Origin of the sequence: Mucilaginibacter gilvus, assembly GCF_004054195.1 — a bacterium.
GTDB lineage: Bacteria > Bacteroidota > Bacteroidia > Sphingobacteriales > Sphingobacteriaceae > Mucilaginibacter > Mucilaginibacter gilvus.
This window is the reverse complement of sequence record NZ_SBIW01000002.1, coordinates 345,557-403,227: the sequence shown is the minus strand read 5'-3', so window position 1 is coordinate 403,227 and position 57,671 is coordinate 345,557. Positions and strand designations below refer to the sequence as shown.

Genomic DNA, 57,671 nt, shown 5'->3' with positions numbered 1-57,671 from the left:
CTTAAAACCGATACCCTGATCTTGGGTGCCCGCGTAATAACAGCCAAGGTTTACCATGCAGGGCAGGCGCAGGAGTTTACCACCAACATTGTATTGCTGGCAGCCAAAGCGCCCGAAGAGTTAACTTTTAAGGTAGAGAAAGTCTACGGCCATGATACATCATCCTATACCGAAGGTTTGTTGTTTCAGGATGGCTATTTATATGAGAGCGATGGTGGCCGCGTGGCCGATGGTGAAGGTCAATCAAGCCTGCGTAAAGTTGACCTGGCTACAGGCAAGCCAGTAAAAAAGATAGATATAGACCCTAAGGTATTTGGCGAAGGTATCTCCATAGTGGGCGATAAAATAATCCAGCTTACCTATACAGAAAGAAAAGGCTTTGTATACGATAAAGATACCTTTAAGCTGTTGAGCACATTTGAAAACAATGTGGGTATAGAAGGATGGGGAATGACCTTTGACGGTAAAAAGCTGTACATGGACGATAAAACTAACCGTATCTTCTTTTTAGATAAAGATACCTACCGCCAAACTGGCTATATTGATGTATACGATGATAAAGGCGCTGTAAACCAGGTGAACGAACTGGAAATGATAGATGGCAAGCTCTACGCTAATGTTTACCAAACCGACGATATTTTGGTGATAGACCCCAAAACCGGTGCTGTGCTGCAAAAGATAGATATGAAAGCGCTTTACCCTGAGGCAAGCCGCAACGCAAACGCGGATGTGTTAAACGGTATAGCTTATGATAAAGTCACCAACCGTATCTTTGTAACTGGTAAAAAGTGGGATAAGCTGTTCCAGGTAAAGTTTGTTAAGAAATAGGTTGCAGAAGATAGTTTGCTTTAAAAAGGCTATCTCTACCCAGAGCTTTCAGTTTTTATTATCGAAGTAGCTAAATCGCCACTTCCGTAGCGCTTTCTTCTTTGGGTGCGCCCGGTAGCAGTCGTTCATTGGGTTGCTCCAATATAACTTCCAGCTGCTGCTTGCGCGTCAGGTAAATACAGCCGGTAATAATTAAATATATAACCGCCATTGCAGTCCATGCGTTAAGTATTTGGGCATCGTGACCGGGGCCTATGCGTCCTTCAAAAAAAGCTTCGGGGAAATCTACGGAGGCATGGGCTACAGCCAGTACAAATACGTTGCCGCCCACGCGGTCCCACAGCCAGGTAAATATTACGGATAAGGCGAAAACGGCTATAACGAAAGGAACTGCTACCCGCCATCCGGCAAAAAACAGCGGGAGGTGCCACAGTGCCCAAACCACAAAAACCATCAGCATGGCATGTTTTAAAGGGCGGCCTTCGGCAAGTTTTGGTAGCAGCCATCCCCGCCAGCCCAATTCTTCACCTAAACCAATAAATAAAACTGCGCCGCCAAGGTGCATAAGCAATAGAAGCGGACTGACACTGGTAACCATTGCAACTAATTGGCTAAAGGTAAAACCCGCAGCCATAAAGCCAATAGTTGTAATGGCTAAACCGGCAAAAGGCAATCCAAACCACCAAATAATGTGCTCTATATAAGGTTGTAATTTGCTCAGCAGCGCCTTAACACCCGCGCCACCCATGGTGACATAGCTCACAATAATAGCCGCTATTGCCGGGCCAAAAACCACTAATATTTTTGAACAATAACTTAACCCAATTTCCGAACCGGCAAAAACATTGTTTAATACAAAGATCTTTAGTGGCAAGCCTATCAATAGCGAAATAGCAAACGCAAGCCCGATGAAACAGGAAACAGAATACTTGGTTACGAATGCTTTCAATTGACGTTTAGTTTAATCGGTGCAAATAGATTGCCTTAGGGGTTTATATTGCTGCCGGTAAATATCTGTTTATAAGTTCTTTTAAACAAATGAATTATGATGCCTAAAAGGGTTACAAGGGTAATTTATTAATTTTTGGTGTTGTTTTCAGATTCGCGGCAGTTTATAACGCTAATTGAACTGCGTAATGGCGTTGTACTTGTTGCGGTATTCTATTGGCGATAACCCGGTTATTTTTTTAAACACCGTACGGAAAGATTTAGTATCGGTATAGCCCACATCATACATCACTTCGTTTACGTTTTTTCTGCTGCTCTCCAGGTGTTTCTTGGCCGCTTCTATTTTAACGCGTTGGATATATTCTACTGGGGTGTTATTGGTTGCCTTTTTAAACCTGCGCTCAAAATGGCGTTTGCCAATAGCATACTTATCGGCAAGATCCTCTACCGAAATGCGTTCGGTAATATTGGCCTCTATAAACTCCTGGGCTTTTTTTATGGGTTCATCTTCGTGCGTTTTTTGTCCGTTAAACATAATAAAAGGCGACTGGCTTTTCCGGTCTATCTCCAGCGCGAACATTTTTGCCGCCATAATACTCATTTCGCGGCCGGCATGTTTTTCTACAAGGTACAAGAGCAGGTTCCAGTAAGAGGTTGCGCCGCCGCTGCTGTAAAGCCCCTGCTGTTCGGTAACTATCCTGTCATCCACCAAAGTAACTTCGGGGAACATCTCTCTGAATTGGTTGGCAAAACGCCAGTGGCTGCTGCATTCCCTGCCATTGAGCAAACCGGTAGCGGCCAGCAGGAACGCGCCAACGCATAAACTCGCTACCTCGGCGCCTTGGCTATATTGCTGTGCTATCCATGGTAAAAAATCTTCGTTGCGTTTAATGGCTGTAGGCATATCGCCACCCATTGCGGGTATAATAACAATGTCGCTTTTAGGCACATCTTTCAACAAAGCATCCGTATGTACTGAAAATAAGCCGCTGTGCAAATGTACCTCGTCGGCCAGCCCTATCAGTTGTACTTTAAACATGGGCGGTTTACCCGCTGCTGCTAAAAAATCGTTAACGCCGGTAAACATAATGCGCGGGTCGGCAATGCTTGCTAAAACAGCGTCGTTGGTAATGAGGATAGATACGTGCTTCATTTTTTGTGGCGATTGCTTATAGTAATGGTTAAAGATACAATTGGCAAACTACAAAATAGTCGCAATTTCCGCTAAAGTCGCAAAGCGCCCTTTAAAAGTCTTTTTTGCACCGTTGCAGGTACACAATGTTGCCATACCTTTGACGTATAATAAAACAAATGAGAAAGATAAAATTTCAGATGCAGGTAACGCTCGACGGCTACGTAGCCGGGCCCGAAGGTGAAATGGATTGGATGACCTGGAATTGGGACGACGAACTGAAAGAATACGTTACGGCGATAACCGAGCCGGTGGATCTAATCATCCTCGGCAGGGTACTTGCAGAAGGTTTTATACCTGTTTGGGAGCAACGCTTAAGCGAGTTTGGCCCCGAAGACGGCGCCGAAAAAATGGTAAATACACCAAAGGTAGTGTTCACCAAAAGCATGACGGAAAATCTATGGGAGAATACAACCCTTGCTACCGGCGATATATCAGCAGAGGTAAGTAAATTTAAAAATCAGCCCGGCGGCGATATAATGGTTTATGGCGGCGCACGGCTGGCATCTGCCATGATCAAAAACAACCTGATAGATGAGTACCATATTTTTGTAAATCCGGTGGTGATAGGAAAGGGGATGACCATATATAACGATTTGAAAGACAGGTTGAATTTGAAGCTGGTGGAGACCCGGTCGTTCCCCTGCGGTATAAATGTGCTGGTGTATAACCCGGCAGAAAAATAACGGCTTCTAATGCGGAAGGTTATCGTATCGATGAATGTAACGCTAAACGGGTGTATGGCCGGGCGGGATGGCGAACTCGACTGGCATTACAGCCTTTGGGACGAGGGTATGGCGCGGGCAACATCGGCGCATTTGGGCGAAGCAGATACTGTTTTATTTGGGCGGATAACGTACCAGGCTATGGCGGGATATTGGATGGCCAAGGGCCGTGATATGTTTGGCGCAAGAGAGGATGCCGATTTTACGGAGATGATTAATGGTTATACTAAAATCGTCTTCTCCAGGACCTTGAAAACCACGGCCTGGCAAAACAGCCGGATGGCAAAAAACATTGCAAAAGAAGTTACTGCGTTGAAACACCAGGGCGGTAAAGACATACTCGTTTATGGCAGCGGTACAATTGTTGCCGCATTAAATAAACTTAATTTGATAGATGAGTACAGGCTTTGGGTACATCCGGTAGTGATACACGGAGGGAGGGCGCTGTTTAAAACCAGCACCGCGTTGCACTTTACCGGTAAGACCGCTTTTGATACCGGTGTAGTGCTGATGAGTTATAAAGCCGGTTTGTAGATATGGGCAACTATTTAGTATTTTAGGGCAACCTTAATCAATCAGCATGTTTACCAACCCATTTGTATTTTACGGCCGCATCAGGCGCATGGAATTTGGGCTCAGCCTTCTGATTTACATAGTTGTGTTCATCTTTGTTGTGGTGCAGGTAGCCGATCATCATAAAGAGATGTACCTGCTGGCACTTTTTCCGCTTGGTTGGTTCAGGTATGCACAGGGAGCCAAACGCTGCCACGATCTCGGGAACAGCGGCTGGTGGCAGCTAATACCATTTTATGGTTTTTGGTTGCTGCTGGAGGATGGGAAAATAGGTCCCAACCAATATGGCGAAAACCCCAAGGACAACAACTACCCCAATTACCCCAACTACACTTATAAAAACCCAATGGGCCCACCAGGCGCGGGTGATCCAAACTATTGATTGCGATTGAGGAAAACTGTATTTTAGCAGGGCCTAATCAAAATCGCTATGCTCGGGAATCTCTTCTTATTCAGCGGTCGCATCCGGCGGGCGGAGTACGCTATCAGCTGCGTAGCATATTTATTTTGCTATTACTTTATTTGGGGTATGGATAAAGGGCGCGGCGGCGGCTTTATCGCTATTATATTGGTAGTGCCGATGCTTTGGTTTGCAATGGCCCAGGGCACCAAACGCTGCCATGATATTGATAAAAGCGGCTGGTGGCAGCTCATCCCTTTCTATTTGCTATGGTTAATATTCAAAAAGGGCATTACCGGGCCCAACCAATATGGCAAAGATCCTAAAGAAGCACCCTACGAAGACGTAGATGAAGCTTACGATAAGCCCTATAACTATCGTCGGCCAGAAGACCCGCAATATTAGTTTGCAGTAGTTTTCCCGCTTGAGAGGGTAATAGCCCATCAATAGCCTTATTCCATAAAACGTTCCTCTGGAACGACTTTGTTTTTTCATCCCCTCGGGGTGTTTTATGGGTAGAAAATGCCGGAAAACCCTTTTACGTTCCGGCGGAACGTCTTATGAATTACCCGACTGTCAAATTATGGGCTATTACTCTCAAGAGGGGGGCGATGTGTTAGCCATACGCATTAACGCAATGGATAGCGGCTGACACACCCCTCCACCCCTCTCAAGAGGGGAATTGCACGAGGGCCACCGCTTTTTAGATTCCCACAGCCAACCGCTGACTACCTCCAGGTCTTATACTGGTTTATCAGCCCATTGGTAGATGAATCGTGCGAGTTTACCGGTTCATTACCCTTCAATTCAGGTAATATTTTGCCGGCCAGTTGCTTACCCAACTCAACGCCCCATTGGTCAAAGCTATAGATGTTCCAGATAATGCCCTGCACAAATATCTTGTGCTCGTACATAGCAATCAGCGACCCTAAAGCGCGTGGCGTTATTAATTTAACCAGTATAGAGTTTGTTGGGCGGTTACCCTCAAATACTTTAAACGGTGCTATCTTAGCTATTTCTTCCTCAGATTTTCCGGCTTTCTTCAATTCCTCAATAACCACCTCTTCGGTTTTGCCATTCATCAATGCCTCGGTTTGAGCGAAGAAGTTGGATAGCAACATAGGGTGGTGCTCGCCAAGCGGGTTATGTGATTGTGCAGGGGCTATAAAATCACAAGGAATGAGTTTAGTGCCCTGGTGTATCAGCTGGTAAAACGCGTGCTGCCCATTGGTGCCCGGCTCGCCCCAGATGATAGGGCCGGTAGAATAATCTACATGTTTGCCGGTACGGTCTACGTGCTTGCCGTTGCTTTCCATATCGCCTTGTTGAAAGTAAGCGGCAAAGCGGTGCATGTATTGGTCGTAAGGCAAAATTGCCTGCGTTTCCGATTCGAAGAAGTTATTGTACCAAATACCAACTAAAGCCAATATAGCCGGGATGTTCTCTTCCAGTTCGGTTGATTTGAAATGGTTATCCATGGCATGCGCGCCATCAAGCAGTTCTATGAAATTATCAAAGCCAATGCTCAAGCTTATAGAGAGACCAATGGCACTCCAAAGCGAGTAGCGACCACCCACCCAATCCCAAAACTCAAACATGTTTTTGGTATCTATACCGAATTTGGCAACGCCTTCGCTATTGGTAGATAGTGCCGCGAAATGCTTGGCCACATCTTCGTCTTTACCGCCGTTTGCAATGAACCAGTCGCGCGCGCTGTGGGCGTTGCCCATGGTTTCCTGCGTGGTAAATGTTTTTGAGGCGATGAGGAATAGTGTAGTTTCCGGGTCAACCGTTTTTAAGGTTTCTACTATATGGGTTGCATCTACGTTGGATACAAAGTGCAGGTTGAGGTGGTTTTTGTAGGCTTTTAATGCCTCGGTAACCATTACCGGGCCCAGGTCAGAGCCACCTATGCCGATGTTTACTACGTCGGTTATTGCTTTGCCGGTGTAACCTGTCCAGCTACCGCTGATGATGGCTTCGCTAAAAGCCTTCATTTGGTCAAGCACGCGGTTCACATCGGGCATCACATCTTTACCATCTACTAAAATTGGGGTGTTGCTTCGGTTGCGCAGGGCAACATGCAAAACCGGTCGGCCTTCGGTAACATTTATTTCCTGCCCTGAAAACATGGCAGTAATTGCATCATTTACACCACACTCCCGTGCCAGTTGTATGAGCAGGGCGAGCGTTTCTTCATCGATGCGGTTTTTCGAATAATCCAGCAGAATATCCTCAAACTGCAGTGAGAATTTTTCAAAACGTTGGACATCAGCATCAAAAAGATCCTTAAGGTTTTTTGATGCAACGTTGATATAATGATCAGTTAAATATTTGTACGATTGGGTGGAGGTAAAATCGGTAGATGGGAGCATAGCGGAATAATTTTTGGTAAAAGTAATAAGTTAATTTAGGGGAGTAAATAAAAAATGAAATTATGGCTTAACAGTGTGATTTTGTGTCGTTTCAACACATTGTACATAGTGTAATGCTTACACGCTGTAAATTGTCATTATTTCAACATAAAAGTAAATTACTTTTTATTATTGAAATAATTAATTGATATATTTGTTTGGTTGATAAATAAACATCTTGTTTATCGCCAAATTCTCAATACGCTATTAAAACTTTACCGCCATGTTTGAAAAACTGTATTTACTTGTGAAAAATAACGCCGGTACGGCTGTTATCAACAACCCTTTAATTGCATCAAAATTTCACGAATCGGTTATAAACGATGCGTCGAGTTCGATCATAGAGGTGATAAAGGCGCAGATAGAGAGTGGTAAGTTAAAGGACCTGGTAAAATATTTTCAGTTTGCAGGTGTGTATGATAATCCGCTTATCAATAGTGCGGTTAATAAATTTGCTATAAAGCTGGACAAATATTACGACATCAGTTCGGCCGATGCAAAACGCATTTCCAATGAATTGATCCGCCCCGTGATGCAGGAATTGATTCGCGAAAGTAAAACCGAGCAGGACAAAGAATTTGCTTTAAGTACCCTTCTGTCAAAAATAAGCGGCAACGTTGCCGATATGGGTTTGCTTTTAACCCAGCTTAAAATAGCTTAAACAAACTAAACTTTTATATAATTAGGCTTGCTTTGTTCATTCATGGCAGGCTTTTTTTGTGGGGTGGAGTTGTTGGAAGGTTGAACGTTAAACGTTGAAAGATTTTATGCTCTGCCGTTTTATAATTAATGGCACCTTTAGCGTTACAACTTTTAAACATTCCAACAAGAATAAGTCCCGCCTTAACTTTTCAACCTCCCAACATTACAACTTTCCAACCTTTAACTATATTTGCTGCATGACCAAAGAAAATATTCAGGATTTAAGGGATAGAACAACTTCCCTGAGGAGGCATCTTTGACATCGATACCAAACTCGATGCGATGCACCAGGAACAGGAAATAACCATTGGCCCCAATTTTTGGGATCATCCTAAAGAGGCGGAAAAAGTTCTCGCTTCCATCAAAACAAAAAAAATATGGACCGACGCCTTCCAGAAGGTCGTATCGGTAGTTGAAGATACCGGCGTATTGTTCGAGTTTTTCCAGGGCGGCGATGCCACCGAGGCAGAAATGAAAGAACAGTTTGAAGCCGCGACTATCGCGGTAGAAGAGCTGGAGTTTAAAAACATGCTCAGCGCCGAGGAAGATCAGTTTAACGCGGTACTGCAAATTACCGCAGGTGCCGGCGGTACCGAAAGCTGCGACTGGGCCGCTATGCTAATGCGTATGTACATTATGTGGGGCGACAAAAACGGCTACAAAGTTTCCGAGCAAGATTACCAGCCCGGTGATGTGGCTGGTGTAAAAACCGTTACCCTGCAGCTGGAAGGCGATTTTGCCTACGGCTATTTAAAAGGCGAGAACGGTGTACATCGTTTGGTGCGCGTATCGCCGTTTGATGCTAATGCTAAGCGCCATACTTCGTTTGCATCAGTTTACGTTTACCCGCTGGTAGATGATACTATAGAGATAGAGGTAAAGGATGCCGATATAGAGTTTGAAACCTTCCGTGCAGGCGGTGCGGGCGGGCAAAACGTAAACAAGGTGGAAACCGCCGTGCGTTTATACCACAAACCATCGGGCATCATCATTAAAAACCAGGAATCCCGTTCGCAATTGCAGAACAAAGAGAACGCTATCCGGCTACTGAAATCGCAGTTATACGAGGCCGAAATGCGCAAACGCGCCGAGGCGTCGAGCGCGGTTGAGGGCAATAAAAAGAAAATTGAGTGGGGGTCTCAGATCCGCAACTACGTGCTGCACCCGTACAAGCTGGTGAAAGATCTGCGTACCGATCATGAAACTTCCAATGCCGCCGCCGTATTGGATGGCGACCTGAACGAGTTTTTAAAATCGTACCTGATGGAATTTGGCGGGCCGAAAAGTTAAGGATTGACAAATTGCATGTGACAAAATAAAAAACGATGCTGTATATCGCAGCATCGTTTTTTATTTCAGTTTTGTAACTTGCCGCAACCAATTCTTTGGATCTTTTTATGAAGAACATTTTAACCGCCCTCATTTTGACCGCTACTACGTTTACTGCTTACAGCCAGCAAAGCCCTATGCCTTTATATTCTAAAGGGGTGCCAAATTCCAAGCCAACACCAGCTGGTTATGTTGAAGTAACCGACCGCAATAATTGGATAAGCAAGGTAAGCATACCAACCATTACGCCTTATCTGCCCGAAAAAGGAACGGCAAACGGTGCGGCCATAATTGTTTTCCCGGGCGGTGGATATGGCGGACTGGCCAACAAACACGAAGGTACCGATATTGCAAAAGCGTTTAACAACATTGGCGTTACCGCCTTCCTGGTAAAATACCGCTTGCCTACTGATGAGATCATGGTAGATAAAACCATCGGCCCCCTGCAGGATGCCCAGCGTGCCATACAAATTGTAAGACAAGGGGCAGCCATTTGGGGTGTGGACCCCAACCGCATAGGTATTATCGGTTTCTCTGCGGGTGGCCACCTGGCATCAACAGCAGGTACGCATTTTGATAAAGTAGTAATAGAGAACAAGGATAACATCAGCGTTCGGCCGGATTTTATGATGCTGATATACCCGGTAATCACCTTCGGGCCAAAGGCGCATACCGGCTCGCGCGATAACCTGATCGGTAAGAACGCATCACAGGCAATGATAGATCTGTACTCCAACGAAAAACAGGTAACACCAAACACGCCACCCACATTTTTAATACACGCCCAGGACGATGGCGCAGTACCTGTAGAGAACAGCTTAATGATGTACGAGGCCCTAACCAACGCGAAGGTTAAAGTGGAGATGCACCTTTTCCAAAACGGCGGTCACGGTTTCGGGATGCCAAACCCTACCACCAAAGAGAAATGGTTTGATTGGGCAGCAGCATGGATGGATGCGAATGGCTGGTTGAAGAAGTAAAACGATGGGTTTAATATCCGGCTTGTTTGCAAAGGCCCATCCATCGCGCGAGAAAATCCTAAATAAAGGATTCAAAATGGCTATGGAGTTTGGCGAAAACTGGCTTCAACCCGTCAATAGCAGGCTAAAGGATAAATTCGGTTTCTTATCTGATGAGGAAATAACTCTGTACAGTAGTATTTGCAAAGATGCACTGGACGATAGCAGCAGCTTTATCATTGGTCGGCTCACCGAAATTGCCGATGAATGCGAAACGATAAAAGACAGCGAATTTAAGGAAGAATTTGAACGCTATTTTCTTCAAAAGTTCAATTGGGTAAATAAATCAAATATCAAACGTGCATATTCTCAAGGCATGTATTATTCATGGAGAGAGGGCTTAACTTCAGTTGTAAAATGAGCATCCCCTTCCAAACCATCCAATGGGATAGCATCCCCAAAGAAGAGCACCACGGCACCACAGGTACATCCTTTTGGCAGGTACTGCAATTGCCTGGTTTGAGAATAAGATTAGTAGAATACTCTGCCGGCTACCTTGCCAACCATTGGTGCCAGAAAGGCCATATTGTGCACTGCCTGGAAGGCGAATTTGAAAGCGAGCTGGAAACCGGCGAAATATTTACCCTAACTGCGGGGATGAGCTATGTGGTTTCTGATGATGCAAGTTCGCACCGTTCTATCTCAAAAAATGGCGTTAAGCTTTTAATTGTGGATGGGGATTTTTTGAGTGCCCAGAACTCCTATATCGTTAGTTAAGCGCTTTAAACAGCACCGAATTTGACTTTCAGTTACTTAAGTATCGGCAAAAAGTGTAAACCCTTACTTTTATTTAAATGTCTTATAATCAATTGATTATAAATTTTTCTTTTGAAAAGTGTAAACTTTTGTAAACCCTCATGCAGGCGTGCTTAAAATAAATGGTGCTACTTCACCGCTGCCAAATTCTGGTAATAAGAACTCCCCACAGGTAGCACCGCGCCGTTTACCACCAACTGGTGCCGCTCTATTTTCTCCACTTTGTTTACCGCAGCTATAAATGAGCGATGGATGCGGATGAACTGATCGGCTGGCAGCAGGTTCTCCACTTCAGATATCGTCATGCGGGAGAGGAGTTGCTTATCTTTCAGTTCAAAGTTTACATAGTTGCCGGTTGCCTCCAGGTAGCAGATGTCATCAAACATTACCTTCACCTGCTCGTACCCCGTCTTTAGGAACAGGTAATCCTTTTTATCTTCTTTGGCATTACGGAAGTTGTAAAGCTCGTAAGCTTTATTACAGGCTTTGGTGAACCGTGCCAGCGAGAACGGTTTGAGCAGATAATCTACCGCATCCAGTTCAAAACTGGTAACGGCGTGTTCGGTATAGGCGGTGGTGAATATCACCAGCGGCTTTTTGCTGAGGCAGGCGAGTAAGTCGATGCCAGAGATATCAGGCATTTTTATGTCGAGGAACAGCAGGTCAACCGGGTTATGCTGCAGGTATTCCATGGCTTTAAAGGCATCGGTAAATTCGGCTTTCAGATCAACGAACGAAACCTTAGCCGCATGGGAGCGCACCACTCCAAGGGCTAAAGGTTCGTCGTCTATGGCTACAGCGGTTATCAAAATATCAGGTCAGATTAATGGTTAAATGTATAAAAAATTCGCTCGCGTTTTCGCGGATGATCAACTCGTGCTTGTTATGGTAAAGCAGTTTTAACCGTTGTTTTACATTCACCAGTCCAATACCGCTTTTGCCTTTTTCAGGGTCGTTATCAGGACGGGTATGGATGCTGTTATGCACATCAAAATATAGTGTGTTCTCTTTAGTTTGCAAGGTTATTTTAATGTGCGATGGCTCGCGCAGGCTGATGCCATGTTTAAAAGCATTCTCTATAAACGGAATGAGCAACATAGGGGCGATTTGCAGGCCCAGGATATAGTCCTCTATTTGCACGTCTATATCAATATCGGGTGAGGTTTGGGTGCGCAGCTTTTGCAGAGCGATGTAGTTGTTAAGATAGTCTACCTCCCGGTTAAGCAAGATCTTTTCGTGCATGTTCTCCTGTAGCATAAAGCGCATCATATCGCCCAGGCGCTGGATGCCCTCGCCGGTTCGGTCGGCATTTTCTTGTATGGCGGTGCCGTAAAGGGTGTTTAGCGCGTTAAACAAAAAGTGCGGGTTTATCTGCGAGCGCAAAAAATCAAGGTTGGCGGCGGAAGTGCCGAGGGCTGTTTTTAAGTTCAGGATCTCGGCAGTGCCGGCCATGCGGCGTTTGTAAGTGATCCACGAGAATGTGGTTGTTACCAAAAGCTGGAAAATGGCGTTAAAGCCCAGCGTAATAAACACCGCCTCGTGCCGTCGTAAAGCAACTGCCAAAATAAACCCCGCCGGGATAGATACCGCCGCTACTATCATAAGCACTTTAGCCCAGTAGTGCATAAAGCGTTTCCCTTTGGCAAGCGTGACCGGTATAAGGCTATAGGTAGATAGCCCGTGCAGGCCGATTGCTACAGGTACGAACACGAACACCAGGCCGATGATATCAATATTGGCATCTATCAGCAGCAAGGAAAATATCAGCAACATCCAAAGTACCAAAGCAACAATACTATCGCGGGTAAGCATTTTGTATTCGGACTGGATGCGGTCGGTATTGTTGAGCAAGTAATTCGCCACATGCTTTATCAGGCTATAGAGCGTAAGCATCATGGTTACCCATATAGCGTAAATAAGGTTTGTTTTAAACACAAGGTTGTACACATACTCCGGCGTGTGATGGTAAAACAGGTAACCTTTAAGCCAGGTATCTGTAATGCCGCAAAACAGCCAAATCGCTCCGAAGAGCGCAACGGCCAATATGATCATTAACGTGGTTTTACGCTTTTCTATCAGCGAGGGAATAATGACAAAATTCCAAAGCAGGAACGAAAAGAAGTACAGCGTATACCGCGCCACCATGGGGAAGAAGAAATATTTGGAGTAGGAATAGTGCAAGTGGTTTTCTTCGAATAGGTACCTGTACTGCGTCCATACCACGTTTACGTTGCTATCGGCTACCCGCGCAATTAACAGCAGTAAAACAAACCCATAGATAAGGCCGGCTCCCCAGAGCTCTATTTTTTTAATGTCGACAGGTTTTTGGATAAGGGTGATCATGTTGATATAAAATTATGCCGCAAGATAACCCCGCCAATTAAGCCGCTAAAACAAATGGGACGAAAGGGCGAAAAAATGGGACAAAGCCCCCTAACCCCCTGAAGGGGGAACCAAAGTTGATGACCTTAAGCAAATCAAAAGCTCCCCCTTCAGGGGGCGGGGGGGGCTTCCAATATCCCCAGCAGCTCATTCAATTCATCTACCTTCTCGGTAGCGCCGGCGTGTTCGTACGCACTGATGAGGTTGCGCAGTACGCGTTTAATAATATCTGCGTTGGAGCAGGGTTCGTAAAATTGCTTATCGAATTTCAGATTCAGCTGTTTTAAAAACATATCTACATCGCGCCGTCCAAATATAAAACCCTTGTTAAAAGCGTTGATGTAAAACAGGATGCCGCCTTCAAATTCGGTTTCCTGGCTCTCGTCCATATAGGCCAAAATAAAGTGCTGCGGCAGGTTTACACCGTATACCGGGATATCCAATTTTTGGGCGATGATGGAATAGATGATAGCCAGCGAGATCTGGTTCCCCTTTTTACTTTCAAGCACCTGGCTGATGTAGCTGTTCTGCGCATCGCGGTGGTTGGTGGTGTTGCCGCTAAAACCGTGGATGCTGTAAAACACATGGTTCATCAGCTTTATTTGCTCCACCGGGCTCGCCTCGTTCATCATCTGCAGCCATATATCGCGTTTAATGGCTTCTATCTGGTTAATTACCTTCTGCTCATCCAGGTCGGGGTATTGGTAGCGGTTGATGATAAGGATGCCCTGCAAAAGATCGAACGCCCCACCATGGAACCACAACTGCAGATCGTTTTTTACCGTGCCAAACTGTATCTCGTGAACCAGGTTAGCAATTCGCTCTTGTTGAATAGCGTCAAATGCCTGTTCGAAGGCGCTTTCTAAATATTCGATAACTTCAGTACCATAAGAACGTAACTTTTGGTGCACATGTTCGTATACCTCCGCGTCGGTATCGTCGAGCAGTCTGATCAGGGAGTTTACTTCTTTTGGATTTATCATGTCTCTATCCGCTAAAATACTAAAGTTTGTATAATTTTGCTCCAATTTAAACCGATGTCTAATTTAACGTTTACAAAAGATTTCTTTTTTCATAGGCTTACGTCAAAAAACCGTCATGGTTTGCACTCCCCGTTTGTTTACAAACTGGTTGACGAAGTTATTTACGACCGCAAGCACAAAACCGCCTACGACAAAATAGAAAAAGAGCGCGATAACCTGCTGGTTGATGACCGTGTGATCACCGTTACCGATCTTGGTGCCGGCTCCCGGGTTAATAAGAACAACCAGAAAAAGATAAGCGATATCACTATTAACGCGCTTAAACCGCCAAAACTTGCCCAGCTATTGTATCGCCTCGCAGCCTTTGCCACCCCCAAAAACATTGTTGAACTGGGTACTTGCCTGGGCATCACTACGCTGTACCTGCACGAGGCTGCACCCGATGCCAAAGTATATACACTGGAGGGGTGCCCCGAAACGGCTAAAGTGGCTACAGAGGTATTTAAGAGCGCGGGCCTGGAAGATGTAAACCTGGTAACCGGTAATTTCGATGATACCCTGGAGGGTGTTTTAGGCAAGCAGGAGCAACTGGATTTTGTATACATAGATGGGAACCACCAGCGTGTGGCAACCCTAAACTACTTTGATCAATGCCTGCCCAAAGTACATGAAGGCACCATGCTGATATTTGACGATATTTACTGGAGCGAGGGCATGAAACAAGCCTGGGCACAAATAAAGGCCAACCCGCAGGTAACTGTAACGGTTGATCTGTTTTGGATAGGGTTGGTGTTTTTTAAAACAGGTGGGGTGAAGGAAGATTTTAAAATAAGATTTTAGAAGGATGTGCGGATATCAGATTTCAGATCTGCAAATGAGGATGACATATGATTAGATTGATGTTTTTATTTGTTCCTTTTTTAACATTTGCGCAGCCAATGCCCGTTTGGTTTACCAAATCGTTTGAAGTCCAAAAGCTAAAAGAAAAGTATAACATCGATACAAAACTTAAGCCGGGTTTTTTGGAGGCGCACTTTAATGGAGATCGTTTAAAAGATGTTGCTGTTCAGGTAATCGACAAAAAAACCAAGAAGAAAGGCATTCTCGTCATCAACGGTGGACAGCGCAAATATTTTATGTTAGGCGCGGGCTATAAGTTTACCAATGAAGATTTTAATGATACCAATTGGCTAAACGGTTGGGAGCTTTATAAGAAGCATATTGCTTATCAGACGCTGTTTAGTAATGATGGCGATATCTCGGGCAGTAAAAAGGTAAAATTACAACATACCGCAATAAATGCTTATTCGTTAGAAGAGGGCGAACCATCAGCAGGAATACTGATTTATTGGGATGGCAAAAAGTACACCTCAATTCATCAGGGAGAGTAATAGCGAGGCCCTCATCTGCCTGTTTCTTTTATCTGCACATCTCTTATACACCCTCGAAAGCGGTTTCAAGGTCTAATTCAAATCCGGGTAGTATCGGCGTAGTTATCACATCGCCAATGGTCATTAATTTTGATGGCTGGTATTTCCCTTCTACTAACACATATTTTAGAAAAGTTTTGTCCTGGGGGGAGATGATCCAGTATTCTAAAACGCCCGATTCCTCGTAAACTTCATACTTATTACGAAGCTCTTTTTGGTTATTGCCAGGCGAAAGTATTTCTACTATAATATCCGGTGCGCCAATACAGCCTCGTTTGTCCAGTTTTGCCTTATCGCATATTAAACATATATCGGGCTGTACTACGGTGTAAATCTTCTCGTTTATATTTCCGGTACGTGGAAGCCTTACATCAAAAGGGGCGCTATAAACTTTGCACGGTTTGCCACGCAAGTAACTATACAATTCGCCGGAAATAACTGCCGATATGTCCTGATGATAAAGGTTTGGTGCAGGCGTCATCTTAAATATCTTTCCTTTTATCAGTTCAAGCCTATCCTCAAATGTCCACTTAAGGTAATCAGCATAACTGTAGGTTTTATTTAAATCAAGGTCTGACAGTTGCATCGCTTCTATTTTTAATCAAAGTTAATCAATCATCTGCACATCTGCTAAAACGCTTCTCCCAAACCAATATATAAACCGCTAAACCTCGGCTCATTAGCCCGTTTTTCACCCACGCCGTAGTCCACGCGGACACTCAAGCCTTTTTCGGTATCGAAGAAATAGCGCAGGCCGCCGCCGTAGTTGGGTTTTAGTTCATCAAAACTAAAGGTGCTGTTCCATACCTGGCCGGTGCCTATAAAGCCAACCAGGCCAATGCGGCTGCCAATACGGTAACGTAGTTCGGTTTGGGCGGCTATGAGGTTACGGTCGCGGAAACGGCCGTTGTAGTAGCCGCGCATTATTTCGTCGCTGCCCAGGGCAGGCATCAAATAAAATGGCGACTGGCTGCCTGTAAGGCTTTGTTCCTGCGCGTTAAAACCCAAAACAAGGCGCTTGCTTAACGAGAAAAACTGCGCATACTCGATATTTAATAACCCGCCGCTGTAACCGCTGTTGCTGCCGATGCCTTTCATCAGGTCGAGGTAACTGGTGATGACAGCGCCTTTGGTGGTGTAGGTATTGTTGTTACGGCTATCGAATATCAGGGTTGGCCCCGCGTAAATTGTTGTACCACCGTGGCGGCCCTCAATGGCAGGGTCGGTTTCAAATACGCCGGTTTTATCGGCATCCGTAAAACGATAATCAAACCCGCCCGCAACCAGGCCGATGTACAGGTTTTGCGAGATCTTTTTTTCGCCATTCATGGCCAGTTTAAAGCGCTTCAGGCCCAGGCGGTCGGCGTTACTTTTTAAAGTATTGTTGCCCACACCATAAAAATCAAAGGGGAAATTGATGTAGGAGATGGCGGCTATGTAGTGATATTTGTTTTGGGGTGTCCAGTAATTGGTGCTCAGGCTAAAGCGGCTTTGCCCTTTTGTGGTTATGGTAGCGTAAGCGAAGATGTTAGATACACGTGTGTTGCGGTTGAGGGTATCGGTATAAAAAGAAAGCAGGCCTGCACCGCCAAGCTCCAAGCCGGTTTCGGGCGCGGTGCTTAATACGGGTAGTATTACAAAACTGCTTTTTTTGCTGCTATCTTTATCAAAATACATCTTACGGATGAATTTTGGCAGAAAGCTGTTCTGCGCGAATACGGGCTGTAAAAAGGCTGTTAAAAACAGCGCAATAATGATTTTTTTCATAAGGTAGTAGTGATGCTAAAGGTAAAGTTTAAGCATTTGTTTTACCCAATTTTCAAATTAAAATTCTGTTGTGCTCAAAATGCCTACTTTTGCAAAATAATCAGCATAAATAAATATGAGCACAGAAAGAGGCCCTATATCACAATTTATCGAAAGAAATTATCTGCACTTTAATGCAGCAGCGTTAATGGATGCAGCCAAAGGCTACGAAACCCACCTTACCGAAGGCGGCAAAATGATGGTTACCCTGGGTGGTGCCATGAGTACTGCCGAACTGGGTATTTCCCTTGCCGAGATGATCCGCCAGGGGAAAATAGATATCATTAGCTGTACAGGCGCTAACCTGGAAGAGGATATCATGAACCTGGTAGCGCATTCGCATTACAAACGCGTACCTAACTACCGCGACCTGAGCCCGCAGGATGAGTGGGACCTTTTAGAGAACCATTATAACCGCGTAACCGATACCTGTATCCCCGAGGAAGAGGCTTTCCGCCGTTTGCAGAAACATATTTACAAGATCTGGAAGGATGCCGATACAGCAGGTGAGCGTTACTTTCCGCATGAGTTTATGTACAAAATCTTGCTGAGCGGCGAGTTGGAGCAATACTACGAAATAGACCCTAAAAACTCGTGGATGCTGGCCGCAGCAGAAGCCAACCTGCCAATTGTTGTACCGGGATGGGAAGATTCTACCATGGGTAACATCTTTGCATCGTACGTTATCAAAGGCGAAGTAAAGGCAACTACGATGAAAAGTGGTATCGAATATATGGCCTGGCTCGCTGGCTGGTACCCTGAAAACTCCACCGGAAAGGGCATTGGCTTTTTCCAGATAGGTGGTGGTATTGCGGGCGATTTCCCTATATGCGTAGTGCCAATGCTTTACCAGGATATGGAAATGCCGGAGATCCCTTTCTGGAGTTATTTCTGCCAGATCTCCGATTCTACAACTTCATACGGCTCATACTCAGGTGCTGTGCCAAACGAAAAAATAACCTGGGGCAAGTTGGATATCAATACCCCAAAATTCATTGTAGAATCTGATGCAACCATTGTTGCACCACTTATTTTTGCCTGGATATTAAAACAATAACACTTTTTTTGGAATATTTCAAAAAAAGATTCTTTTTTAAATATCATTCAAAAACGCAAAAAGGCCCTTTTTAGCCATTTAAAGGGCTTTTTTAATTTGTTTAGAACGATTATAAATTAGATATTAGTGTCATTAATTTGTCAGTGATACTGTAATAAATTTTACTTTTGTGGCTGAAAAAGCGGGTAAAACATACTTCTTTACGTCAGTTTATCACATTAACTACATAATTATTTAGCATAAATACACTTTATGAGAAATATCTCATTGATTCTTAAACAGTTCTCTAAGTCGGTTTTGCTGGTAGCAGGCATGGCGCTATGCGGGCTTACTGCCAACGCGCAAGCCGATCCAGCTAAGGGAGAAGCCATCTTTAAAGCCAAATGTACAGCATGTCATAAGATAGATGTGCGCATGACGGGCCCCGCTTTGGGTCCGCAGCTTACTGAGGAAACTGATGATGCTTACCTAACCAAGTGGATCCAGAACAACCAGGCATTAATTGCTGCAAAAAACCCTAAGGCACTCAAAATTTATAATGAGTACAACCAGGCAGGCATGACGGTTTTTTCCGAACTTGCCGATGCGGATGTAGCTAACGTTATAGCTTATGTACGCGACGACTGGAAAAAACAGCAGGCTGATAAAGCCAAAGCGCCTGCCGGCGGAGCTACCGCAGCTGCAGATTCGGGCCCAAGCAGCTTGGCTATTTTCGCGCTTATCGGCGTTATAGTAATTGCCTTCATTGTAATACTCGTTTTAAACAAGGTTATTGCAACGCTCGAGCGTTTGTTGTTAAGCAACAAAGGTTTATTGGTTGAAGAAGAAGAAACCGAAGAAAAAGTAAAAGGCGATAAATTAGCGGTAGTTAAAAAAGCGCTGAAGAATAAAAAACTTATTTTCTTCATCGTGCTGTGCGGTACCGTTGCTATGGGCAGCATGAGCTGGGTAACTATGTGGAACACTAACGTTCACCAGGGATACCAACCGGTACAACCTATCAAATATTCGCACAAACTGCACGCGGGTACTATGAAACTGGAGTGCCAGTATTGCCATACCGGCGCGTTCAAATCTAAAAACGCTTCTATACCATCGTTAAACGTTTGTATGAACTGCCACAAGGCCGTTAAAACTGAATCTCCTGAGATCCACAAAATATACGATGCTTTGGGTTACGATCCGCAGACCCAAAAATACGATACTACAAAAGCACATCCTATACAGTGGGTGCGTGTACACAACCTGCCAGATCTGGCTTACTTTAACCACTCGCAACACACTGTTGTTGGTGCCATCAAATGTCAGAAATGCCATGGTGAAGTACAGGAAATGCAGGAAGTATACCAATACTCGCCGCTTACCATGAAATGGTGTATACAGTGCCACAAACGCACCAACGTTAACTACAAAGGAAACGGTTACTACGATAAGATACTTGCATTGCACGATGCTATCAAAAAAGGCAAAAAACCTACAGTTGATGTATTAGGCGGTATCGAATGCGCCAAGTGCCATTATTAATAAACGAAATAGAACTTAACATTACAGTTTATATAGCTTAAATGGATAGCAATAAAAAATACTGGAAAGGTTTAGAGGAACTAAACAGAACGCCAGAATTTGTTGAGAAAAATAAACACGAGTTTGCGGAGGCGATCCCTATTGAAGAGGTATTAAGTGGAGGAGGGTTGTCTGCAAAAACACCCCGCCGCGACTTTTTAAAGGCGCTTGGCTTTGGTGTGGGTGCGGTTACTTTGGCAGCTTGCCAAAAGGTGCCGGTACACAAATCTATACCATATCTTGTAAAACCTGAGGAAATTACCCCGGGTATAGCTAACTACTATTCATCAACTTATGACGGCAGCGCGATACTTGTAAAAACCCGCGAAGGCAGGCCAATTAAGATTGAAGGTAACCCTGGTGACCTTTTATCAAAGGGCGGTTTAAGTGCGCAGGCGCAAGCTTCGGTACTTGAATTGTACGATACCAGCCGCGTAAAAGACCCTAAGTTAAATGGCAACCCAACAGGCTGGCCACAACTTGATAAATTTGTTAAGGACGAGCTTACCGCTATTAAAGCCGGTGGCAAGAGAATAAGCATTGTATCATCAACCGTACACAGCCCATCTACGTTAGCTGTTATTGCTGATTTTATTACCGCGTTCCCTACTGCGAGCCATGTTACTTATGATGCAGTATCTTACACAGGCATTATCCAGGCAAACAAAAACAGCTTTGGTAAAGCCGTATTGCCGCACTACTATTTTGATAAAGCTGATGTAATTGTAAGTTTTGGCGCCGATTTCCTTGGAACATGGATCTCTGGCGAGGAATTTACATCACAATACGTTAAAAACAGGAATAACAAATCCCTGGAAGCAAAGAAAATGTCGCGCCACATCCAGTTTGAAAGCGGGATGAGCATGACAGGTACCAATGCCGACGTTCGTATGCCGATAAAACCATCGGAAGATGGTGTGGCGCTGATGAACTTGTACAATGCATTATCAGGTACAACTTTACCGGGTTCTAAAAAGTTAACTAACGCGAATGCCGATAAAGCGATCGTTTTAGTAGCAAAAGAGCTCTTAGCAGCAAAAGGCAGATCACTGGTTGTTGCCGGTTCTAACGATGTATCGGTGCAAACACTGGTAAATGCCATCAACTCGCTATTGGGCAGCTACGGTGCTACTATTGATTTGGATAACCCATCACGCCAGTATGCCGGTAACGATACCGATTGGACCAAGTTTGTAGCTGACGCGAAAGCTGGTTTGGTAGATGCGGTATTATTCCTGGATGCAAACCCCGCTTACGATTATTACAACACTAAAGATATTGAGGCCGCGCTTAAAAAGGTTCGCCTTAAAGTAACGTTCTCAGATCATGACGACGAAACCGCAGCTTTATGTAACGCGGTTGCGCCTAACCACCACTACCTGGAATCGTGGGGTGATGATAGCGCGATAGAAGGTTACTACACCGTAGTACAACCTACTATTAACCCGGTTAATAACACCCGCCAGGCCGAAGAAAGCCTGTTGCTGTGGAGCGATAACGCGGTTAAAACTTACTATACTTATTTAAGAGCCAACTGGGAAACCAACTTATTAGCCAAAGGCGCTTTAGCCGGCCAGGCTGGTTGGGAAGCCCTTTTACAAAAAGGTTTTATTAACGCGGCGCCGGCTGCAACAGGTACCTACAGCTTTGCTTTAGACCTTAACGCCGTTGCACAAACCATACTAAGCCAAAGTGGAAAAATTGCTGCAGGTGGTAAATACGAGTTACAGGTTTACCAAACACCCGCCATGCGCGATGGTAAAAAAGCAAACAACCCTTGGTTACAAGAGCTGCCGGATCCGGTATCTAAAGTTACCTGGGATAACTTTGCGGCCATGTCGCCATCTGATATCAAAGACCTTGGGCTTGACGAGTTCCAGGTGGTAACTATAAAAGGCGTTAACGGGTATTCGGTAAGCTTACCGGTTTTATCTCAACCGGGCCAGGCAAGGGGCACAGTATCGGTAGCCGTAGGTTATGGCCGTACTGCGGCAGGCCTTGTTGGTAACAACGTTGGTAAAAATGCATATCCTTTCTATAACCTGCTGAATGGTACGTTCCAAACTACCTCGGCAGTATCTGTAGATGTAACAAGCGATATATTTCCGCTTTCGCAAACACAAACGCACCACTCTTTTGAGGGCCGAAATATTATCCGCGAAGCAACCTTTACCGAGTACAAAAAGAACCCGGCAGCAGGTAGTGGCAAAGAAGGCGAACAAGAGAAAATGTATGACCTTTGGGAAAAGAGCGTAGATGACGCAAGTCACTCACGTCCTGTTTACGATTGGGTTATGGCTATTGACCTTAACGCTTGTACCGGTTGCGGTGCTTGTGTGGTAGCTTGTAGCGCCGAAAACAACATCCCGGTTGTAGGTAAAGATGAAGTTGGCCGTCGACGCGAAATGCACTGGATCCGTATTGACCGCTACTACAGCTACGATAATGGTAAAGGCGAGTTCAATGTTACAAAAGAGAGAGAAATAGATGAGTTGAAAGACTTCGAGAACGTATCTGTAGTTCACCAGCCTATGCTTTGCCAGCACTGCGATCACGCACCTTGCGAAACTGTATGCCCGGTATTAGCTACTGTACACTCAAGCGAAGGCTTAAACCAAATGGCTTACAACCGTTGCGTTGGTACACGCTACTGCGCAAATAACTGCCCGTACAAAGTGCGCCGCTTTAACTGGTTTAACTACTGGAACGATAGCCGCTTTGATAACTACCTGAGCAACGAACACACACAATTAGTATTGAACCCTGACGTTACCACCCGTTTCCGTGGGGTAATGGAAAAATGCTCGATGTGCGTTCAGCGTATCCAGGCCGGTAAGTTAAAGGCTAAGATAGAAAAACGTCCATTGGCCGATGGTGAGGTTAAAGTTGCCTGCCAGCAAACATGTTCTGCAAACGCTATCGTTTTCGGTAACCGTAACGATCCTAACTCTGAAGTTTCAAAAGCTTTAAACAGTGAAAGGACTTACTATGTACTGGAAGAACTTAACGTAAAACCGGGCATTGGTTACCAAGTAAAAGTAAGGAACACATTATCAGATTTACAGGCTTAATTATTACAAGAGATTTATAATATATGGCATCTCACAATGAATCAATAATCAGGGAACCGTTAATTACGGGCAAAGGTATAACCTATGCCCAGATCACTAACGACGTTTTAAACCCTGTAGAAAATAAACCTAATAAAGCCTGGTGGATAGGCTTTACTGTCGCTTCTTTAGGCTCGTTACTTTGGGTTGTATCTATCAGCTACACCTTTTGGTTCGGCTTAGGCGCATGGGGTTTAAACAAAACAGTAGGATGGGCCTGGGATATCACCGGTTTCGTATGGTGGGTAGGTATTGGTCACGCCGGTACGCTTATATCCGCGGTACTATTAATATTCCGCCAAAACTGGCGAAATTCCATTAACCGGTCTGCCGAGGCGATGACCATCTTCGCGGTAATTTGCGCGGCCACGTATATTGTGGCGCACATGGGCCGCCCGTGGTTAGCATACTTTACTTTGCCACTGCCAAACCAGTACGTACTTTGGGTAAACTGGAACTCAGCGTTGATGATGGACGTGTTCGCTATCTCTACTTACTTCTCTGTATCATTATTATTTTGGTACACAGGTTTATTGCCGGATATCGCTTCTATCCGCGACCGGGCAACGGGTTTACGCCGCCGTATCTACTCTATCCTTTCTTTCGGATGGACAGGCTCGGTAAAAACCTGGCAGCGTTTTGAGACCGTGTCGCTAATATTAGCCGGTATCTCTACACCACTGGTGCTTTCGGTACACACTATCGTATCCTTCGACTTTGCTACATCCCTCGAACCGGGATGGCACACAACCATATTCCCGCCATACTTTGTTGCGGGTGCTATCTTCTCGGGTTTCGCCATGGTGCAAACACTATTGCTGGTTACGCGTAAGGTATTAGGTTTAGAAAACTACATCACGATGTTCCACATCGAATCGATGAATAAAATCATCATGCTTACAGGTTCAATTGTAGGTGTGGCGTATATTACCGAGTTCTTTATTGCATGGTACTCTGGTGTAGAATACGAACAATACGCTTTCATCAACCGCGCGACCGGCCCGTACTGGTGGGCATACTGGAGTATGATGAGCTGTAACGTAATTTCTCCCCAGTTGTTCTGGTCGAGCAAATTGCGCAGAAGCATCAAGTTCTCCTGGTTCTTGTCTATCATCGTTAACATAGGTATGTGGTTCGAGCGTTTCGTGATCATCGTTACTTCCCTGCACCGCGATTATATTCCTTCGAGCTGGGTTATGTTTTACCCAACCTGGGTTGACGTAAGTGTGTTCATCGGCTCTATCGGCATCTTCTTCACCATGTTCCTGTTATTTATCAGGGTGTTACCTTCGGTAGCTATGGCAGAAGTGAAGTTATTGTTGAAATCATCCAGTGAGCAAGCTAAGAAGAAAGAAATAGAGGAAGGACACCTCGATCCTGTAGAAGTGCAGTATTACAAAGAGTCGTTAGTTAAATACGATAGTGTTGACATGTCTGATTACGAAAAAATATAAAAATGAGTAGTACAAAATTCATATTAGGCTTATTTGATGATCCCGATGACATGATGCACGGGATAGAAAAGCTGCAAAAGAACAGTATCCCTATTTACGATGTTTACACCCCTATGCCTATCCACGGGATAGAGGATAAACTGGGCGTAAAAGAATCAAGGCTTGGCTACGCGGCGTTTTGCTTCGGCTGCTTGGGTATGACAGTTATCTTCAGCATATTGTATTACACCCTTGTACACGATTGGCCAATGAACGTTGGTGGTAAACCAAACTTCGCTATACCAAACTTTGTACCGTTCACCTTTGAGTGGACCATATTATTCACCGCGTTTGGTATGACGCTTACCTTTTTTGCCGCTACCCACCTTTTCCCGGGCCGCGCGCCAAGGGTAATGGACCTGCGTGCAACTGATGACCGTTTTGTTATCGCCATCAATGCCAAAGGCAACGTTCCACACGAGGATATCACTAATTTATTAAAAGAAGCAGGCGCTGTAGAAGTAAAGCATAACGACAGAAAATATGTTAGCTATGAATAAATTTAAAATATTGGGCACAACGGCTATCGTTATCGCTGCATCGATCGTATTCACATCATGCAAGGATAAACGCAGTACCGGCTGGGAATATGCCCCCAATATGTACGAACATACCGCATACGACCCGGACCAACCTAACAGTCAGTTTAAGGATGGTAAAACCGCACAGGTTCCACCGGCAGGTACTATTCCTGTAGGTTTTAAGCGTTTTGATTACCCTAACACACGTGAAGGTTACGATAAAGCAAGTTTGGAAGTAGCCAGCCTGATAGCGCAAACGCCAAAGCATTTAGCCGAAGGTAAAGTGTTGTTCACTACATTTTGCTCTCCTTGCCACGGTTTAAGCGGCCAGGGCGACGGTTTGGTTGTTCAGCATGGTTATCCTGCTCCGCCGTCTTATTCTAAAGGGCAATCATCACGCGGTGGTGCGATGAAGGATCTCACCGACGGTAAAATTTATCATACTATAACTTATGGAGTAAACTCTATGGGTTCATACGCATCCCAGGTAGCACCTGAAGATCGCTGGAAAATAGTTATGTATGTTCATCAATTACAAAAATTATAAGATTATTTTTAATGAAGACTCATAATAATTTTGACGAGAAATTTGAATTTACAGGGAGCGCCAAAACATGGAGTTTGGTGGCCCTTGTAGCTGGTGCGATTTGCATTGTAATAGGTTTTGTATTGGGCGGCGTACACGTAGAGCGTATGTTCAGTAACTTATTGCTTATGTCTTACTACATGGTATGTGTTTGCACTGCCGGTGTTTTCTTTTTGGCCTACCAATACGCTGCACAGGCGGGCTGGTCTGCATCGTTAATAAGAATACCGCAGGCTTTTGCCAAGGTATTGCCAATAGCAAGCTTGATTTTAATTTTAGTAGTTACCGCGGGCTTGTTTACTCACCACGAAGTGATTTTTGAGGGGAAAAAACAAATGGTGCCCTACTTATATGCATCATGGGCCACGCACGGCTTAACCATAGTGGGCGACCATAACTATAACGCGGTAATAGCCGGTAAGGCACCGTTTTTAACTATAGGCTTTTTCTACGGATTTTTAGTCGTATTCCTGGGTGCTTATAGCTACTTCGGATACGCTTTAACCAAATGTTCTACTGATGAGGATACCGAAGGCGGTATGCGCAATTACGATAAAAGCTTTGCGCTGGCTTGTACATTTTTGGTAATCTTTGGCTTCACTTTCCCCATATTCGCGTTCGGTACTATCATGTCGTTAGAGGCACACTGGTTCTCTACCATGTTTGGCTGGTATAACTTAGCCGCCATGCACGTTAGCGGCTTGGCCATTATTGCACTGGTGATCGTGTTATTAAAAAAGAAGGGTAATTTTTTATGGCTTTCGGAAAACCATTTGCACAGTTTAGGTAAAATGATCTTCGGATTCTCCATCTTTTGGACCTACGTATGGTTTGCACAATTCTTCCTTACCTGGTATGCCAACATTCCTGAAGAATCTGTATACTTCTTCAAGCGTTGGGAACCCGAGTACAAATGGTGGTTCTGGTTAAACATCGTCATGAACTTCCTGTCTCCGTTATTATTACTGATGTCTCGTGATGCAAAACGTTTAACAAACCGCATGATGTGGACTTGTATATTGCTTATAGCGGGCCATTGGCTTGATTATTACCTGATGATTATGCCGGGTACCGTTGTAGAGAACAGAGGTTTTGGTGTAGAAGAGATAGGTAGCTTTATAGCATTTGCAGGTTTGTTTACTTTCCTGATGCTTACCGCATTAAGCAGGTTCAAATCACTTGTGCCTAAAAAACACCCGTTCCTGCAAGAGAGCCTGCATCATCACATATAATAATTATTAAATTTGCAACAGAATACAGCATTCAAAACCACCAATAAAATGGGATTTAAAAGTTTAATTAGTTCTAAAAAAATGCTCTCGCTTTTAGCTGCATTTCTGCTGTTAGGCACCAACATGCTTATGGCCCAGGATGCAGCGACTGACGCGGCGGCAACTGCCCCAAGTGGCGATGCTACACCAAGTGTTTGGCTTGGCCCTGGTTATTATGTATTGATATTTGTTATTATATGCTTTGTTGTAGGCATCGTTGGCAAGATACTGCGTGTTTATGATCTTACCCAGCAGATCCAAAACAAAAAGCCAATCAATTGGCACAATGTAATGGGTATTTGCTGTATCATATTCCTGGTTGCAGGTATGTATGGTGCTTATTGGGAGTTTGCAGTACAAGGCGCTATGATATTACCCGAGTCTGCTTCTGCACACGGTGTAAAGATAGATGAGATGTTTTGGACAACCACCGTGTTAACCGTCATCGTATTTGTAATTACGCAGGTATTGCTTTTTGGTTTCTTATTCCGTTACCGTTACAATGCAAACCGTCGCGGGCACTTTTTGCCGCACAATAACACTATCGAGAAAGTTTGGACCATTGCACCGGCTATCGTGTTAACCATCCTGGTTATCTTTGGTTTCTTTACCTGGCAGCAAATTACCAATTCGCTTGATGCTAAAGGTGAGCAGGCTTCTATTAATGTGGATATTACAGGCCACCAGTTTGCATGGGAATTACGCTACCCTGGTACCGACGGCCGTTTAGGCGAAACCAGTTATAAACTGGTAAGTGGTACAAACAAAGTAGGGGTTGACTTTAAAGATAAATTCAGCTACGATGATTTGCAGGCTGATACCATGTATCTACCTGTCCGTAAATCAATCCGATTAAATATTCACGCGCAGGATGTTATCCATAGCGTTTACATGCCACATTTCCGTGTTCAGCTTAACGCGGTACCGGGCTTGCCAACTTTCTTCAAATTTACGCCAACCATTACCACCGCAGAAATGCGCCGTAAAGTAGGTGATCCTAAATTCGAGTACCTTGTATATTGCAATAAAATATGCGGGGCAGCACATTACAACATGCAAAAAGTTGTACGTGTGGTTGAAGAGTCAGAATACCAGGCATGGTTAGCACAGCAAAAACCTTACCTCACAGACCAGGTTAAAAAAGATTTGAAATTTGCCGTAACAAAACCGGCCGCAACACAAAACAGGTTAGCGTTAAACAATTAATTCAAAAAGATTAGCGAGTATGTCAACATTATCAGTTCAAGATCACGGAGTAGTTCATCACGAAGACGATCACGGACACCATCATCATAAAGAAACGTTCCTGAGTAAATACATTTTTAGTCAGGATCATAAAATGATCGCGAAGCAATTCCTGGTTACAGGTATTACTATGGCGGTTATCGCGATGATATTATCTATATTATTTCGTATCCAGTTAGCTTACCCTGATAAAGCTTTCCCTTTAATGGAAACCTTATTGGGCCGTTTTGCACCCGGTGGTCGTTTAAATGCCGATTTTTACCTCGCGCTGGTTACCATACACGGTACCATCATGGTATTCTTTGTACTTACAGCCGGCCTAAGCGGTACCTTTAGTAACCTGCTTATACCTTTGCAATTAGGTGCACGTGATATGGCATCGCCATTCATGAACATGCTTTCGTACTGGTTCTTCTTTACCGCCAGCGTGGTAATGCTTTCTTCATTCCTGGTACAAAAAGGCCCTGCAAGCGGTGGCTGGACTATCTATCCGCCGTTATCTGCCCTGCCAAAGGCAATGCCGGGTTCTGGTATGGGTATGACGTTGTGGCTCATCAGTATGGTGCTGTTTATCGCATCATCATTAATGGGTGCAATCAACTACGTAAGTACGGTATTAAACATGCGTACCAAAGGTATGGATCTTTGGAAAATGCCTTTAACTATCTGGGCGTTCTTCCTAACCGCTATCCTGGGTATCCTGGCATTCCCGGTACTGGTTGCCGGTGTGGTATTATTAATATTCGACCGTAGTTTTGGTACAAGTTTCTACCTTTCGGAGATCGTACTGGGCGGCAGCGCGCAGCCTTTTGAAGGTGGTAGCCCTATATTGTTCCAGCACTTGTTCTGGTTCCTGGGTCACCCCGAGGTGTACATCGTAATTATGCCTGCAATGGGTATATCATCAGAAGTAATGTCTGTAAACTCCCGTAAACCAATCTTTGGTTACCACGCCATGGTTTACTCGTTAATAGGTATTACTGTCCTGTCGTTTATCGTATGGGGTCACCACATGTTTGTAACGGGTATGAATCCGTTCCTGGGTGGTGTGTTCATGATCACTACGCTGATCATCGCCGTACCATCGGCAGTAAAAACATTTAACTGGCTGGCTACTTTATGGCGCGGCAACATCCGCTTTACATCAGCTATGCTGTTTGCCATCGGGATGGTTTCTTTCTTCATCTCTGGTGGTTTAACCGGTATCTTCTTAGGTAACGCCGCGTTGGATATCAACCTGCACGATACCTACTTTGTGGTTGCCCACTTCCACCTGGTAATGGGTTCAGCTGCAATATTTGGTATGTTGGCCGGTGTATACCACTGGTTCCCTAAAATGTATGGCCGCATGATGAATGAGAAATTAGGCTACCTGCACTTTTGGCTAACTTTTATAGGCGCGTACCTGGTGTTCTTCCCGATGCACTTTATGGGGCTTGATGGCGTACCCCGCCGTTACTATGCCTTCACCGAATTTGAATCGATGAAACGCTGGTTATCTGTAAATACATTTATCACTTGGGCAGCTATTATGGCGGCTTGTGCACAGGTTGCATTCCTGGTTAACTTTATATATTCCATGTTTTGGGGTAAGAAAACTGTACAAAATCCATGGGAGGCAAACACTTTGGAGTGGACAGCCCCTATAGAGCATTTCCACGGTAACTGGCATGGTGAGATACCAACTGTATACCGTTGGCCTTATGATTACAGCAAGCCTGGTGCAGAAGAGGACTTTATACCACAAACCGTTCCGCTTTCGCAAACCATGAGCTCTAACCTGCCGCATGATTTTGAAGACAACCCGGCCGGGTTAGAAGCACATGCTAAATGGGCCAGTACTCAAAAAAGCAACGAAGAAGTAAAATAATTTAATACTGATCTGATCTTTTAGGGTAGTTGAATTTCAAATTTGAAGATTTGAAAATGGGTGAATTTGAAAATGAAAATAATTTTCAAATCTTCAAATCAGAGAATCTTCAAATTAATAAATTCAGTTACCCTAATTTGTTAGAAATATTCTGAATGAGCAGTAACGTATCCGGGAACAGATTTCTAAAAATAAACTTACTTACTATCATCCTGCTGTTTGTATTGATATTGGCAGGAGGGGTTGTGCGCAGCACAGGTTCTGGTATGGGCTGCCCGGATTGGCCAAAATGTTTTGGGCGGTATGTGCCACCAACAACTATATCAGAATTGCCTGCAAATTACAAACAGGTTTATGCCGATAAACGCCTGGCCAAAAACCAGAAGTTTGCCAAAATGCTGGATATATTTGGTTACAGCCAGATGGCTATGCGCATCCGTAACGACAGATCGATACTGGTGCCCGAAGAGTTTAATAGCGCACGCACCTGGACGGAGTATATCAACCGTTTAATAGGTGCTATTACCGGTGTATTTTTGTTTCTGGCGGTTATCTACTCTTTTAACTACTGGAAGAGTAGTAAATTAATAGTTATCCTGAGTATAATAAACTTGTTGTTGGTAGGCTTTCAGGGGTGGTTGGGCTCTATAGTGGTATCAACTAACTTAGTAGCCTGGATAGTTACCGTGCACATGTTACTGGCTTTGGCCATACTTGCTATAAGCATAGCTACGTACCACATGGCTAAAGTTAACGGGCGATATAAACTTACAACAAAGCCGTTTATTGCCATACTTACAGTATTGGTATTGGCTTTAAGCATATTGCAGATAACCTTTGGCACCGAGGTACGCGAAAAGATAGACGCGGTGGCCAGCCATTTAGAAGGCAGTTACCGCGATAGCTGGACGTCCCGAGCGGGAGAAATATTCTCGCAGCACAGGGACATGGCCGTGATTGTGTTAATACTCAACGTTGTTTTATACGCGTTGATCCGCCGTACGTTTAGCAGGCATTCTATGCAGCAGCAGTTAATGAGCTTTACCTTTTTAATGCTGATGCTACAGATTGTGACCGGCATCTTATTGTCATATTGGGCTTTACCGCCTTACGCACAGGCAGCACATATTGTATTGGCAAGCTTGGTTTTTGGTGCTCAGTTTTATTTACTGCTGAATTTATACAGTTCGGCTAATTTACAGGGGGCGAACAGATGAAGTGGGCCGATTTTAGTAAACTGATAAAACTGAGGCTTACCTTTTTGGTAACGTTTTCGGCATCCATATCGTTTATCATCGCTGTGAAGGCAAACGGTGGTGATACCTGGGGCTCGCTTTACAGCAGTACCATGTGGCTCAACTGGGTAAAATTGGTTGTAGGCGGTTTCCTGGTTACTTCGGCGGCAAACAGCTTTAACGAAGTTATTGAAGTGGAGACCGATAAGTTAATGAAGCGTACCATGGACAGGCCAATGCCTGCCGGACGTATGACCACCGGCCAGGGCTTGGTATTAGGCTTAGGCATGGGGATGTTGGGTACTTATCTTTTAGGTAGTTTAAATATCCTTACCGGCTTACTGTCAGTGTTCTCTATCTTATTATATGCGTTTGTGTATACGCCGCTAAAACGCAGGTCCGGAGTAACAGCGGTGGTTGTAGGCGCTATACCGGGTGCATTGCCTGCCTTAATTGGATACGTGGCCGGGCAGCCCCATGGCCGTATAGACGAGATCGCGCTGATACTGTTCAGCATTCAGTTCATTTGGCAGTTTGTGCATTTTTGGGCCATTGCCTGGGTGCTGGATGATGATTATAAGCTGGCAGGGTTCCGCTTATTGCCTACAGGTAAAAGAGATAAGGCCAGCGCCGTAATAACCTTTATATTTGCCATTATAATGGTGCCGGTGAGTTTATTGCCAACTATTTATGGTTACGGCGGTTATTATGTAGGCGGCGTATCATTAGCAATGAGCCTGCTGTTTTTATACCAGGCATTTAACCTTTTACGTACGCTGGAAGTTACTGCGGCCCGTAAGTTAATGTTTGGCTCTTTTTATTATTTACCGGTTGTGCAATTAATGTTTTTGTTTGATTTTATAGGAAAAGTGAAATGATGGCTAATATAGAACAGGAAGATAAGCACCAGTTTGCGCCGAAGAAATTCAACATGTGGGTATTCGTATTTACATCGTTCATGTTCTTTGCCGCGCTTACCAGTGGTTTTATCGTATACAGCGGTGGCCACGGTACAGGCATCAATATTAAATTGCCCGCTATTTTCACGTACAGCACTATTATCATTGTGATAAGCAGTATTACCATGTACCTGGCATCCAAAGCCGCGCGCGAAGTGCAATTTGGAAAACAACGTCTTTTTTTAACCATAACCATATTGTTGGGCGTAGCATTTTTTGCTATACAATCCTACGCGTGGTTAGTATTGCTGCCCGGCATGGGCATTTATTTCAGCAACCCAAATGCATCGCAATCTTTTGTGTATGTATTTATATGGATGCATTTATTACACATTTTAGCCGGTGTTTTGCTCTTAGCTAATACGCTTAGGGGTACTTACGGGAACAAGCCGCAGGTTAAAAATTTATTTGGAATGCAGATGTCCTCTATTTTTTGGCATTTTGTCGATATTATATGGATTTATCTGTATGTTTTTTTACTTTTGAACCAATATTAACAAACACATGAGTGCACAAGTATCACCTATTGATGAAGTAAAATCCACACCATGGTCTGGCGGTAAATCACCGTTTGATGTGGAGTACGGTAAAATGATGATGTGGTTTTTCCTCCTGTCGGATGCGTTTACCTTTTCTTCGTTATTAATTTCTTACGGCGCTTTGCGTTTTAGTTCTGCAAGCTGGCCAGCTCCCGATCTGGTATTCCAATCGGTACCATTAACAAGTATAGAACACGGCGCACCGCTTGTATTTGTGGGCTTAATGACATTTATACTCATCATGAGTTCGGTAACCATGGTATTGGCTGTAGAAGCCGGTCACCGTATGGCCAAGAAAGAAGTGCTTTGGTGGATGCTTGCAACTATTATAGGTGGTTTTACCTTTTTAGGCTGCCAGGCATTAGAGTGGACACACTTACACCACGAAGGTTTTTGGTGGGGAAGTATCCCGAATGTAGAGGAGCTTAAACACCTGTTTAAAGGCGGCAAAGAAGCTACATACGGTACCTACGCGCAGCAATTTGCAAACTTGTTTTTCACCATAACAGGTTTCCACGGTTTCCACGTATTTAGCGGTGTAGTTATCAATATCATCATCACTATAAACGTGCTGGTTGGTACTTATGCAAAACGCGGTAGCTATTTAATGGTCGAAAAAGTGGGTCTTTACTGGCACTTTGTAGATCTTGTATGGGTATTCGTATTTACCTTCTTCTATTTAGTATAAAAAATTTAACTGATCAAATATATGTCATCAGAATCAACAGGTGCTCACGCAGAGCACGGCGAGCATGAAGGAATGACCCGTAAAAAAATATGGGTAGTTTTTGGGGTACTATTACTTATAACAGTAATTGAATTTATTTTCGCCCTATATCTTGTGCCAAAGGAATATGTTCCGGCTCATTGGGCTAACCCGGTATACATTGTACTTACATTAGTTAAGGCGTTTTTTATCGTAGCATACTTTATGCACCTTAAATTCGAAAAGGTAGGTTTAGCACTGGCTATCATTGTACCTATCCTGTTTATTATAGGGCTTATACTGGTACTTACAAACGAAAGCCACTATTGGGTAGATCTGCGCCCTAAATTATAATGCGCAAGGCAAGCATTCTAAAAAAAATCCTGATCCTGGTAATGATATTAGCATTACCGGGATTTTTATATTATCTGCTAACCGTAAAGGGTAAAAACAGGTATACGCCGTTGCCATTTTACGGCAGTAAAACAGTAGCCAAAACCAGCCACCGCGTGCATGGTAAGGACATCCCCGATACCATTTACCACAAACTGGATGAGTTTAAGCTAACCGACCAGAACGGCAAACCGGTATCTTTTAAAAACTTTGATAAAAAGGTATTTGTAGCGGCGTTTTTTTACACCCGCTGCCCGGAGGTTTGCAACACGGTTAACAGTTTTGTTGATAGCCTTGATATTAACTATCGTAAAAATAAGATGGTACATTTCGTATCCATCACGGTAGACCCGGAACACGATACACAGCCCGTTTTGAAGCAATATGCCGCTAAATTTAAACCGAGCGATAAGTGGCTGTTCTTAACCGGAGATACATCAACCATATACAACCTGGCACACAACGGGCTGCTGGTTAACGCAAGCAAGGCGGGTGAAGGCAGTTTTATTTTAGATGACAAGCTGATACTGGTCGATTCGGAGAAACGCATCCGTGGCTATTACTCCGGCACTTCGCGCCCTGACGTAATGAAGTTAAAGGACGAGATAAAAGTGCTGATAGCTGAAGAGCTGCGTAAGGTTGATAAAGCGTTGTATTAGAGCCAAGATTCAAGAAACAAGATTCAAGAAGAAAACAATTGCGAACTCATTTAAATATTACAGGCATCCTGATTCTTGAATCTTGCCGTACTGAATCTCTACAAAATGACTGATAAATTCATATTCCGTTTCGTTGCAGGTGTTACCATTTTTGTAATAGCCGTTGTAGTTATTTTAAACCGCCACCTAATACCAGGCCCCGCGGTGCCGCCTTCGTTTACGCCTTACCTGCCATTGCTTAATGCGTTCCTGAATGGTACCTGTAGTATTTTGCTGTTGGTATCGTTATACTTTATTAAGCAAGGTAATATCACTGTGCATAAAAGGCTTAACATTTTAACCTTCTGCCTGTCGTCGCTCTTCCTGGTATCGTACATTTTGTTCCATTACCTCATGCAGCACGATACTCCTTACGGCGACACAAGCGGCGATGGCATAGCCTCCCCCGAAGAGAGAGCCACTGCCGGCGGATTGCGTACCTTATACTTAACTATCCTGGTTCCGCATATTGTATTGGCGGCGGGCGTATTACCGCTTATATTGTTGAGTTTTTACCGCGGCTTGCAAATGCAGGTAGAAAAACATAAGAAACTGGTAAGATGGGCGTTTCCTATATGGTTGTTCGTTACAGTATCCGGAGTTGTTGTATATTTGATGATCAAACCTTACTACCATTTTTAATTTTTTTGAAAGCATGAAAAAGGTTACTTATTTATTCTTCGCCATAGCGTTCGGGTTAACCATCTTAAGCATTGTACCTGCCAAAGCGCAATGTGCCATGTGCACAGCTGCGGTAGAATCAAACTCTAAAAGTGGTAACCATGCCACTAAAGGATTAAATGCAGGCATTATGTATTTGTTAGCCGCGCCTTATTTAGCTGTTACTGTTTGTGGGTACATCTGGTATAAAAAATACCGCCGTAAAAATGTTGTCCTTGATATGCACAACGAAAAGCTCAACTTAAATTAAACTTTACTACAGCTACTCCGTTGTTAGTAATTATTAATTTTCAGGCATGATTAAGGCACAAACGCTCAATTTTTTAAAGGAACTTGTAGATAACAATAACCGGGAGTGGTTTCAGGCAAATAAAGAACGGTACGACAAGGCGCGCGAAAACCTCATCGAGCTTACTACCAGCCTCATCAGCAAAGTACATCAGATAGATCCTGGTGTTAGTGCCGACCTCGACCCCAAAAAAAGTGTGATGCGCATTTACCGCGACATTCGCTTCAGCAACAATAAAACACCATATAAAAACAATTTTGGCGTTAGTATACCATCGCATGGCTTAAAGCTGGGCGGCGTAGAATACTATCTGCAGATCCAACCGGGTAAATCTTTCATTGCCGGCGGTTACTGGATGCCTGAGGCCGAACACCTGAAAGCTATTCGCCAGGAAATTGATTATAACGCTGCCGATCTGAAGAAGATAGTTGACAACCCCGGTTTTGTAAAGCTGTTTGGCGAGTTCAGGAAACAGGAACAACTAAAAACTGTTCCGCGCGATTACAGCGCCGATAACGAAAATATTGAATTGCTAAAACTGAAAAGCTTTATCGTTTTTCACCAGCTTACAGATAAGGAAGTGCAAAGCGCCACAGCGGCAGAAGATATAGCCGGGCTATGCAGTAAGATCTACCCGTTGAATGTTTTCCTGAAGAACGCCATCGGTTAACCTATATTAATACAGTATCATGAAAATTAAACATCTTTTATTAGCCGCGACACTGATGATGGCACTGCATTCATGCGTGGTGTTATCGCCAAAAAAGTACAAAGCGCTTTTAGCTGAACGCGATTCGTTATCCACCCGCACGGTTAGCCTCGAAAGCGAAAAGAGCCAGCTCATGGCAGATACAGCACGTCTGCATGGCCAGATAGCCAAGCTGAACGGTAACTACAGCGAGTTGGATAAAAAGTATAACAGTTTAGATAAAAATTACAGCGCCAGTTCCTCAAAGGTAACCGAACTATCGTCTGACCTGCAAAAACGCGAGGCGCGCCTGAAAGAGGTGGAAGAGATTCTGCGCAAGCGCGACGAAGCCACAAATGCCCTGAAGGATAAACTGCAGAAAGCGCTGCTCGGCTTCCAGCAAAGCGGCCTGAGCGTAGATATCCGTAATGGTAAGGTGTACGTATCTCTTACGGATAAATTGTTGTTCCCGTCGGGCAGTATTGTTATCGACGAAAAAGGCAAACAAGCTTTAAAATCGCTCGCTGCCGTTTTAAATAAAGAAGCCGATATTAATATAGCGGTAGAAGGGCACACCGATAACAAAAAGGTAAAAAACCTTGGCCAGATAAAAGATAACTGGGACCTGAGCGTACTGCGTTCAACATCGGTGACCCGTTATTTAACCGAGGTGGAAATGATAGATCCCAAAAGGCTTACCGCCACAGGCAAGGGGGAGTTTCAGCCGATAGATACCGGCGAAACACCGGATGCACTATCCAAAAACCGCCGCATAGAAATTGTGCTAACGCCGAAACTGGATGAGTTATATAACCTCATCACCAAGTAAACGCCATTTATTGAAATAAGAGTCTTCCTGCAAAGGGGGATTTTTTTTGCGCTCATCTTTTTTATTAATGATAATATGGTATTTTTATATCATGCCTACTCCTTTTAAACTAATCCCGGCCTGCGTACTGTTGTGCCTTGCCTTTGTTGCCAACGCTGCAATCCCTGTTGACACGATCATAAAACGCCCTGTTCCCATTTCTAAAACAATGAGCTACCAGGTAAGCGATTTTTCGGTCTATTTTAAGGAAGGGATAGCCAGTATTCGTAAGGATAGTATGGATAAAGGCGTGAAATTATTATCAACAGGGTTTGGCTATGTACTTTCTAAAGGCGATATCCAACGGGTGTTGAGTTACCAGCTGCTGGAATTGATAGATCTTATTGATATTACAGCTCGAGGAAAGCTTTCGCCGGCCGAAGTAGTGCCGATGCATGCATTCTTGAAAGGAGTGTTTGCAGACAGTTCCGGTAACATAGTAAAAACGGTTTTGCCCTACATCAATAAAGCTCCCTCAACAACTTTTGTGAAGCGGTTAAAGCTTTTGCTACAGTTCGATACGCCGGATAAGATCAATTCTGACCTGAATAAATTGCTAATAGAAAAACCTGATTTGCTTGGTGCGAATTTGCTTAAGGCCGAAATATTGTTCGGGCAGGACAAATTTGCAGAAACTGTAGGTTATTGCACCAAAGTGATATCGCTTTCACCGCAGTATGCTCATGCCTATCACCTCCGCGCAAAAAGCTACGAGGGATTAAAATTACATAGTAAGGCATTGGTAGACTATGACCAAACAATAAAATTATTCCCGGCGCATTTTGAAGCCTTTTATGAACGGGCAGATATTTACATGGATGAGGATAAATACCGCCAAGCTATTAATGGCTACCTGCAAACTTTGGCTATAGTAAATAATTACAAGTGGTGCCATTATAACCTGGCACGGGCATATAAGGATGTAAATATGACGGATAGCGCAATGTTTTATATCAATTTGCACCTCAATACCTACAAGGAGGATGCGGACGGCTTCAATATTAAAGGCGAGATTTTTTACGCCATGGATGATTACCCGGCGGCCATTGCCCAACATAACCGGGCCATAGCCTACAACCCCAACCGCAGCGACTTTTATGAAGAACGCGGCGACGCTTATTTTTACGCTAAAGACATTACCAACGCCATGGTTGATTTTAAAAAGGCGTTTAGTATGGATAAAAACAATAAATATTTGATGGACCGCATTGGCAATTGCTATCATAGCAATGGTGATGAAGTAAAAGCAATATCGTGGTACCAGGCGGCTTTGAAAATAAACCCCAATTATAAATATGCATACGTGGATATGGATATTTCTCTTAATAAACTTGGGAGGTACAAAGAAGCAATTGCAGCGCTTGAAAAAGCGGTCGCCATTGATAGTACCTACGCCATTGCTAACGGCAATATGGGCTGGGATTACTATTGCCTGGGTAATTACGATGCTTGTATAAAACACTCTTATAAGGCCCTTAATTACCAGGAGGATGCTACCTATGCCATGTTTAACATAGCTTTAGCTACCCTGGCAAAGGGCGATTTTGAAAAAGCCAGGGAACTGTATACGCAATTTGTCAAAACCTGTAAAGAAAAAAACTATCCCATAAACGACGGCGCTATAACTGACCTGAACGACCTCATCAAGAAAAAAATAATGGTAAAAGAAGCGACTTATATTATTGAGAACATATTACGGAAGACTGATTGATACAATTGCCGGCCTAAAGCAACCATAGCCGGTAAGCAAACGTAAGGCTTGTAAGGCCCTAACGTTTTGAAACAAATTTTAAAAAGTATCTTCCTTATCCTCACCCCACAGGAAAAAGATAAGCTGTTTAAGCTCATCGTTTTTGATGTGCTGATAGCTTTACTGGATATTGCCTTCCTGGCATCTTTGTTGATTATCATCAACTTTTATACGCAGGTGTCGGGCGCAAGCAGGCTTGCCTTTTTACCCCAATGGCTTGCCGATAACAAGTCCCTCAAACTCATCGGCCTGTTTTTGTTGCTGTTTACCTGCAAGAACACTGTAGGTTTTTTTGGGCAAAGGTCGCAGCATCATTTTTTCTACCGGGTGGCATCACGATTGTCTGCACGCAATATTGGTAATTATTTACGCGGGGGGTACCAGCAGTTTGTGCATACCAATTCGTCGGTACAAACCCGCCGTATCAGCAACCAGCCAATCGAATTTAGCCACTACATTTTAACTAATTTTCAGCAGCTTGTATCGCAAACCTTGCTGATAACTTTTACCGTTGTTGCCATCCTGTTTTATCATCCTTCGCTATTTTTGATCATGTTGCTGCTGCTGCTACCCCCGGTTGTGCTATTGGGGCGGTATACCCGTAAACGGCAGGAAGCGTTGCGGCATCAAACCAAAACGACGAGCGCGAAAACGATCCAGCATCTGAACGAATCATTATCCGGTTATGTAGAAAGCAATATTTATGATAAGGATGATTTTTTTAGCGACCGATATTTAAATTATCAGCAGCAATTGAATAACACCATTGCCGCGCAACAAACCTGGCAAAGCCTGCCCGGCCGTTTAATGGAGGTTTTTGCCGTACTGGGCTTTTTAATATTGGTGGCCATTAGTAAGTATATCAGCAACGCGCCGGGAATTGGTATGTTAACCATTGGCATATTTATGGCTGCGGCTTATAAAGTAATACCGGGCATTGTTAAAATAATGAACAGCACCGGGCAAATGAAAACCTATGCCTTTATACTCGAAGACCTGGTTGCAGGTAATGAAGTAAAGCATGCCGGGCCGGACGAAAAAGCAAAAGCTATTCGGCAGGTTAAATTTGAAGGGGTCCGTTTCGGCTACCAATCCCGACCGGTGCTGGATGACCTGAGTTTTGAGATAGCCCCGGGCGATATGATGGGCATCTCCGCAAATTCCGGCAAGGGCAAAACCACCATTATTAATTTATTACTGGGGTTTTTAGAATATGATAAGGGTTCTATCAGTATAAATGACCGTATTGCCGATACCGAAAGCCTGAAGGTTTACCGAAAGAATATCTCTCTTGTAAAACAACAGCCTTTTTTTATCCACGATTCTATCCTGAAAAACATTACGCTGAGCGACGGTGCTGCCGAAGAGGAACGGATTGCGTATGCCTTAGAATTTTGTGGATTGGATGAATTATTGGCAAAATACCCGGAAGGGATCAACCATATCATAACAGAGAACGGCAAGAACATCAGCGGCGGGCAAAGGCAACGGATCATGCTGGCAAGAGCGCTCTACCATGATTTTGACCTGCTGATACTGGATGAACCTTTCAGCGAGATGGATGGTAATAGCGAGCGCGAGATCCTCGCGAAGCTGAGTCAGTTAGCTAAACGGGGTAAAATCATCATCCTGATCACGCATAATAAGGCAAGCCTTACTTTTTGCAATAAGGTAATTTCATTAGAGGGGGCCTATGCCTGAAACGCTGATCATCCTAACGCCCGGTTTCCCTGCGGATGAAATGGATACCACCTGCATTCCGCCACAGCAAGTTTTTGTTAAGGCACTAAAAGATAATTATCCTAAACTTCGCATCATTATCTTAAGTTTTCAATACCCCTTTCAGGAGAAGGAATACCTATGGCATGGCATAAAAGTAATTGCCTTTGGCGGCCAAGGCAAGGGAGGACTGGCCAGAATGGCGACCTGGTTTAAAGCATGGCAATGTTTGCGTGCGATAAAGGAACGGCATAAACCCATCGGCATCCTGAGCTTTTGGCTGGGCGAAGTTGCCTTTGTGGGTAGTCTTTTTGCCAAATGGAACAAGTTGAAGCACTACAGCTGGCTGCTTGGCCAGGACGCGAAAGCCGGTAACAAATACGCGCGCCGGATAAAGCCCCAAAGTGTCAACCTCATCGCTATTTCAGAATTTATTGTAAATCAGTACCAGCAAAATTATGGTGTAAAGCCCGGGCATGTGATCCCGGTGGGTGTTTCCTCACAACCGTTTAAAGATGTTGGCAATATGAGGGATATCGATCTCCTGGCGGCCGGTTCGCTGATACCGTTAAAGCGGTACCATTTGTTTGTGGAGTTGGTAAAGGAATTAAAAAAAGACCACCCCAATATCCGTGCTGTTCTTTGCGGCGCCGGCCCCGAAATGGAACGCTTGAGCGCTATGCTTGCCGAATCTGAATTAGAAGATAATTTAATACTAAAAGGCGAGCTCCCTCATCAGCAGGTGCTGGAGCTGATGCAGCAGGCGAAGGTTTTTATACACCCATCCGAATACGAAGGATTCAGCACGGTTTGCCTGGAAGCACTTGCCGCATGTGCCACTGTTGTTAGCTTCATCAAAGCAATGGATGAGAACCTCCCAAACTGGCATATCGCCAATACGACTGAAGAAATGAACCGGATTGCAGGAGAATTGCTGAACGATGATACACGAAAGTACGAACCAACTTTGCCTTATTCTGTCAATAATACCGCAAAGGCGATGATGGCTTTGTTTAATTACAGCGAATGAGCTATCCGCTCTATTTGCCGGGCAATCGCCTCAAAGGAGAGCGTTGTTTTAAAATATTCCAGCGAGCGTTTTCTTTTATCCCAAAGATCTATTTGCCTGGTTTTATGCAGGGCTTGCAGTAATGCCTCCTCGTTCCCCGGCGTATAAAGGATGCCGCAATCGCCATTATTGGTGATCATCCGGAAAGAAAGTATATCGGTAACAACCGGGACACAACCGCAGGACATAGCCTCGCAAACCGAGGCCCCGCTCCCCTCATAATGCGACCCGGAAATAATAAAATCGGCACTGTTAAACCAATATAAAAGTTCATGATGAGGGAACTTGCCAACCAATACTACCGAATGTGAAAGCTGGGGGGTGCTTGCCAGCAGCGCCTGGATAGCGTGCAGCAACTCATCGGTATGGTAGATCATGTAGAGTCTGCCGTTTGGCTCCTGTTGGCTAAACTTTAAAAATGCCTTAACCACATTCACGGGGTCTTTATTGGCGTTTAAACGGCCTACCCACAAAAACACAGGGTTACCCGTTATGCCGGTTTTATGTTTAGCTATCTCCCCGTTTACCGGGTAAAATACTGACGATACCTCCATAGCCTCATGGATCTTGGCTGCCGACGCCAGATTGCCTGCAGCTACCCATTCTACTCCCATAGCATAAGAGGCAAACAGGTAGGCGTTTATGTGTCTATCGGCTAATTTCTGAAGTTGTTTTTTTAAGCCGGTCGCAGGCTGTTCGGCGTGGTTTTGCACCATTATTTTTACCCGCTTACCCAGTACAAGACGCAGCAACATCACCTGTAAGGGGAAATGAAGGCTTTGAATAACCACTACATCGGGCTGCAGGCTTTTAATAAACTGGTTTAACTTGCGGGGATAGTACCGCAAAGCGGCTGCCGGGTATCGTTTAAAGTGGTAGTCAACCCCGCCGCTAAAATGCCGGCCCTCATAATCTATTTGTTCTATGCTGACTACTTCGTTGGTACGACTAAGCGCTTCCTGTATGCCGGCGTAGGCATTGATGCGTTTTAACCAGGCATCGGGCTCGTGAAAGTTAGGGGTATAAACGTAGCTTGCAAAAACAAATCTCATGAAGAGGGCGCGTTAAAAAATATCAATATCGGCAAAGGTAAAAGCGAGTTTATCTGCAGGGATGCCCGAGCCCATATCCTTAATGGCGACGGTGAAAGAGGGAATTGGTTCGCCGTATTTTTTCAGCATGGCATATAAGCGACTTTTTGCGCACACCTGGAATTGCAATTGCTGTAGGCCCAAACGTTTGGTTAGTTTCAACAGTTTTGCCATTACCTCATCCATGTTATCGGCAAGGCCGGTTATATCGCCTACGATCAGTCCGTTTTTTATTTTGAACCATACCCGCGCCTGCCCAACTTGCACGGTGTGGGTGTAAGTATAAGCCTTATAAGTTAAAAATTCTTCGTCGCGATATACCCCTCCGTAACCTTCGGCCAGTACAGAATTATTGATGCCCGAGGGCTTCTTTTCAGCTTTAATTACAAGTTTCAAATAAGCATCGTAAAACGGTTTCGCCACATTGAATTTCGTGGCGAACTTTTCTAAAGGGATCGCCTTAACCGGGATAGTGAAACGCTCGAGACAACCCACCGCTTCCCAGCCCAGCTTGTTGATAAAGCCGGGCAATGAGTTTTGATTAGGAAAGCCGAATATCAACCGGATACCTTCTGCACGACACAGGCTATAAGTTTGGTTAGCAAGCGCGACAAACAGTCCCTTATTGCGGTGCTCGGGCTGTGTCATGGTATCGGCAGATTGCGCGGCCAGCGTTAAGCGCCCACCATGTTCCACAAAGCAGGGGAGTACCCCATAAAATGCTACAGGCAGGTCGGTTTGGTCGTAAGCAAGGAAGCCTATATAGGTTACCACGGTAAAGGCGGTATTGTATTTTTTCAATAGAAAATCGCGGCTCAGCAGTTTGCCATAAACAGCCATGTGCAAATAAACCAGGTCGTTTAATTTATCCACGCTAAACCGCTCTACCCGGTACCCGCCCGATATAGCTTTATCGTCAGTATGTTCCTCTAACGTTTGCATACATTTGGTTTGGGGTTGATATAAATGGGTTTATAGTGAGGCGTTCGCGCATCGCCGCATCTGCACCGTCTTTAGGCTGGTTATAATCGGTGGCTAACAATCGCGTATAACCGCAGGCCTTAGCCGCGTCAATTACAGCCTGGTTATAACTGCCGTAGGGGAAGGCAATACTGTTAACTGCTTTGCCGGTAAGGTTTTCCAGGTATTGTTTGCTTTGTGCGAGTTCTTTTGCAGCTTCGGCGCGGGTTATTCCAGCCAGGTCGTTATGATAATACCCATGTGAGCCGACGGTAACATACGGCGAAGACGCCACTTTTTTAATTTGATCGGCCGTCATCTGCAACCAGTAATCCTGATGCTGCTTTTTTTCGCGGAAGGGACATAGTTTATCCAACAGGCGCATCAGTTCCGCCTTGTCGGAAAAACCGCGTTTTCTTAATTTTGCATTCAGGCTTATACCTTCAGCATCAATATATTGGCGATAGTTGTTTTTGTGATACGATTGATCTTTAAAAGTTAAAACCGCCGGGCCATATTTGCCCGCGATGCTCAGCATATCGTTCCATAAAATATCGTAACCGGCAGCACTGGCGGCGGTTACAAAAAAAGTTGCAGGTACCTGATATTTATTCAGCAGGGGTAGCGCGTAGACGTAATTATTGGCAAACCCGTCGTCGAAAGTGAGACAGATATTAAATTTTGTTTTAGAGAAACGCTGCAGGTAATAGTCGTCCATAGAAACCAAATTGAAGTATCTTTTATAATAACTAAGGTGCTCCTCAAAAGTTTGCGCGGTGATAAAAAGGGTATTGAATGTAGTGGGTTCGGCCTGGCAAATGCCATGATAGGCCAATATGCGGCTTCCCCTTGCACGGGCGTAATAGTTCTTATCCACCCCCATAAAATGCGAGATGTCGCCCTGTATGTAGCGTGCCCTGCGGCTGGTTTTGGTTAGTATTTTTTCTAATACGCTCATATCAGGCGGCAGGTTCTGAGGGTATATAAACAGGAAATGGAATATCGGCCTTATACTGCCGTATATGGTTCATCAGCCCATGTAAATCCCCCTGCACATACTTCACACTCCTCCCGCTATACACTTTACTGAATTGATGTAATGGCATATCACCCAATTGGTGATACAGGCTTTGGTCGAAAAGGCGGATGTTCCCCTTGCTTATCACCATTAAAATATCCTCCGGCTTAGTACTATAAAAAGCATCCAGGCCCTTATTGCCGGTATCCTTAACCAGCAGCAGGTCGGCATCAAACTCTTCGGCAATGCTGCCGCAGTTTAGCTTCCAAACCTTGGCCGCATCACTTGTAAGGGAACGGAACAGCTCCTCATCGCTTAGCATTTGCGTTTCGCGGGCAAGCGTGATGTGCTCCCAAATGTTCCAACTGCTGGTAAGGGTGGAATCTGTGCCGAATAAAATGCTGGTGAACCTTTTTAAGCGGTTAACCGGCGCGGTTGCATTCAGCAAAAAGTAATTGGATTGCGGGCACCATACCAGCGCCTTAAAATACCTCGCCTGCGCGGGGCTAAGCGCTACGCCATGGATGCCTATGAGTTTGCGGTGCAATAAATTCCAGCGGATAAGTTCGTCAACTTCGCTGTGTGCGGCGGGGTTGGTACCCTCGCCAACGTGCATCACAACGGGCTGCTTTATTTTTAAGGGGTTATTCAACCGTTTTTTCCATTGTTTTTCAAATGCTACCGAATGCAGGTCCTGCTTGTTTTCAACGATGCCGATCAGGGCATCCTTCGGACTGTGCTTTTCGCCATGATTTACTACCGTGGTAACGCCGCAAAGCAGGTTTTTATAAATGCCCCATTGTTCGCGCAGCGCCAGGGGGATCTTCAACCCCGCGGCAATTTCATTCGCGTAAGTTTCATGGATATATTCCCCCCATTCGGTATAGCTTTTATAAGTACGGCTGCCTAATTGTGGGAAAAGATTAAAATCGAGATGGTCATGCGAATTGATCAACCCAGGGAAGGCCCAGGCATGCGAAAACATCACTTCCTGCTGGCCCTTTTCCATCAAAGGCTCCGTTGATAGCCGGTCAATTTTACTCTCACTTATACGGATGCTTACGGTTGTACCGTTAATAAGCTGCACATTATTTAGTATCATTTCCCCTCCCAAAATGCATCCCGTAAATGATGGGGAAATCTTTATAGCTTTCGTATACATGCAGCGCCTTCTGCTTTTCATAATAGTGCTTTACCGACTCATCGATCTTCATTTCCTCTTGCGCTATCAGCCGGAAGTTATGATTGAGTAAGATCTCTTTAATGGTGCTGGTGAGGTGTACAAAATTTTGCACCGCTATGAAAGAATTATCGTGTTTAAAAGTGCGCTTGCCGCCGTATGCCAATGTGCTGGGGTGAAAATCGGTTATCACAATGTCGCCGGTGTTTTTTATGATACGGCACCATGCCTTTAGCGCCTCCTCAATGTTTTTAATATGGGCAACGGTGAGGGTAGAAACAATGGTATCGTAGCTTTTTGAGGGGATATCCTTAAAAAGGTTATCAGTGATCTGGTAGGTTTGGGCCTGCGGAAATTTCTGCTCCAGCCGGCGCAACATGCCCGATGATACATCAAAGCCGGTAAGTTTCGCAGGGCGAAGGTTCAGTATTTTTTGCCAGTGCCTGCCTGTCCCACAGCCAATATCCGCTACTTTTTTATTTTGAACAGGAAGGTTAGCCAAGAGCTTTGTAAACACAGCCTCGTCCAGATCCAGCATGAGGTTATCCGGCTGCTCATCGTAGTTTTTCGACCAGATATCGTACGCCTCCACCGAGTCTTTCTCCTTTATTGCCGAAGGGAAAAGATGCTGTTTTACATAGTTTTTTAGCGTTGCTATCACGGGCGATGAGATTTAAAACCTGGTTAATAAGAATTACGGTTACCCGTGTGCAAAGGTTGCCAGCGCTGTTTTATTTATGTGCCGAGGCAACGCGCAAGCCGACGCCAGCGTATTTATAAATGTGCGGAATGATAAGTGCCGACAGATTAAAGTTTTTGTGATATGGGCATCTCCCGGTTTAAACGTGGTGAGGGTAAAACCTCATCACCGGGAGATTTTTGATAGCGATAAGTAAAAGCGAGGCAACCCCCTAATGGACAGGATATTATTATTTAACCCCAAAAGCTCGATAAATAAGTACCGCATTCCCAATTCCATTTTAAACATTGCAGCCTCGGTTGATGAGAAATATGGCTGGGTGATAGTGGATGGTAATTGCGAGACCGACCCCTTAGCAAAAATTGACAGCTACCTACGCGGCGGCGAGATCAAATACCTGGGCTTTACTGTGATGCCCGGCCCGCAGTTAAAGCAGGCCATCGCCATTGCTAAAGCGGTTAAAGCCAAATATTCGCATACAAAAATGATATGGGGCGGGTACTTCCCCTCCAACCAGCCTAACGCCGTGCTGTATTCGGGCTATGTAGATTTTATTATCAACGGCCCCGGCGATCATGCTTTTCCGCAATTGATAGAGGCTTTGGAGAACGGGCAGCCTTTCGAATTTATTAAAAATCTCATTTATAAAGCTACCGATGGCCGTATCTTCAAAACCGCCAAGGAGGATCTTATAGACCAAGATTTGCTGCCGCCATTACCTTATGATAAACTGGCCAATTTTTACCCTATCCCAAAGTTTTTAGGGAAAACGTACCTGGGCGAAAAGACACTGGCCTATCATTCCAGTATCGGCTGCCCTTTTACTTGTTCGTTTTGCGCGGTGGTACCTATTTATGAGGCCAGGTGGAAGGCAAAATCGGCGCAAACGGTTTATAACGATGTGAAATACATTAAGGATAAATGGGGAGCCAATGCCATCGAGTTTCATGATAATAACTTCTTTGTATCAGAAAAGCGCGCGGTTGAATTTGCCAGGTTGATAAAACCTGAGAACATGACATGGTGGGGCATGGCGCGCATAGATACCATGCACAAATTCAAAGATTCGTCGTTACAAGCCATCCGCGAATCGGGTTGTAAGATCATCTTTTTTGGAGCCGAAAGTGGTAACAACGCCATACTGGAACAAATGGATAAAGGCGGTACCCAAACCGGCGATCAGATCATCGAGTTTGCAGAACGACTGAAGAAATTTGACATCATCCCCGAATATTCGTTTGTATTGGGCACGCCCGCGCCAACGCAGCAGCAGGTGCAGGGGCAGATTGATTTTGAGATAGATTTCATCAAAAAAGTAAAGGCCGTAAACCCCAAAACGGAGATAGTGATATACACTTACAGCCCCGTACCTACCGAAGGTTCGGAACTGTACAAGCAGGTTTTATCGAGCGGGTTCCGTTTCCCCGAAACGCTGGAGGATTGGATAAGTCCGGCATGGGAAAGCTTCGACCTGCGTAAAAACCCGCTGACGCCCTGGCTTACACCGGAGATGATAGATAAGATAAGGAATTTTGAGACGGTGCTAAACGGCGTGTACCCAACGGTAACCGATATCCGCCTAAACTGGCTGAAACGCCGGGCCATAAAGCTGATAGCCGGCTTACGCTACAAAACTGACCTTTACCAATACCCATACGAAATAAAGCTCTTGCAAAAAGTTTGGCGCTACCGCCAGCCCGAGATACAAGGGTTTTAATTTAGAACATGCCTCAGCAAGAAATGTATATATTGCCAGCATTAGAAACAGAGCCCGATTTTGAGGCGCTGTACCTTGGCGTACGCGGGCTGGAGCAGCGGATTTATACCGATGAGCAGTTACGGCAACTGCCGCAGATAGCGCCATCGCATGTGCATTACAAGGAATGGCAGATCAGGAAGCGGTCGTCGGAACGGTTGGTTACTTACCTCGCCAAAAAGAAAAAACCTTTGGCTATTTTGGAGATAGGCTGCGGCAATGGCTGGCTGGCGGCAAAGCTTGCCGGTATAAAAGAGGCCCACATATTCGCGCTGGATGTAAATGAGGTAGAGTTGGAACAGGCCAAACGCGTTTTTAAAAAAAGCAACCTGCAATTTTTTGAGGGGGACTTTAGCGATCAATATTTTGTGGGGCTTAAGTTTGATGTGATCGTGTTCGCGGCGGCTATCCAGTATTTTTCGCCATTGCAAAATACACTGGCGGAGATGCTGCAGTACCTTGCCGAAGACGGCGAGATCCATCTTATCGACACTAATTTTTATACGCAGCAAACTGTAGAGGGGGCTAAGCGGGGTACTCATGATTACTACCAAAAACTCGGCTACCCACAATTGGCTGCCCATTATTTCCACCATCGGCTGGATGAATTGGCGGGCCTCAACTATAAAGTGTTAGTTAACCCGAATAGCCTCAAAAACCGGCTGCTTAAAGACAGTCCGTTTTATTGGGTGAAAATTAATAAAAGCGTGGCATGATAGGGCAGGGCTTATATCACACCTTTAAGCGTTACCGCACGTTGCAAACGCATCAAATTACCGCGTTGCCGGTGGTGATTTTAATGCCGCATAGTGCCTGCAATTGCCGTTGTGTAATGTGCGATATATGGAAGGATAACAAAAACTTGAAGCAGCTAACCGAACATGATGTTGACGGCTTGCTGGCCAATTTAAAACAGCTCGGCACACAGCAAGTGCTTATGTCTGGCGGGGAGGCCTTGTTAAATGCCAACTTCTTCGGCCTTTGCCGCATCCTGAAAAAGCAGGATATAAAAATCACCCTGTTATCTACCGGGCTATCCATCAAAAGGCATGCTTCGGAAATTATAACCTGGGTAGACGACCTGATCCTGTCGCTGGATGGTGACGAGCCACTACACGATGCTATCCGCGATATCCCCGGGGCATTTAAAAAATTGAAGGAAGGAGTGGAGCAGATCCTTTCGATAGCACCCATGTACCCCATTACCGCCCGCACGGTCATCCATCGGCTAAACTTTCGCAACTGGCCGGCCATTATTAAGGCGGCAAGAGATATAGGCATAAACCAGGTGAGTTTTTTACCGGCAGACGTAAGCAGCCATGCCTTTAACCGCCAAACCGCCTGGAGCGAACCCAAGCAGCATGAGATACTGCCATGCGAAAATGAACTGGCAGAACTGTGCAATGTAGTGGAAGCCATAATTGATGATAAAGCTAATTTTAGTAACCAATTTATAGCAGAATCCCCCGAAAAGCTTCGCGACATTTATAGATACTACGCCGCTTTTTATGGGCTGAACGCTTTTCCGTTTAAAAAATGTAACGCGCCCTGGGTGTCGGCAGTAATAGAAGCGGATGGTAGCGTGCGCCCCTGCTTTTTCCATGAAGCTACCGGCAATATCCGGGATTCTTCGCTGGCGCAGATCTTGAATAGCAAGGCTTCGGTAAACTTTCGCCGAACGCTGGATATGGGCACCAACCCAACCTGCGTAAAATGTGTGTGTTCGTTAAATTTATCGCCCCTGGCGAAACTTAATTAGGCAGAAACATGGGCAGCATCCTATTCACTCATTCCTACTTTTTACGTTTCGACCCAAAGCAATGGTCCATAGGGCAGCCCTATGCGCCATTGGGTACTTTATACGCCGCTGCCCTGATGCGGCAGCATGGATATGAGACAAGTTTATTTGATACCATGTTTGCGCACAGCGCGGATGAAGTAACCCCGGCCATAGAAGCGCACTCGCCCCAATTCTTTGTGATCTACGATGACGGCTTCAACTATCTCACAAAAATGTGCCTCACCAATATGCGCGAGGCAGCATTTAAAATGTGCAAGCTGGCTAAAGAGCGCGGATGCACGGTGATTGTATCCAGTTCAGATTCTACCGACCGCTATGCCGAATATCTTGCCGAAGGCGCCGATTTTGTGATCATCGGCGAGGCGGAGCATACGTTGTTGGAGCTGTGTAACCACGTCAAAAGCGGCCTTACCGACTACAGCGGCATTATGGGGCTTGCCTTTGCTGATGGCCATAAAACAATCAAAACACCCGCCCGCCCGGTGCTGAAGGACCTCGACAGCCTTCCCCTGCCCGCCTGGGACCTGGTGGATATGCCAAAATACCGCGACATGTGGATGCAGCACGCGGGCTATTTTTCTATCAACATCGGTACTACGCGCGGCTGTCCCTTTAAATGTAACTGGTGCGCCAAGCCTATCTACGGCAACCGCTACAATTCCCGCAGTCCGCAAAATGTGGTGGCAGAAATTAAGCTGCTGAAGCAAAATTACCAGATGGACCACATTTGGTTCTGTGATGATATTTTTGGGCTGAAACCCGGCTGGGTTTTAGAATTTGCGCGGCTGCTGGAACAGGAAGACCTCCGCATTAAATTTAAGATCCAATCCCGCGCCGATCTGTTGGTGGAGGAGGAATTGGTAGCCGCCCTTGCGCGCTCGGGTTGTCAAAATGTTTGGATTGGAGCAGAAAGCGGCTCGCAAAAAATACTGGATGCCATGGATAAGGGCATTACCACCGAGCAGATAGCCACGGCCACCGGGCTGATGAAAAAGCATGGCATTAAGCCTTCGTTCTTTATCCAGTTTGGTTACCCCGGTGAAACAAAAAACGATATCGGGCTTACCATTGCGATGATCAACCGCCTGCTGCCTTTTGAGATAGGCATTTCGGTATCGTACCCCTTGCCCGGCACCGGTTTTTACGAAAAGGTAAAGGCCGAACTAAAGAAGAAAACCAACTGGGCCGATTCTGACGAGATGGCGCTGATGTTTACCAATACTTTCCCGGCACCATATTATAAGCAGCTGCATAGTTACGTGCACCAAAATTACCATAAGCACCTGGCCAAAAATAGCCTGGTTAAACTGCTCAAAGAACCGGCCTCCGCAACAAAAAATACACTCAGAAAAGCGCTCTCGGTGTTTTACCATACGCCCCGCACCTACATCGAAAAACTAAAGCTGAACCGATTGGAGAACGCGCTATGACGGACGCCATCCATTCCAATGAACAACTGGCAGAGGCTGCCTTCAGCAATCAATCGGCATTGTTCGATGGGCTGTACAGCGGCAATACCATCATCAACTACAAGCGAAAGCGCGTACGCGCTCATGTGCTGCAATACCTTAAACCCGGCAGCAGCATATTAGAATTGAACAGCGGTACCGGCGAGGATGCTATATTCTTCGCGAGGCAGGGTTTTAAAGTTCATGCCACCGATATCTCCGTGGGGATGCAGACCGAACTGAAACGCAAAGCAGAACAGTTAGGATTTGCAGAAACTATTACCAATGAAATCTGCTCTTACACCCAGCTAAACGAGCTGAAAAATATAGGTCCGTACGATTTGATCTTTTCCAATTTTGCAGGCCTGAATTGTACCGGAGAACTTGATAAGGTGCTGGCCTACTTCCCGGCCTTGCTAAAACCTGGCGGCATGGCTACGCTGGTGATCCTCCCCGAATTTTGTTTATGGGAAACGCTGCTGGTTTTCAAAGGGAAGTTTAAAACAGCTTTCCGCAGGTTTTTTAACAGCAATGGCAGCATGGCGCATGTGGAAGGTTTACATTTTAAATGCTGGTACTATAACCCATCCTATGTCATCAAACAGTTGAAAAACGAGTTTGATGTTTTAGGTATTGAGGGCTTATGCACCATCGTGCCGCCATCTTACATCGAAGGTTTCGCTGAAAAGCGCCCCACGGCCTATAAATTCCTGAGCAGACTGGAGGACAAATTTAAAACTGCCTGGCCATGGAAATACATCGGTGATTATTATATTATCTCGCTAAAAAAGAAGCTGTAATTATTGCGCTACGCGCTCTTCGGTTTGCTGCAGCAGATAGGTGAGTTTGTTTTTATAGCGCTCTATCAGCCGGTTTTGGAAGTTAACCGGGTCGGGTTTGGCGAAGTGTTTCCCTGCCGACATGCCCATCACTATCCCCCTAAGGTTCAGTTTTTTCAGCATGGTTTTTTTGCTCCACCGTTTAGAAGTGATCTTCAGGAAGACATCATCCAGCATATCGCCAAGCCTGTTATTGAACAAAAACTCGATGAGGTTTTTAAACACGTATGTTGGCAATGGCTTTGCCGAAGCGAGTCGCAGGGTTTTATTAGGCAGCAGGGTGCGTGTCCAGCTGTTGGCGGCGTAGAATTTCTCAAACACTACATCGCCCTCCAAAGGGATTAGCGTATCAGTCTCAATGGCGGTGTAAATGTTCTTTTCGGCAATTTGCAGTTGCTGCTCATCTATATAATAATTCATGCAGTAATTGTGCTGCTTATTTACCAAAAAGGTGAGTTTTTTAAAGCAATGCATCAGCGTACGCGCCACCCAAAGGCGGTTACGGGCGGTGATGATAAACAGGTCAATGTCCGACCGTTCATCCGCGAAGTTCTTTGATAAGGAACCCGAAATGCCTATGCCGCGCACATACGGGAATTTGATAAGGAACCGGCCAACTTCTTTGGCCTTCGCTATCATTTCTGCAGCTTTTTGGTTGCCCCGGTTACGGCGGATGATGATAAGGTAATCGTTTTTTAAGGAGTAGAACTTATCAAACTGGTAGATCATTTTACCGGCAACCAGGTAATTAATGGCCTCGTTGAATTGGGCCTGGTAATGCTTTTCGCCCAAAAACAGGTAGATCTCGCCGTAGGTAAGGGGGTAATCAAACATATCAAAGTATGCAAGGGCGGCTAAGATATTCCTGTTGATGGTTAACACGTGATGCTTTTGATTTTATTTATCTCCGGTTTTAACCGGTACCGTATCGGCTATTGTATATAATGATGACGGGCCAAAACCCAGTTTGGTTGCCTGTTTTTAAACTATTTATGCTGAGATGGTTCTGCTTTTTCATTGCCGGAGAAGACGAGCAGCGAAAAGAATACGCTGTAAAAAAATATGCCTTTATCCACATCTAAAAAATTCTCGGAGCAGGACACGGCGGCAATGATCACCATAAAGGCGAACAGCAGAATATCCCTCCTAAATACCGCTTCCCGGAAACCAAAGTAAAGGGTACCCAAGTAAACCAGCAAGCCAATGATGCCCGTTTTGATAAAAAAACTGATGAATTGATTATGCGCGTTCAGCCCTGCCAGGTAAGAGCGGTAAAACCGCGCCTCGAAAAAGCGCTCCTTTAGCAGCCCAACTTCTGAGCCGGAACCATGCCCAATAATTGGCGATTGTACCGCCAGCTTTAAAGCAACCTGCCAGCGGGCCAGCCTTGGGTCGAACAGTTCACCGGTTTTTGCCTTGCTTAGGTCGGTTCTCAGGTCGGTGATATAGCGCTCTTTTAGGTTATCCATTTGGTAGATGCCGGTGATGATGGCTGCCGATAAGAAAAGCGTAGCGGTAGCGTATTTTATCCGCACGGCGCCTTTCAGCAAAAAAACGGGAATGGTAATATTGATGATAATGAGCAGCGCCGCAAACACCGATTTGGAACCCAACTGGATAATACCTGCGACCAGTATCGCACAGCAAAACCAGCACAACCCTTTATAGCGCGTAGTTTCGGTTTTCAATAGTTCTGTTATCAAAAACACCAGGGCTATGGCCACCTGCATCGAAAAAAATGTGGCGTGGATGTCCAGCGGCCCAGAGAAATTATGGTTGGTGAAATCAGATGAAAATAGTGCCGATAACGGGAAATGATAAAACCGGATTGCCCTCAAGGCCTGCACATACAGTAAGATAATGGCCATCGTACTGCTTAACGCGAATGCCAAAAGCAGGCTATCCCGGTATTTTTTCACATCGATCGGATTGAGGCAAAATACCAGCGGGAACAGCAAAATGGTGACTTGCTTAGCCCATTCGTTAAAGGCCTGGGGTTTGTTTATGCTGTAAAGCGTACCCACCACCGTAACAAAAAATACGGATGTCAGCGCGATATTGGTTGTGGTGAGTAATGGTGTTATATCCACCTTGCGCAGATTTATAAGGGTATGAAGGATGAAGCTGATCAGGATCAAATGGCTGTAAAACCTGTCGTATGGGAGACTGATCAACAGCAACATTAAATGATAGTAGCTGATCTGGTTGGCCAGGCTATCTGTTGCCGGGAACAATTTTTTCAATTTGGCGGGCATGGTAGCATTCCATTATAAATTCTTCGTACTCGTCTATTATCTTTTCCCAGTTAAACTGGTATTGTATTTTGTGCAGGTTGTTTTTCACCATTGTTTTTTCGGTATCGTGGCGCTGCACATTCTCTACCAGGTTTCGCACCTCGGCAGCGTTGTTAAAATAAAAGGCGTCAGAACTCAGTACCGATTTGTTAAAGGGATTGTCGTGTGCGGCGATAAGTGCTTCGCTGGCCATGGCCTCTAAAAGCGATGGGTTGGTGCCGCCAACGCTGTGCCCGTGGAAATACAAATAGGAATTGTTTTGTAGCGACCGAACCGCCGTATTATCAAATATCGAGCCCTTGAACTGGATGCGCTCGTCGTTTTTGAATTTATGGGTGATGTATTTGCCAAAGCGGTTGCCGGTATCGCCCAGCACCTTAAAGTTTTTGCGCGATGTGCTGTTGTTAAATCCTTCCAAAATACTTTCGATGTTGTTCTCAGGCTCCATGCGGGCCATCAGCAAAAAGTAGTCTTCCTTTTGCGCCTCGCTTTTATCAAACTGCTCACGTTCCTGTTCCGAAAAAAGATCGGCACCGTAGGGGATGTAACGGCTATCGATGCTGTACTTGTCCTTCAGGTAGCCTTTAATTACCCGCGAATCGGCGATGTAATACTGGCTGTGTTTTACCGCCAGTTTTTCGGCATACTTTAAAAAACGCTGCACCGGTTTGGAATATTTTGATCTTTTCCACTCCAACCCGTCCATATTGGTAATGATGGCGCTATCCTTAGGATACAGCCTCCCCCAAACCGAACTGCTGGTATAACCCATTAGCAACACCACATCAAAGTTCCGTTTGCGGGCATCGGCCAGGCAATTAAAATCATAAGCAAACTGGCCGGCGGTACCAATTAAATATTCCGGGTCGTAGCGGTGTACAATATCTACGCCGTTCCAGTTATTGGCGGTGTATGGGTGGTTATGCGAGTTATAAACCGTAACCGAATGCCCCTTTTTTACAAGCCCTTCTGATACATATTCGGAGATATGCTCAAAGCCGCCGTAGTGGTTGGGGATGCCGCGCGTGCCTAAAATGCCAATTCGTAGTTTCATGCTGAGTATGCTAATTGATATGCGTTGTATGTTTGTATAGCTGCCTGTTGCCAGGTAAATTGTTTTAATATTTTGCTGCGGAAGCCTTCGTTGAATTTCGCCTCGCTTGCTTTTTGCACTGCGGCCAGGATACTTTGCGGCTGGCCGGGGTCACAGTAAAAGGCGTCATCCGCAAAATATTCGCGGGTATCGCCTTTATCGGTTATCACAATGTTGCAGCCCATGGCGGCCGCCTCTATCGAGCTTAGTCCCGTGGTTTCGAACCAGCTTGGCAAAATATGCACCTTTGCTGCCGAATAATATTTAACCAGCTCCTGCTGCGGGATGTGGCTAATAAAGCGGATATTATCTGCGGCTATGGCCCTGCAATGGTTATAATACGCCAGCTGATTTGGTGCGTGCGAACCGATGAGCATCAGCGTAAAATCTGTATTATTTAATGCTTTGATAAGGTTGAGCTGGTTTTTAATGCCCTCTATCCGCGCCACGCAAAGCACCATGTTTTTGTTTCTGCTCAATTCCGTATCGCAGCTAAAAAGCTTTGGATCGATGCCATTGGTAACCACGCTGAATTTCGCGCTGCAGGTGTAATCGCTAATAATACGCTGATATTCCGATAGCGAGTTGGGTAGTATCAGGGCCGCCTGGCGCAGCACTTTTTGGATACTTTTACGCTGCCCCATCCACAGGTAGCTCTTGGCGGAAAGATGGTCTTTCCCCAACAACCAGCGGGCAACGGTTTTAATGTAATCGATACTGTTTGCCGGTAGGATGCCGATCAGCGCTCTTAACCCTTTGGCTTGCTGCTTATCGTATTCGCTGTAGTTGCACAGGATAGTTGATACCACGAAAGGTTTGTTAGCCTTTTGGCTGTGGTACAGGATATCTGCCGGGCGGGTAAGGTTGAAGAAATGAAGCAGGTCGAAATCCTCATAGCTGATCGCCTCGTTTGATAATTTTATCGCTACCGCCACACCTATTTCCATCAAATGGCCGGCGGTTTGCACCACCTGCACCGTATCCCCGCCGGGGACAGTATACAAGGTCGACCGTGTGATAAATGCCACTCTCATTATTTCGCCAGATTTATATGCAGCCAGTTTATCAATTGCTCGGGCAGGAAGCTCACCGTATAAAGCAGGTAATTATCCAGCCGTAAGGGTTGCAGGGCAATGGCTTTTACCATGTTGCGCCGTGCTCGCTGCGGCTGGTAATTGTTCAGCAAAAACTTTTTACCGCACAGGGCATAGTAAGCCCCCTGCTTGTTTTTGGGAGAGTATTGCGTGCTGCCTATCTCGTGCAGCTCTTTCCCTTCGGATGCCGTAATGCGTTGTGTTTTTAGCGAGGTATGTTTTATCGACCTGAACTTGCGCGTATGCCATTTTTCATCAATGGTAACCGATTCGGGGTTGAGCCGCACTTTGATCAACGCTTGCGGCACGTTGCAAGCCATTTTTGTTTTAAGCAGGTTTGCCCATAAAAAGTGGTCCTCAAAAGTATAGGCGTGTTCGTTGTAACCGCCGGCCTTAACAATAACATCCTTTTTGTACAGCACGCAGGAGTGGATCATCGGGCAAACGCTCACATCCAGCTGTCTTATTTCGTCGTAGCTGTAGCCCGCCAGCCGGTGCGTAAACAAAAACTCACCTTCGGTATCTATATAATCCGCTTCGGACCCGACGATGCTGTATTCGGGATGTGCGGTTATAAAATCGTATTGCACCTGCAACCGG

The 57,671-nt window shown here is 45.0% G+C and carries 57 protein-coding genes (2 of these 57 running past the window's edge); 39 read left to right on the top strand and 18 right to left on the bottom strand.

Annotation, left to right across the window (positions count from 1 at the left end; all coding sequences use genetic code 11):
- On the top strand, window positions 1–828 hold the 3' portion of the coding sequence (locus tag EPL05_RS05030; protein WP_128532712.1) for a glutaminyl-peptide cyclotransferase. Its footprint begins 243 nt before the window's first position; the window shows 828 of its 1,071 coding nt (coding positions 244–1,071); its start codon lies beyond the left edge, outside the window; the stop codon is at window positions 826–828.
- A gap of 70 nt (window positions 829–898) precedes the next feature.
- On the opposite strand, the gene EPL05_RS05025 is transcribed toward EPL05_RS05030, so the two are convergent.
- Together EPL05_RS05025 and EPL05_RS05020 are read right to left on the bottom strand one after the other, a co-directional pair.
- On the bottom strand, window positions 899–1,777 hold the full coding sequence (locus EPL05_RS05025) for a CPBP family intramembrane glutamic endopeptidase (protein WP_128532710.1): 879 nt from the start codon (window positions 1,775–1,777) through the stop codon (window positions 899–901).
- A 171-nt stretch (window positions 1,778–1,948) separates the two neighbouring features.
- Window positions 1,949–2,929 (bottom strand): GlxA family transcriptional regulator, encoded by a 981-nt coding sequence (locus EPL05_RS05020; protein WP_128532708.1) that lies wholly within the window; start codon window positions 2,927–2,929, stop codon window positions 1,949–1,951.
- Window positions 2,930–3,087: 158 nt separating this feature from the next.
- On the opposite strand from EPL05_RS05020, the gene EPL05_RS05015 reads away from it, so the two are divergent.
- From EPL05_RS05015 to EPL05_RS05000, 4 genes are read left to right on the top strand one after another with little or no spacing between them, the layout of a single operon-like run.
- Entirely contained in the window at window positions 3,088–3,654 is a 567-nt protein-coding gene (locus tag EPL05_RS05015; RefSeq protein ID WP_128532706.1) for a dihydrofolate reductase family protein, read from the top strand.
- A 9-nt stretch (window positions 3,655–3,663) separates the two neighbouring features.
- On the top strand, window positions 3,664–4,227 hold the full coding sequence (locus EPL05_RS05010; RefSeq protein WP_128532704.1) for a dihydrofolate reductase family protein: 564 nt from the start codon (window positions 3,664–3,666) through the stop codon (window positions 4,225–4,227).
- Between the two features lie 46 nt (window positions 4,228–4,273).
- Complete coding sequence (locus EPL05_RS05005) at window positions 4,274–4,648, top strand: DUF805 domain-containing protein (protein ID WP_128532702.1); 375 nt, start codon at window positions 4,274–4,276, stop codon at window positions 4,646–4,648.
- A gap of 48 nt (window positions 4,649–4,696) precedes the next feature.
- Window positions 4,697–5,071: a DUF805 domain-containing protein gene (locus tag EPL05_RS05000; protein WP_128532700.1), complete on the top strand. Its 375-nt coding sequence runs from the start codon at window positions 4,697–4,699 to the stop codon at window positions 5,069–5,071.
- Window positions 5,072–5,394: 323 nt separating this feature from the next.
- Here EPL05_RS05000 and pgi read toward each other — a convergent pair whose 3' ends face one another.
- Entirely contained in the window at window positions 5,395–7,041 is a 1,647-nt protein-coding gene (pgi, locus tag EPL05_RS04995) for a glucose-6-phosphate isomerase (protein ID WP_128532698.1), read from the bottom strand.
- A gap of 262 nt (window positions 7,042–7,303) precedes the next feature.
- Here pgi and EPL05_RS04990 point away from each other — a divergent pair, with 262 nt between their 5' ends.
- From EPL05_RS04990 to EPL05_RS04970, 5 genes are all read left to right on the top strand, one after another.
- Window positions 7,304–7,741, top strand: coding sequence for a hypothetical protein (locus EPL05_RS04990; RefSeq protein WP_128532696.1), 438 nt, complete (start codon window positions 7,304–7,306; stop codon window positions 7,739–7,741).
- A gap of 238 nt (window positions 7,742–7,979) precedes the next feature.
- A protein-coding gene (gene prfB, locus EPL05_RS04985; protein ID WP_208394676.1) for a peptide chain release factor 2 occupies window positions 7,980–9,072 on the top strand; the annotation gives its coding sequence in 2 pieces (ribosomal slippage) (window positions 7,980–8,039 and window positions 8,041–9,072; 1,092 coding nt in all).
- Window positions 9,073–9,179: 107 nt separating this feature from the next.
- Complete coding sequence (locus EPL05_RS04980; RefSeq protein ID WP_128532692.1) at window positions 9,180–10,091, top strand: alpha/beta hydrolase; 912 nt, start codon at window positions 9,180–9,182, stop codon at window positions 10,089–10,091.
- 4 nt (window positions 10,092–10,095) lie between these two features.
- Window positions 10,096–10,491 (top strand): hypothetical protein, encoded by a 396-nt coding sequence (locus EPL05_RS04975; RefSeq protein WP_128532690.1) that lies wholly within the window; start codon window positions 10,096–10,098, stop codon window positions 10,489–10,491.
- Window positions 10,488–10,847 carry a DHCW motif cupin fold protein gene (locus tag EPL05_RS04970; protein ID WP_128532688.1) on the top strand — a complete coding sequence of 120 codons (360 nt, stop codon included), beginning with the start codon at window positions 10,488–10,490 and terminating at the stop codon, window positions 10,845–10,847. Before EPL05_RS04975 ends, EPL05_RS04970 begins: the two co-directional genes overlap by 4 nt.
- Window positions 10,848–11,014: 167 nt before the next feature.
- Here EPL05_RS04970 and EPL05_RS04965 read toward each other — a convergent pair whose 3' ends face one another.
- The 3 genes from EPL05_RS04965 to EPL05_RS04955 all read right to left on the bottom strand — a co-directional run bounded on the left by EPL05_RS04965 (window position 11,015) and on the right by EPL05_RS04955 (window position 14,251).
- Window positions 11,015–11,695: a LytR/AlgR family response regulator transcription factor gene (locus tag EPL05_RS04965; RefSeq protein ID WP_243837217.1), complete on the bottom strand. Its 681-nt coding sequence runs from the start codon at window positions 11,693–11,695 to the stop codon at window positions 11,015–11,017.
- Between the two features lie 4 nt (window positions 11,696–11,699).
- Complete coding sequence (locus EPL05_RS04960) at window positions 11,700–13,229, bottom strand: sensor histidine kinase (RefSeq protein ID WP_128532686.1); 1,530 nt, start codon at window positions 13,227–13,229, stop codon at window positions 11,700–11,702.
- Window positions 13,230–13,378: 149 nt separating this feature from the next.
- A complete protein-coding gene (locus EPL05_RS04955; RefSeq protein WP_128532685.1) occupies window positions 13,379–14,251 on the bottom strand; it encodes a transglutaminase-like domain-containing protein in 873 nt (290 codons plus the stop codon).
- Window positions 14,252–14,305: 54 nt separating this feature from the next.
- Here EPL05_RS04955 and EPL05_RS04950 point away from each other — a divergent pair, with 54 nt between their 5' ends.
- Together EPL05_RS04950 and EPL05_RS04945 are read left to right on the top strand one after the other, a co-directional pair.
- Window positions 14,306–15,091 carry an O-methyltransferase gene (locus tag EPL05_RS04950; RefSeq protein WP_128532683.1) on the top strand — a complete coding sequence of 262 codons (786 nt, stop codon included), beginning with the start codon at window positions 14,306–14,308 and terminating at the stop codon, window positions 15,089–15,091.
- A gap of 59 nt (window positions 15,092–15,150) precedes the next feature.
- On the top strand, window positions 15,151–15,642 hold the full coding sequence (locus EPL05_RS04945) for a hypothetical protein (protein WP_128532681.1): 492 nt from the start codon (window positions 15,151–15,153) through the stop codon (window positions 15,640–15,642).
- 43 nt (window positions 15,643–15,685) lie between these two features.
- Here EPL05_RS04945 and EPL05_RS04940 read toward each other — a convergent pair whose 3' ends face one another.
- Together EPL05_RS04940 and EPL05_RS04935 are read right to left on the bottom strand one after the other, a co-directional pair.
- Window positions 15,686–16,267 carry a Uma2 family endonuclease gene (locus EPL05_RS04940; RefSeq protein WP_128532679.1) on the bottom strand — a complete coding sequence of 194 codons (582 nt, stop codon included), beginning with the start codon at window positions 16,265–16,267 and terminating at the stop codon, window positions 15,686–15,688.
- Between the two features lie 44 nt (window positions 16,268–16,311).
- Complete coding sequence (locus EPL05_RS04935) at window positions 16,312–17,448, bottom strand: BamA/TamA family outer membrane protein (protein WP_128532678.1); 1,137 nt, start codon at window positions 17,446–17,448, stop codon at window positions 16,312–16,314.
- Window positions 17,449–17,563: 115 nt separating this feature from the next.
- On the opposite strand from EPL05_RS04935, the gene EPL05_RS04930 reads away from it, so the two are divergent.
- From EPL05_RS04930 to EPL05_RS04825, 22 genes are all read left to right on the top strand, one after another.
- Window positions 17,564–18,544: a deoxyhypusine synthase family protein gene (locus EPL05_RS04930; RefSeq protein WP_128532676.1), complete on the top strand. Its 981-nt coding sequence runs from the start codon at window positions 17,564–17,566 to the stop codon at window positions 18,542–18,544.
- A gap of 252 nt (window positions 18,545–18,796) precedes the next feature.
- On the top strand, window positions 18,797–20,068 hold the full coding sequence (locus EPL05_RS04925) for a c-type cytochrome (RefSeq protein WP_128532674.1): 1,272 nt from the start codon (window positions 18,797–18,799) through the stop codon (window positions 20,066–20,068).
- 41 nt (window positions 20,069–20,109) lie between these two features.
- The gene (locus EPL05_RS04920; RefSeq protein ID WP_128532672.1) at window positions 20,110–23,178 is read left to right on the top strand and encodes a TAT-variant-translocated molybdopterin oxidoreductase; all 3,069 of its coding nucleotides are present in this window, start codon (window positions 20,110–20,112) and stop codon (window positions 23,176–23,178) included.
- 23 nt (window positions 23,179–23,201) lie between these two features.
- The gene (gene nrfD, locus EPL05_RS04915) at window positions 23,202–24,671 is read left to right on the top strand and encodes an NrfD/PsrC family molybdoenzyme membrane anchor subunit (protein WP_128532670.1); all 1,470 of its coding nucleotides are present in this window, start codon (window positions 23,202–23,204) and stop codon (window positions 24,669–24,671) included.
- Window positions 24,672–24,673: 2 nt separating this feature from the next.
- A complete protein-coding gene (locus EPL05_RS04910) occupies window positions 24,674–25,210 on the top strand; it encodes a DUF3341 domain-containing protein (RefSeq protein WP_128532668.1) in 537 nt (178 codons plus the stop codon).
- A complete protein-coding gene (locus EPL05_RS04905) occupies window positions 25,203–25,778 on the top strand; it encodes a c-type cytochrome (protein ID WP_317127881.1) in 576 nt (191 codons plus the stop codon). Before EPL05_RS04910 ends, EPL05_RS04905 begins: the two co-directional genes overlap by 8 nt.
- Window positions 25,779–25,789: 11 nt before the next feature.
- Window positions 25,790–27,049, top strand: a complete 1,260-nt coding sequence (locus tag EPL05_RS04900) for a quinol:cytochrome C oxidoreductase (RefSeq protein WP_128532664.1) — start codon at window positions 25,790–25,792, stop codon at window positions 27,047–27,049.
- Between the two features lie 48 nt (window positions 27,050–27,097).
- A complete protein-coding gene (locus EPL05_RS04895; protein WP_128532662.1) occupies window positions 27,098–28,294 on the top strand; it encodes a cytochrome c oxidase subunit II in 1,197 nt (398 codons plus the stop codon).
- A 19-nt stretch (window positions 28,295–28,313) separates the two neighbouring features.
- A complete protein-coding gene (locus tag EPL05_RS04890; protein ID WP_128532660.1) occupies window positions 28,314–30,203 on the top strand; it encodes a cytochrome c oxidase subunit I in 1,890 nt (629 codons plus the stop codon).
- Window positions 30,204–30,358: 155 nt separating this feature from the next.
- The gene (locus tag EPL05_RS04885) at window positions 30,359–31,420 is read left to right on the top strand and encodes a COX15/CtaA family protein (protein WP_128532658.1); all 1,062 of its coding nucleotides are present in this window, start codon (window positions 30,359–30,361) and stop codon (window positions 31,418–31,420) included.
- Complete coding sequence (gene cyoE / locus EPL05_RS04880; protein WP_128532656.1) at window positions 31,417–32,316, top strand: heme o synthase; 900 nt, start codon at window positions 31,417–31,419, stop codon at window positions 32,314–32,316. The genes EPL05_RS04885 and cyoE overlap by 4 nt, the downstream gene beginning before the upstream one ends.
- Window positions 32,313–32,894, top strand: a complete 582-nt coding sequence (locus EPL05_RS04875) for a cytochrome c oxidase subunit 3 (RefSeq protein ID WP_243837216.1) — start codon at window positions 32,313–32,315, stop codon at window positions 32,892–32,894. The genes cyoE and EPL05_RS04875 overlap by 4 nt, the downstream gene beginning before the upstream one ends.
- 7 nt (window positions 32,895–32,901) lie before the next feature.
- Window positions 32,902–33,624 (top strand): cytochrome c oxidase subunit 3, encoded by a 723-nt coding sequence (locus EPL05_RS04870; RefSeq protein ID WP_128532654.1) that lies wholly within the window; start codon window positions 32,902–32,904, stop codon window positions 33,622–33,624.
- A gap of 21 nt (window positions 33,625–33,645) precedes the next feature.
- Entirely contained in the window at window positions 33,646–33,996 is a 351-nt protein-coding gene (locus EPL05_RS04865) for a cytochrome C oxidase subunit IV family protein (RefSeq protein ID WP_128532652.1), read from the top strand.
- Window positions 33,997–34,037: 41 nt separating this feature from the next.
- Entirely contained in the window at window positions 34,038–34,694 is a 657-nt protein-coding gene (locus EPL05_RS04860) for an SCO family protein (RefSeq protein ID WP_243837215.1), read from the top strand.
- A 105-nt stretch (window positions 34,695–34,799) separates the two neighbouring features.
- Window positions 34,800–35,375, top strand: a complete 576-nt coding sequence (locus tag EPL05_RS04855) for a DUF420 domain-containing protein (RefSeq protein WP_128532648.1) — start codon at window positions 34,800–34,802, stop codon at window positions 35,373–35,375.
- 13 nt (window positions 35,376–35,388) lie between these two features.
- The gene (locus EPL05_RS04850; RefSeq protein WP_128532646.1) at window positions 35,389–35,664 is read left to right on the top strand and encodes a hypothetical protein; all 276 of its coding nucleotides are present in this window, start codon (window positions 35,389–35,391) and stop codon (window positions 35,662–35,664) included.
- Between the two features lie 46 nt (window positions 35,665–35,710).
- Complete coding sequence (locus tag EPL05_RS04845; RefSeq protein ID WP_128532644.1) at window positions 35,711–36,373, top strand: DUF2461 domain-containing protein; 663 nt, start codon at window positions 35,711–35,713, stop codon at window positions 36,371–36,373.
- Window positions 36,374–36,392: 19 nt separating this feature from the next.
- Complete coding sequence (locus EPL05_RS04840; protein ID WP_128532642.1) at window positions 36,393–37,220, top strand: OmpA/MotB family protein; 828 nt, start codon at window positions 36,393–36,395, stop codon at window positions 37,218–37,220.
- 91 nt (window positions 37,221–37,311) lie between these two features.
- Complete coding sequence (locus EPL05_RS04835) at window positions 37,312–38,970, top strand: tetratricopeptide repeat protein (protein WP_166727634.1); 1,659 nt, start codon at window positions 37,312–37,314, stop codon at window positions 38,968–38,970.
- A gap of 66 nt (window positions 38,971–39,036) precedes the next feature.
- Window positions 39,037–40,710 carry an ATP-binding cassette domain-containing protein gene (locus tag EPL05_RS04830; protein WP_128532638.1) on the top strand — a complete coding sequence of 558 codons (1,674 nt, stop codon included), beginning with the start codon at window positions 39,037–39,039 and terminating at the stop codon, window positions 40,708–40,710.
- On the top strand, window positions 40,703–41,758 hold the full coding sequence (locus EPL05_RS04825) for a glycosyltransferase family 4 protein (RefSeq protein WP_128532636.1): 1,056 nt from the start codon (window positions 40,703–40,705) through the stop codon (window positions 41,756–41,758). The genes EPL05_RS04830 and EPL05_RS04825 overlap by 8 nt, the downstream gene beginning before the upstream one ends.
- On the opposite strand, the gene EPL05_RS04820 is transcribed toward EPL05_RS04825, so the two are convergent.
- Genes EPL05_RS04820 through EPL05_RS04800 form a run of 5 tightly spaced genes read right to left on the bottom strand, consistent with a single transcriptional unit; the run spans window position 41,746 to window position 46,707 of the window.
- On the bottom strand, window positions 41,746–42,849 hold the full coding sequence (locus EPL05_RS04820) for a glycosyltransferase family 4 protein (RefSeq protein WP_128532634.1): 1,104 nt from the start codon (window positions 42,847–42,849) through the stop codon (window positions 41,746–41,748). The two genes, EPL05_RS04825 and EPL05_RS04820, sit on opposite strands and share 13 nt — an antisense overlap.
- Before the next feature lie 12 nt (window positions 42,850–42,861).
- The gene (locus EPL05_RS04815) at window positions 42,862–43,830 is read right to left on the bottom strand and encodes a GNAT family N-acetyltransferase (RefSeq protein ID WP_128532632.1); all 969 of its coding nucleotides are present in this window, start codon (window positions 43,828–43,830) and stop codon (window positions 42,862–42,864) included.
- Window positions 43,805–44,806, bottom strand: a complete 1,002-nt coding sequence (locus EPL05_RS04810; protein ID WP_128532631.1) for a polysaccharide deacetylase family protein — start codon at window positions 44,804–44,806, stop codon at window positions 43,805–43,807. The genes EPL05_RS04815 and EPL05_RS04810 overlap by 26 nt, the downstream gene beginning before the upstream one ends.
- A 1-nt stretch (window position 44,807) precedes the next feature.
- On the bottom strand, window positions 44,808–45,968 hold the full coding sequence (locus EPL05_RS04805; RefSeq protein WP_166727633.1) for an amidohydrolase family protein: 1,161 nt from the start codon (window positions 45,966–45,968) through the stop codon (window positions 44,808–44,810).
- Window positions 45,955–46,707: a class I SAM-dependent methyltransferase gene (locus EPL05_RS04800; RefSeq protein ID WP_166727632.1), complete on the bottom strand. Its 753-nt coding sequence runs from the start codon at window positions 46,705–46,707 to the stop codon at window positions 45,955–45,957. Before EPL05_RS04800 ends, EPL05_RS04805 begins: the two co-directional genes overlap by 14 nt.
- A 253-nt stretch (window positions 46,708–46,960) precedes the next feature.
- On the opposite strand from EPL05_RS04800, the gene EPL05_RS04795 reads away from it, so the two are divergent.
- From EPL05_RS04795 to EPL05_RS04775, 5 genes are read left to right on the top strand one after another with little or no spacing between them, the layout of a single operon-like run.
- Window positions 46,961–48,463, top strand: a complete 1,503-nt coding sequence (locus tag EPL05_RS04795) for a B12-binding domain-containing radical SAM protein (RefSeq protein ID WP_128532625.1) — start codon at window positions 46,961–46,963, stop codon at window positions 48,461–48,463.
- A gap of 8 nt (window positions 48,464–48,471) precedes the next feature.
- Complete coding sequence (locus tag EPL05_RS04790; RefSeq protein ID WP_128532623.1) at window positions 48,472–49,218, top strand: class I SAM-dependent methyltransferase; 747 nt, start codon at window positions 48,472–48,474, stop codon at window positions 49,216–49,218.
- Window positions 49,215–50,261 carry a radical SAM protein gene (locus EPL05_RS04785; protein ID WP_128532621.1) on the top strand — a complete coding sequence of 349 codons (1,047 nt, stop codon included), beginning with the start codon at window positions 49,215–49,217 and terminating at the stop codon, window positions 50,259–50,261. Before EPL05_RS04790 ends, EPL05_RS04785 begins: the two co-directional genes overlap by 4 nt.
- Window positions 50,262–50,269: 8 nt before the next feature.
- The gene (locus tag EPL05_RS04780) at window positions 50,270–51,733 is read left to right on the top strand and encodes a B12-binding domain-containing radical SAM protein (protein ID WP_128532619.1); all 1,464 of its coding nucleotides are present in this window, start codon (window positions 50,270–50,272) and stop codon (window positions 51,731–51,733) included.
- Window positions 51,730–52,551 carry a class I SAM-dependent methyltransferase gene (locus tag EPL05_RS04775; protein WP_128532617.1) on the top strand — a complete coding sequence of 274 codons (822 nt, stop codon included), beginning with the start codon at window positions 51,730–51,732 and terminating at the stop codon, window positions 52,549–52,551. The genes EPL05_RS04780 and EPL05_RS04775 overlap by 4 nt, the downstream gene beginning before the upstream one ends.
- On the opposite strand, the gene EPL05_RS04770 is transcribed toward EPL05_RS04775, so the two are convergent.
- The 5 genes from EPL05_RS04770 to EPL05_RS04750 all read right to left on the bottom strand — a co-directional run.
- Window positions 52,552–53,472 (bottom strand): hypothetical protein, encoded by a 921-nt coding sequence (locus EPL05_RS04770; protein ID WP_128532615.1) that lies wholly within the window; start codon window positions 53,470–53,472, stop codon window positions 52,552–52,554.
- A gap of 104 nt (window positions 53,473–53,576) precedes the next feature.
- The gene (locus tag EPL05_RS04765; protein WP_128532613.1) at window positions 53,577–54,845 is read right to left on the bottom strand and encodes an O-antigen ligase family protein; all 1,269 of its coding nucleotides are present in this window, start codon (window positions 54,843–54,845) and stop codon (window positions 53,577–53,579) included.
- Entirely contained in the window at window positions 54,805–55,938 is a 1,134-nt protein-coding gene (locus EPL05_RS04760) for a DUF1972 domain-containing protein (protein ID WP_128532611.1), read from the bottom strand. The genes EPL05_RS04765 and EPL05_RS04760 overlap by 41 nt, the downstream gene beginning before the upstream one ends.
- Entirely contained in the window at window positions 55,935–57,011 is a 1,077-nt protein-coding gene (locus tag EPL05_RS04755) for a glycosyltransferase family 4 protein (protein ID WP_128532609.1), read from the bottom strand. The genes EPL05_RS04760 and EPL05_RS04755 overlap by 4 nt, the downstream gene beginning before the upstream one ends.
- Window positions 57,011–57,671: the 3' portion of a glycosyltransferase family 2 protein gene (locus EPL05_RS04750; protein WP_128532607.1), read on the bottom strand. 290 nt of this gene lie beyond the right edge of the window; only the last 661 of its 951 coding nucleotides appear in the window; its start codon lies beyond the right edge, outside the window; its stop codon occupies window positions 57,011–57,013. Before EPL05_RS04750 ends, EPL05_RS04755 begins: the two co-directional genes overlap by 1 nt.

Bases quoted from the DNA above. Each gene is read 5' to 3' on its own strand.
- EPL05_RS05020 (WP_128532708.1), bottom strand. From the start codon at position 2,929: ATGAAGCACGTATCTATCCTCATTACCAACGACGCTGTTTTAGCAAGC.
- EPL05_RS04945 (WP_128532681.1), top strand. From the start codon at position 15,151: ATGTTTTTATTTGTTCCTTTTTTAACATTTGCGCAGCCAATGCCCGTT.
- EPL05_RS05005 (WP_128532702.1), top strand. From the start codon at position 4,274: ATGTTTACCAACCCATTTGTATTTTACGGCCGCATCAGGCGCATGGAA.
- EPL05_RS04950 (WP_128532683.1), top strand. From the start codon at position 14,306: ATGTCTAATTTAACGTTTACAAAAGATTTCTTTTTTCATAGGCTTACG.
- EPL05_RS04820 (WP_128532634.1), bottom strand. From the start codon at position 42,849: ATGAGATTTGTTTTTGCAAGCTACGTTTATACCCCTAACTTTCACGAG.
- EPL05_RS04890 (WP_128532660.1), top strand. From the start codon at position 28,314: ATGTCAACATTATCAGTTCAAGATCACGGAGTAGTTCATCACGAAGAC.
- cyoE (WP_128532656.1), top strand. From the start codon at position 31,417: ATGAAGTGGGCCGATTTTAGTAAACTGATAAAACTGAGGCTTACCTTT.
- EPL05_RS04955 (WP_128532685.1), bottom strand. From the start codon at position 14,251: ATGATAAATCCAAAAGAAGTAAACTCCCTGATCAGACTGCTCGACGAT.
- EPL05_RS04865 (WP_128532652.1), top strand. From the start codon at position 33,646: ATGTCATCAGAATCAACAGGTGCTCACGCAGAGCACGGCGAGCATGAA.
- EPL05_RS04795 (WP_128532625.1), top strand. From the start codon at position 46,961: ATGGACAGGATATTATTATTTAACCCCAAAAGCTCGATAAATAAGTAC.
- EPL05_RS04790 (WP_128532623.1), top strand. From the start codon at position 48,472: ATGCCTCAGCAAGAAATGTATATATTGCCAGCATTAGAAACAGAGCCC.
- EPL05_RS04775 (WP_128532617.1), top strand. From the start codon at position 51,730: ATGACGGACGCCATCCATTCCAATGAACAACTGGCAGAGGCTGCCTTC.
- EPL05_RS04935 (WP_128532678.1), bottom strand. From the start codon at position 17,448: ATGAAAAAAATCATTATTGCGCTGTTTTTAACAGCCTTTTTACAGCCC.
- EPL05_RS04920 (WP_128532672.1), top strand. From the start codon at position 20,110: ATGGATAGCAATAAAAAATACTGGAAAGGTTTAGAGGAACTAAACAGA.
- EPL05_RS04930 (WP_128532676.1), top strand. From the start codon at position 17,564: ATGAGCACAGAAAGAGGCCCTATATCACAATTTATCGAAAGAAATTAT.
- EPL05_RS04845 (WP_128532644.1), top strand. From the start codon at position 35,711: ATGATTAAGGCACAAACGCTCAATTTTTTAAAGGAACTTGTAGATAAC.
- EPL05_RS04825 (WP_128532636.1), top strand. From the start codon at position 40,703: ATGCCTGAAACGCTGATCATCCTAACGCCCGGTTTCCCTGCGGATGAA.
- EPL05_RS04975 (WP_128532690.1), top strand. From the start codon at position 10,096: ATGGGTTTAATATCCGGCTTGTTTGCAAAGGCCCATCCATCGCGCGAG.
- EPL05_RS05000 (WP_128532700.1), top strand. From the start codon at position 4,697: ATGCTCGGGAATCTCTTCTTATTCAGCGGTCGCATCCGGCGGGCGGAG.
- EPL05_RS04810 (WP_128532631.1), bottom strand. From the start codon at position 44,806: ATGAGCGTATTAGAAAAAATACTAACCAAAACCAGCCGCAGGGCACGC.
- EPL05_RS04860 (WP_243837215.1), top strand. From the start codon at position 34,038: ATGATATTAGCATTACCGGGATTTTTATATTATCTGCTAACCGTAAAG.
- pgi (WP_128532698.1), bottom strand. From the start codon at position 7,041: ATGCTCCCATCTACCGATTTTACCTCCACCCAATCGTACAAATATTTA.
- EPL05_RS04780 (WP_128532619.1), top strand. From the start codon at position 50,270: ATGGGCAGCATCCTATTCACTCATTCCTACTTTTTACGTTTCGACCCA.
- EPL05_RS04760 (WP_128532611.1), bottom strand. From the start codon at position 55,938: ATGAAACTACGAATTGGCATTTTAGGCACGCGCGGCATCCCCAACCAC.
- EPL05_RS05010 (WP_128532704.1), top strand. From the start codon at position 3,664: ATGCGGAAGGTTATCGTATCGATGAATGTAACGCTAAACGGGTGTATG.
- EPL05_RS04840 (WP_128532642.1), top strand. From the start codon at position 36,393: ATGAAAATTAAACATCTTTTATTAGCCGCGACACTGATGATGGCACTG.
- EPL05_RS04940 (WP_128532679.1), bottom strand. From the start codon at position 16,267: ATGCAACTGTCAGACCTTGATTTAAATAAAACCTACAGTTATGCTGAT.
- EPL05_RS04910 (WP_128532668.1), top strand. From the start codon at position 24,674: ATGAGTAGTACAAAATTCATATTAGGCTTATTTGATGATCCCGATGAC.
- EPL05_RS04850 (WP_128532646.1), top strand. From the start codon at position 35,389: ATGAAAAAGGTTACTTATTTATTCTTCGCCATAGCGTTCGGGTTAACC.
- EPL05_RS04755 (WP_128532609.1), bottom strand. From the start codon at position 57,011: ATGAGAGTGGCATTTATCACACGGTCGACCTTGTATACTGTCCCCGGC.
- EPL05_RS04980 (WP_128532692.1), top strand. From the start codon at position 9,180: ATGAAGAACATTTTAACCGCCCTCATTTTGACCGCTACTACGTTTACT.
- EPL05_RS04905 (WP_317127881.1), top strand. From the start codon at position 25,203: ATGAATAAATTTAAAATATTGGGCACAACGGCTATCGTTATCGCTGCA.
- EPL05_RS04805 (WP_166727633.1), bottom strand. From the start codon at position 45,968: ATGATACTAAATAATGTGCAGCTTATTAACGGTACAACCGTAAGCATC.
- EPL05_RS04925 (WP_128532674.1), top strand. From the start codon at position 18,797: ATGAGAAATATCTCATTGATTCTTAAACAGTTCTCTAAGTCGGTTTTG.
- EPL05_RS04765 (WP_128532613.1), bottom strand. From the start codon at position 54,845: ATGCCCGCCAAATTGAAAAAATTGTTCCCGGCAACAGATAGCCTGGCC.
- EPL05_RS04835 (WP_166727634.1), top strand. From the start codon at position 37,312: ATGCCTACTCCTTTTAAACTAATCCCGGCCTGCGTACTGTTGTGCCTT.
- EPL05_RS04960 (WP_128532686.1), bottom strand. From the start codon at position 13,229: ATGATCACCCTTATCCAAAAACCTGTCGACATTAAAAAAATAGAGCTC.
- EPL05_RS04970 (WP_128532688.1), top strand. From the start codon at position 10,488: ATGAGCATCCCCTTCCAAACCATCCAATGGGATAGCATCCCCAAAGAA.
- EPL05_RS05015 (WP_128532706.1), top strand. From the start codon at position 3,088: ATGAGAAAGATAAAATTTCAGATGCAGGTAACGCTCGACGGCTACGTA.
- EPL05_RS04785 (WP_128532621.1), top strand. From the start codon at position 49,215: ATGATAGGGCAGGGCTTATATCACACCTTTAAGCGTTACCGCACGTTG.
- EPL05_RS04855 (WP_128532648.1), top strand. From the start codon at position 34,800: ATGACTGATAAATTCATATTCCGTTTCGTTGCAGGTGTTACCATTTTT.
- nrfD (WP_128532670.1), top strand. From the start codon at position 23,202: ATGGCATCTCACAATGAATCAATAATCAGGGAACCGTTAATTACGGGC.
- EPL05_RS04870 (WP_128532654.1), top strand. From the start codon at position 32,902: ATGAGTGCACAAGTATCACCTATTGATGAAGTAAAATCCACACCATGG.
- EPL05_RS04990 (WP_128532696.1), top strand. From the start codon at position 7,304: ATGTTTGAAAAACTGTATTTACTTGTGAAAAATAACGCCGGTACGGCT.
- EPL05_RS04900 (WP_128532664.1), top strand. From the start codon at position 25,790: ATGAAGACTCATAATAATTTTGACGAGAAATTTGAATTTACAGGGAGC.
- EPL05_RS04815 (WP_128532632.1), bottom strand. From the start codon at position 43,830: ATGCAAACGTTAGAGGAACATACTGACGATAAAGCTATATCGGGCGGG.
- EPL05_RS04885 (WP_128532658.1), top strand. From the start codon at position 30,359: ATGAGCAGTAACGTATCCGGGAACAGATTTCTAAAAATAAACTTACTT.
- EPL05_RS04875 (WP_243837216.1), top strand. From the start codon at position 32,313: ATGATGGCTAATATAGAACAGGAAGATAAGCACCAGTTTGCGCCGAAG.
- EPL05_RS04895 (WP_128532662.1), top strand. From the start codon at position 27,098: ATGGGATTTAAAAGTTTAATTAGTTCTAAAAAAATGCTCTCGCTTTTA.